Origin of the sequence: Bradyrhizobium sp., from assembly GCF_052389815.1 — a bacterium.
Taxonomy (GTDB): Bacteria; Pseudomonadota; Alphaproteobacteria; order Rhizobiales; family Xanthobacteraceae; genus Bradyrhizobium.
The window spans coordinates 115,344-172,567 of the sequence record NZ_JBQTHN010000005.1; the positions used below are offsets into that span (position 1 = coordinate 115,344).

A 57,224-nucleotide genomic window follows, 5' to 3' on the forward strand; every position below is an offset into this window, starting at 1 on the left:
AATTGAGCCGTAGTCCTTGGGTAGGCTTGCAAGCTTATCCGCCACATTGTGGTGATCGGTCGAGTAGAGTTCGTCCGAGACGGAACCCCGCTCGCGTGTTTGCAGCGCCAGAAAAACAGCAGCGGACATGAGGATCAGCGCCAAAGCAGTGCCCCCGATCAGCGCTTTGCGCGAGAGCCGTGCGACCTGCTGGCGCTCCGGCCGCAACCGAAAAGAACTCGCCATCTCTGCCTCGGGCCCCGGCCGAACGCCGTTCGTGGGCCCCTGTTCGGTGTTGCTCATCAATTTCTCCCGTCGGTTCTGACGATGCGGACCTTCTGCTGGTCTTCGCCCCCCAGCCGCAGTTCGGCTGCTGCGAACAATCGGTCGACAATCAGGACGTTGCCGAACGCCCGGTAATTGACGAGTCCCGTCTTCCCGTCGGAGTTGATGACAAACAGTGGGGGCATCTCGCCTTGCCCGATACCAGGCGAGAATTCGATGTAGACCTTGCGGCCGTCGTCAAAAGCGCTGACGGGGCGCCATGGAGGATTATCGCCCTCAAAGGCGTATCGATAGCGCCGATGGGCAGCGTCCGGAATGAAGGGTTTTGGCGGAAGCGCACGACCGCGAGCGGCCCGGTCTTCAGGATAGAACCAGGAGACCGATGGCATGTATGATTTTTCACGCGAGCGCAGTTCGATCAGGTACGTCCGCCGATCTGTGTTGAGAACGAGGTTGGTTTCGATGGCGGCTCGTGTCGGCTTGACCATGATATGGACCCGCCGTGTATCGCCACTGCCGCTCTCGGTATCGCCAACGACCCAGCGTACGGTGTCCCCTGCGGCCACGGGTCCTGAGCCGATCAACTGCTCACCCGGCTCCAACGCGATATCGGTGATCTGTCCTGGCGCCGCATAGACTTGATAAAGCGCGCCAGGACTATACGGAAACACCTGCACGGCGTTGAAATATCCGGCCTTCCGAGGTTGAATGCGGGCCGCATCGTTGGCGCTTTCGATCCGATCAACGGGTGCTTCAGCTTCCTTCTCCTTGCCACCGCGCGCCGGCGTCCAAACGGGTGGGACGTGAAGGGGGCGCGGTCGGTCGTCCGTGAGCTGCGGCTGATCTGGCAGCGTCGGGATTTCGTCGTCATAACTGATCTGCGGAGGTTTGAATGTTGTGCATCCCGCGAGGGCATATGCGCAGATCAGGAGAACCGGAAACCCCTTCCCCATTTTCATTCGCAGTGAAGGTTGGTCTGTCGACGTCACTGTCAAAACTCCTTGGACCAGTTGATAGCGTTGACGTAGATGCCAAGGGGGTTTTTGCGCAGCCGATCGATGTCGCGCGGCGGTTCTACGACAACGCTGACGATGGCACTCCACCGCTCGGTGGCGGCAAGCTGACCATTCTCGTAGCGGCGTTCGATCCAGGCGATGCGGAAGCTCTCAGGCGAAGCCCTGATAACGCTGGATAGTTCGACGGCGACCTGGATCTTCCCGACTTTTGTGAACGGGTCGCTGTTGCGGGCGTAGTCGTTCAGCGCGGCGGCGCCGCGATCGGTCGTGAAATCGTACGCTCGAAGCCAATCTTCACGTAGCACGATCGCGTCCATGGGGAGGGCGCGGACATGCTCGATGAAGCGGGCGAGATGGAAGGCGATTTGAGGGTCGGTCGCCTTATATGTCGAGGTTGCCGGCGCGACCATCTTTGCTTCGCCGAGGCGGTCGACTTCAACAACCCACGGCGTAATTGATCCCTGTGCCGACTGCCAGACGAGAGCAGCTGCAAAGCCAGCAGAGAGGAACAGACAACCAAACGCCATCAGGCGCCAATTCCCGGCCTGGACACGCGCCGAGCCGATCCGATCATCCCAAACCTGCGCGGCTTTTTGGTAAGGCGTAACCGGCTGAGGTGTGCGGCCATAGTGAACGGCGGATCGTTTGAACATGCTTGACCTCGACATACGAGAAATCGGACGTGGGCGGTGTTTGCTGCGTTTGAAGAGTTCTGAGAGGTGCGCCGATGGCGCTGATCTCAGCGCTCTGTATCCCTGAGATCGACGGAGGCCCCACCACCGCCGTGGTCCCCAGACCGCAGCGCCTGCGTCGTCGCGGAGACACCATGACTGACCGCCTGTCCACGCATGCGGCGAACCCAGGCGGGTGCGCCTCCAGATGACGCATCCGCGCCGCCGGCTTCATCGCCCGCGGCATTTGATCTGCCAAAGCGGGCGGCCAGCGATCGCAGGGGACTCGCTGCCGAAGTGGCGCCCGCCTCCCCGGTTTGCGCGCCCGTCCGAAAGGCGGATGCCGCGCCGCCTATGAGCGCGCTGCCTCCCCTCGCCGCGCCTCCAACCATGCTGCCGGTGAGAGCAGCCCCGCCTGCTGCGAGTGCTGCTCCGGCGGCAACCACACCACCTGCGGCCATCGTGGTTCCGACGGCCGCACCGGCCCCAAGTTGAGGACCGCCAGATACAATGCCGTTGGCAATTCCCGGCCCGAAGATACCGAGGCCAAGCAACGAGAGAGCCGCGAGCACCAGTGCCATCGCATTTTCGATAGTCGGCTGGTTGCCGCCAAACCCTGAGGTGAACTGGGAGAACAGCGTCGATCCGATGCCAACAATTACCGCCAGCACCAGGACCTTGACACCCGACGAGATCACATTTCCCAAGACCCGTTCGGCTGCGAAGGCCGTCTTCCCAAACAGGCCAAAGGGAATCAGCACGAAGCCGGCCAGGGTAGTCAACTTGAACTCGATCAAGGTAATAAAGAGCTGGATGGCGAGGATGAAGAACGTCAGCAGCACGACAATCCAGGCAAACAGCAGCACCACGATCTGTACAAAATTCTCGAAGAAGCTGACGTAGCCCATCAGTCTTGAAATCGATTCCAGGATCGGCCGTCCGGCCTCCAGGCCGACCTGAGCGATCCGTCCAGGCCTGAGGAACTCTGCCGATGACAAGCCGGTGCCAGAAGCCTTTAATCCTAAGCCGGCAAAGCTCTCGAAGACGATGCGTGCAAGGGTATTCCAGTTACCGATAAGGAAGGCGAAGACGCCGACGAACATCGTCTTCTTCACGAGGCGAGCGATGATGTCCTCATCGGAGCCCCAGACCCAGAACAGGCCCGCCAGCGTGATGTCGATGGCTGCAAGCGTGGACGCGAGATACCCGACCTCATTTCCCACCAGGCCAAAGCCGGAGTCGATATAGCGGGTGAACGTTTCCAGAAACTGGTCGATGATGCCTGTACCACCCATCTATCGCTCCGTCGGCTGAGGTGCCGGAAACAAACCGGGCGGCAAACGGCTCTGATCCTTGACGGACGCAGGCGGTGTGGCGTCTGGATCGGGCCGGGCGGGATTGCGCGGAGTGTCGATGTTCTGCCTTATGAAGTGGCGGCGCTGTTCCGCCCAAACCTTTCGGCATTCGGCAAGTCTGTCTTTTTGCTCGTATCCAACTGAACGACATCGCTCGAGCTCGGCTGTCTGGGGATCGCCTTCTCGGACGACCGAAGAGGCAGGCTGAGGCTGATTGTCGTCGTCACGCAGGTGGATGGTGCAAGCAGCAGCGAGCACGACGACAAAGATTGTCACGCCGAGAGACAGCGCCTTGAACGCCCTGAAATCGCTCATTGGTGAAACATCTGCACGCTTGTGGGTTGGTAACCTCGGCTCTGCGTCAGGAAACGCCGGAGTTGCTCCCTGCCTTGGTCCTGAGCAGCCGTTCGCTGAGCAGATTCCAGGTTTTGGGCGCGTCCTTGAGCGGCGACTGTTGCCGTGAGATCGGCCAGTTGTTGTGCCTGAAGCGCGAGAAGCTGATTGCCGGCCTGGCTCGCTTGCAGCGCTCCAGTTGCCCCTTGGCTCGCACCAACCAGCGCCGCCATCTGGGCGCGATTGGTGTCGAGGTTACCTACCACCGTCGCCTGGACCCGCATGGCGTCTTGAAAGCTCGCAACGGAGTTTTGCCAACGCACCTGCGCGTTCGCAATCAGCGCCTGGTCCGTAGCGTCGGGGGATGCCGGCGCATACGTGGCAGAAAACGCGCGATCGATTTGCTGGATGTCGAAAGAGATGCGCTGGGCTTGGGCGAGCAATTGCTGGGTACGCTGGATCGACAGCTCCAACTGCTGCAGCGACGAGTATGGCAAGCTCGCGAGATTCCTGGTCTGATTGACCAGCATCTGCGCCTGATTTTGCAGCGATGCGATCTGGTTGTTGATCTGCTGCAAAGCTCGAGCGGCGGTCAGAACGTTCTGGGCATAGTTGTTGGGATCAAACACAACCAACTGCGTGAAGGCCGGATTGGGACCGACGAGCACGGCAAGTGCGACCACGCCAGCGGCAGCGAAACGACGGAAGCGGTTCATTTAGAAGCCTCCAGTTCAGCGAGGTGTGGGATGAGATCGGTCGCCCAAGCGACGTCGCGGGCCTTCAGCCATCCACTCACGAAGCTCTCGCGGCTATGTTCAGCCAATACTCGATCGATCAGAGATTGGTCGGCCTTGGAGGAAGCGGCGGTGAAGGCAAGCGCGACCTCGCCAAGTCCGAGTTCGAACAGGCGATTGCCCCGGCGTGACTGGCAGTAATAGTCTCGCTTGGGAATCGCCCGCGCCAGGATTTCGATTTGCCGGTCATTGAGCCCAAATCGCCGGTAGATCGTCATGATCTGCGGCTCGATAGCGCGATCGTTGGGCAGCAGGATCCGGGTCGGGCAACTCTCGATGATAGCAGGCGCGATTGCTGACCCATCGATATCTACAAGCGATTGGGTCGCAAACACGACCGACGCATTCTTCTTGCGAAGCGTCTTCAGCCATTCACGGAGCTTGCCGGCAAAGTCCGCATCATCAAGCGCGAGCCAACCCTCGTCGATGATGAGCAGCGTTGGGCGCCCGTCGAAACGGCTCTCGATGCGGTGGAACAGATAAGCCAGGACGGCCGGCGCGACGGCAGTTCCGATCAATCCGTCGGTCTCAAAAACCTGGACCGATGAGCTACCGAGGTGCTCATTCTCGGCATCGAGCAAGCGGTCATAGGGACCGCCAAGGCAATAGGGCTGGAGCGCTCGCTTCAGGATATTCGATTGGAGGAGGACCGAGAGACCTGTGAGGGTCCGCTCCTGACGAGGAGCCGATGCCAACGAGGTCAGCGCAGTCCAGACATGATCCTTGGTCTCTGGGGTGACGTCGATCTTTTCTCGCGACAGGATCGAGGCGACCCATTCTGCCGCCCATCCACGCTCCGCGACCTCATCGATCCCCGCAAGTGGCTGCAGGGACACAAATTCATCCGTCTCTCCCGCGACCGCACCGCCGAGGTCATGCCAGTCCCCGTCCATGGCCAATGCCGCCGCGCGCATCGACCGGCCGAAATCGAAGGCAAAGACCTGTGCGTCTGGATAGCGGCGGAACTGCAGGGCCATCAACGCCAGGAGTACCGACTTGCCCGCCCCGGTCGGGCCAACAACGAGGGTATGCCCTACATCGCCAAGGTGGAGCGAGAACCGAAACGGCGTGGACCCTTCCGTCTTGGCAAAGAACAGCGGGGGTGCCTTGAGGTGATGGTCCCTCACCTCGCCCGCCCAAACCGCCGACAAGGGGATCATATGGGCGAGGTTGAATGTCGAGATCGGCGGCTGGCGGACGTTGGCGTAAACGTGGCCCGGCAGGCTGCCGAGCCAGGCCTCGACCGCATTCACAGTCTCGATCATGCAGGTGAAATCACGCCCCTGGATGACCTTTTCCACTAGGCGCAGCTTTTCGTCGGCAGCTCGGGGATCTCCGTCCCAGACCGTGACAGTCGCCGTAACAAAGGCTTCCCCGATTTGATCGGTGCCTAGTTCCTGCAGGGCCGCATCGGCATCGATCGCCTTGTTGTGGGCGTCGGTATCAAGAAGGGCCGATGCCTCGTTGGTCATCACCTCCTTCAGGATCGCAGCGATCGACTTGCGTTTGGCAAACCATTGGCGCCGGATTTTTGTCGCGAGCTTCACGGCGTCGTTCCGGTCGAGCATGAGCGCCCGCGTCGACCAGCGATAAGAAAATGCCAGACGGTTCAGGTCATCAAGAATCCCAGGCACGGTCGCGGTCGGAAATCCGACGACTGTCAGCACCCGCAGATGGGCCGCTCCCAGCATCGGCTCAAGACCGCCCGTCAGCGGTTGATCGGCAAGCAGCGCGTCGAGATACATGGGTATTTCGGGGACACGAACCCGATGGCGCCTGGTCGAGATCGTTGAGTGCAGATAGGTCAACGTTTCCTGATCATCGAGCCAGCCACATTCCGGCATGAAGCTTTCAATGAGTTGCAGGACACGGTTGGTCCGATCGACAAAACCGGCCAGCGCCTCCCGCGCGTCTGCACCGAAGGTCCGGTTGCTGCCCTCGTAAAGCAGCCGCTCGGCCAGGGCCGCTCCTTCGGCAGGCGGCAGATAAACCAAAGTCAGGTAGTAGCTGGACTCGTAATGGGCGCTGGCCTCCTCGAACTGCGCCCTGCGCTCGGCGTCGACCAGGGCGGACGCCACATCCGGGAACGTGTTCGGAGGGTAGGCTCCCGCGGCATGCCGTTGTCCCTCGACAAACAGAGCCCAGCCGGATCCGAGGCGACGCAGGGCATTGTTCAGGCGCCCGGCGACGGCGACGAGTTCGGCCGGCACAGCGCTGTCGAGATCCGGTCCTCGAAACTTCGCCGTCCGCTGAAAGGAGCCGTCCTTGTTCAGGACAATGCCCTCGTCGACAAGAGCAGCCCACGGCAGGAAGTCCGCCAGGCGCACATTCGAGGAACGGTATTCGGCAAGATTCATCATGGAAGGACTCACGTGGAGAGGTGACCAGGGATACGGATGTGCCGGCGCGTGACCTCGACGAACTCCGGATCGCGTTTCGCAGCCCAAACGGCGGCCATATGACCGATGAACCAGAGCAGAAGACCGGCAAGCCAAAGCCGCAGACCGAGACCGAGTGCGGCTGCCAAGGTGCCGTTTAGAATGGCAACGGCCCGCGGTGCGCCACCCATCAGGATCGGCTCGGTCAAGGCGCGATGCACGGGGGCAACAAACCCTGGGATCTGCTCATCCATCAGATCACCACGCCGCCGCCGAACGAGAAGAACGACAGAAAGAAGCTCGATGCGGCGAACGCAATCGACAGACCAAACACGATCTGGACCAGCCGACGAAAACCGCCCGACGTGTCACCGAAAGCCAGGGACAGCCCGGTCACGATGATGATGATAACGGCGACGATCTTGGCGACCGGGCCTTCGACCGACTGCAGGATCTGATTGAGCGGTTGCTCCCACGGCATATTCGAGCCTGCGGACCAGGCCGGCGAAGCGAACAGGCAGAAGGCCGCAATTGATGCGGTCGTAACGGCCCTTCGGCCGAGAGGCGATCGGCAGTTCATCACTGGTCTCCTGATGCTGAGAGGCTGTAGTCGCCCGACGTCCCGAGCCCGGCGACGTGAGCAAGTTCGGAAACGCGGCGATCAGCGCCACGGCCAGCAAGAACGGCTATGACGTTCACGGTCTCGGCGATCAGGGCGCGCGGTACCGTAACCACCGCCTCCTGGATGAGCTGTTCGAGCCGGCGTAAGGCTCCGAGCGCGCTGCCTGCGTGGATGGTACCGATTCCCCCGGGATGCCCGGTACCCCAGGCCTTGAGCAGGTCGAGAGCTTCGGCCCCGCGGACCTCGCCGATTGGAATACGATCGGGACGCAAGCGAAGGGATGAACGCACGAGATCCGAAAGCGACACCACGCCGTCCCTGGTGCGCAAAGCGACAAGGTTTGGCGCCTTGCACTGGAGCTCTCTTGTGTCTTCGATGAGAACGATGCGATCGGAAGTCTTGGCGACTTCCGCGAGCAGCGCGTTCGTGAGCGTCGTTTTGCCGGTTGATGTTCCGCCGGCAACCAGGATGTTCTTGCGTGAACTAACGGCTTGCCGCAGCGCTATAGCCTGTTCTGACGTCATGATCCCTGCCAAGACGTAGTCATCAAGCGTAAAGATAGCGACGGCCGGTTTGCGGATCGCGAACGCTGGAGCCGCAACAACTGGCGGCAACAAACCTTCAAAACGTTCGCCAGTTTCAGGTAGCTCGGCCGATACACGGGGTGCACCCGCATGCACTTCACCACCCACGTGGTGAGCGACCAGCCGAATGACGCGCTCCCCGTCTGGCGCTGACAGGATCTCACCGGTGTCCGTCAGACCGCTCGACAAACGGTCGATCCACAATCGGCCGTCAGGGTTTAGCATCACCTCGACGACTGAAGGATCTTCCAGAAAGCGCGAGATCGCGGGGCCAAGTGCAGTGCGCAGCATGCGCGCGCCGCGAGATATTGCCTCCGATTGAATGGAATGGATTGTCACCACCGTCCCCACAAATGAAGTCGCCTGAACGACCTCAGTGGGATCAATTAGAAAAGGCAGTAAACCTCTTCGCGCAACAAGCGGGATGTTTGGTTCGCGGCCTGGCGTAGAAAAAGAAAAAGTGGGGAATGTCGAAATCCCAACGTAGCACCGATCGCCGCAAAAGACGGCTTGGAAACCAGGCTCAGGCCGGCCAGTCTACCATTCCGCCGCCTCACGCGCCTCGAGGATAGATCCCTCGACGGGCACCATGACAAATTCCGCTTGGCTGTCTCGCTCTGCAAACGGCCGCGTAAGCGACGCGTAAAGGTGCCTGCTCAACGTTCGGAGCCAAGGCACAGCGAACCAGAGCAATGCGGCTGCCTGAAAGGCTGCACTGAGACCAAACGCAAACTGATACGCCATTACCGGATAATGACCGTCTTGAGGTGCCCATTGTCCGACAACAAGCCCGATCCCGTACTGAACCGCGAACGCCGAACCAAAATGTGCAAGGTTCAACGCCCCATTTGCTCGCGCGGCAAGGCCTTGCGGAAAATAATCGGCGATCATCGCATAGCTGAGAACTGTTGCCGCTCCCATAACTGACACGGCACACCAGGGCAGTAGCGATGGCATTGGCACCCGGAGAATAAGTGCAAGTTCGGCCGCAATGAACACCCCTGCCATGCCAGCTATCAGGATTTCGGTTGTTGTGCCGCGTCTGCGTAGACGATCCGCCATCACGCCCAGCAGCAACGCTCCGAAACTGATTGCGAGAGCCATGATGAACAGCTGCGTCATGAGACTATGCCGATCAAGCCCTTCCACATCCGTAAGCCAGGGCGCAGCCCACAGAGATTGCAGGGCCCATGACGAGCCGATGCAGGCTGCCGACAGTGGCGCAAGTCTCAGGAATCTCGCGTCGGAATACACAGACCACAAAGTAAGCCGGGAGGTCGTCGACGCTGCTTCATTGCTGGAGCTTTCCGGTACGCCAAAGTAAGTGAAGGCAGCTACGGCGATCGTTGCAAAAGTCAGGACTTCGAAAAGACCTCGCCAACCGATCCAATCCAATACCCAATCGGTCGGTGCCGTTGCGGTGACGGCTCCAAGCGACCCCAGCATGATCATGCAGCCGTTGACGAGGGCGATACGCTCCCTGGGAAACCAGATGACCACGGCCTTGAGCCCTGCCATCAATGAGGCTGCAACCCCAAGTCCTATCATGGCGCGCGCAACCAGAAGCTCCGAAAATCCCGTTGCGGTCCCGAACAGGGTCGCGCCGCCGGCCGCCATCACCAGCAACACGCCCTGGACACGACGCGGTCCATACCTATCGAGAAGGACGCCAATGGGAATTTGGACACCTGCGAAGACGAGGAAATAGACCGATGCGAGCAGCCCGGTCTTTGCGGCATCAAGTCCAAATTCGGATGCCAGCGCTGGAGAGATGGAGGCGTTGATGGTTCGGAAGAGGAAGGAAAGATAATAGCCAGCGGCAAATGGGAGGAAGGCGGCCAGGATCAGGCGCCACCACTTCCGGCTCAGGTGATCATCGACGTGTTGACATTCATCCGCGTCCGGTTCGGTGCTTGTCGCCGCTCGTATTGCGTCTTCGTATCCAGCTTGATCATGCCGGCCAGCAGAAGGCGTTCGGGAGGTGACGAAAGTTGGAATTGCTGCCGCCCTCCTGGGCGGCAGCGGATGATTCCTGCTTTATATTTGCATCGCCTCGCAAACCGGCGCCGTTTGGGGTGTCTGTCGGCTTGAGGTCGACTGTCTCATCCTGATCGAGTATCGATTTCAAGCCGTTAAATCGTGTCGCATTGAGGCGATCGATCGTCTCCTGGATAAGCGAACGGTCCTGCTGAACCCGCTGATCGACTTGCTCGGCCAGGACCTTGAAGCGCTCATCACCGAGCTGGCAGGCTTCTCGCTGTTGCTGTTGCGACAGCGGCGGCATCACGGCGAGGTGATATCGCGCATGCAGCGCGACCGTCTCAGCGATTGTCCGTAAATTGCGCTCCAGAGAATCGAATCGGGCGTGTATGTCGTCAAAACCGTCATGCACCGCATTTTCTGGAGGGCGCGGATTCAGAAATTGTGCAAGCGCAGCCTCCACGATCATGCTCTTGCCCACGCCCGGACGTTCAGTCGCAGCTTCGAGTTGCTCGTGAATCTTCTCGGTGATCCGGACGGTTACCTTGCGGGTTGCCGCGGAATTCCGTTTGTGAGGTGGCGATTTTGCCACCGCGGCCTGGCTGGCCTCCAACTCGGGTTCGCCGCGGAGCTGCATTTTCGCTCTTCTCCGTACTCTGAGCGCACCGATCAAGGCCGCAACGATTGCGGTGCGACGGATTTTGCCAAGGGGTGATTGAGTCTGATGGAGGCAACAGAAGAGCAGCATCGTTGGCGCTGCAACCGTCGACGATAGCGATCGTACCTTGGCGTAGCGAAAGAAGGGATCGGCGGGCTGATTAGCTCGCGCCGGCGCCGGCGTCGTCGTTGCCACGCACGGCGTTCTCCCCGTCGTGCGATTCGATACTCACCTCCTTCAGCATGGTCGACCCGCTGGATAGCCTCCGCCCGAGAGCTTCGACAAAACGATCATAGCGCTCCGCGCCCTTGGCGCGCGCTGCTGGGCTCGATTGCTCCGGCAGCGCTGGCGTTGACGTTAGCCAGAAGCGGATGAACAGCGCGATCGTCTCCAGCGTGACGGTATCGTTTCGTTCGAGCCGTTCGAGCACGCGCACGATCCGGTCTAGCCGCTTGGCGATCGCGGCCTCCCTTCGGTCGGATTCGTCGGGCGAAAGGAAGGAGGCGATGGCAGCCTCGGCGACCAGCGACTTGGGCTTGCTGTGACGCTTTGCGAAGGCCTCCAGGCCAGCGAGCGTCTCTGGATCGAGGTAGATGCTGAGCTGGACTTTTTTCATGCTCACTAGCCTAGAGATCCATCGGATCGTCGGGGTCGATGGTGACGGAACGTGCGATGCCCTGCATCGAACGGCTCAGAGCCCTCGCCTGCACGGCATCGGCGTCACCATCATCCGGCGCGGCATCGAACTCGTTCTCAGCCAGCGGTACCCCAATGACGACATCCTCGTGTTGCGGCAGTTCGGGCTCACGGCGAATGCCACCGTTAGGATCACGGGACCTCCGCGTCACCTTCGCGAGGAGTTCGGCAGAGGGCGGGATTTGCGGACGGCCTGACCAATCGTCTGCCTGCGCGACCAGGGCGACCGGATTGGCGCGGGATGGATTCAAGACCCGGCGCTTTAGCTGCGTATCCTCATAGTATCGGACCTTGCTGGCGCGCACGGGGTGCACCCCCGAGACCATTACAATCGCCTCGTTAGGTGAGAGCTGCATGACTTCCCCCGGTGTAAGCAGCGGCCGCGATGTTTCCTGGCGGCTGACCATGAGGTGCCCAAGCCAAGGGCTTAAGCGATGCCCGGCATAGTTCTTCATCGCGCGCATCTCGGTCGCGGTTCCAAGGGCGTCCGACACGCGTTTGGCGGTGCGCTCATCGTTGGTCGAAAAAGCGACCCGGATGTGGCAGTTGTCGAGGATAGCGTGGTTCGGCCCGTAGGCGCGTTCGAGCTGGTTCAGGCTCTGGGTGATCAGAAAGCTGCGAATGCCATAGCCTGCCATGAAGGCAAGCTGGCTCTCAAAAAAATCCAACCGTCCGAGCGCTGCAAACTCGTCGAGCATCAGAAGCAGCTTCTGTCGTCGCCGATCGGTGTCCAGGCTCTCGGTCAATCGCCGTCCGATCTGATTAAGCACAAGCCGCATCAGGGGTTTTGTGCGGGCGATGTCGGATGGCGGGACGACAAGAAAGAGCGAGATGGGCCGGGGTCCGTCAACGAGATCGCGGATGCGCCAGTCGCTCCGTCCCGTGACCTTGGCGACGACGGGATCGCGATAGAGCCCCAGGAAACTCATCGTGGTTGACAAAACACCTGAGCGTTCATTCTCGCTCTTGTTGAGGAGCTCGCGCGATGCCGAAGCCACCACGGGATGAACGCGCTCTCCGAGGTGCGGCGTCGCCAACATCGCATTCAGCGTCGTCTCGATCGGGCGTGACGGGTCAGACAGGAAGTTGGCGACGCCGGCGAGCGTCTTGTCGGCTTCAGCGTAAAGGACATGCAAAATCGCGCCAACCAGCAAAGAATGGCTGGTCTTCTCCCAATGATTGCGGCGCTCGAGCGCGCCTTCGGGATCGACGAGGATGTCTGCGATATTTTGGGCGTCCCGTACCTCACAGTCGCCTTTGCGGATCTCGAGGAGAGGGTTATAGGCCGCGCTTGCCTGGTTGGTGGGGTCGAACAGAAGCACGGGCCCAAAGCGCGCGCGCCAGCCCGAGGTGAGCTGGAAATTCTCGCCCTTGATGTCGTGAACGATGGTGGAGTTCGGCCAAGTAAGAAGAGTCGGAATGACCAAGCCGACGCCCTTACCCGAACGGGTAGGAGCAAAGCAAAGGACATGCTCAGGGCCGTCGTGCCGGAGATATCGGCCATCAAAGCGGCCGAGCACGACGCCGTCGGTCCCCAGAAGGCCCGCCCGCCTGACCTCACGTGCGTCGGCCCAGCGCGCCGAGCCGTATGTGGTCACCTGCTGAGCTTCCTTTGCCCGCCAGACCGACAGCATGATCGCGATGCCGATAGCGGCGAACCCGCCGCTTGCGGCGATGCAGGCCCCCTCGATGAATATTTTTGGCGCGTAGGCGTCGAACTGGAACCACCAGATGAAGAAAGCAAGCGGCTGATAGATCGGCCAGCGCCCGACCATGAACCAGGCAGGTCCGAGCTGCGGTTGGTAGGCGAGACGCCAGGCCGTCCACTCGGTCGCCGTCCAAACAAAGGCGAGCACGACGATCGAGACAAGGAACAGCTGCCCCCAGAGTATCTTGGTCGCGGACATAGGCCCAGAAGCGCTCGCCCTGTGCACCCACGCAACGACCATATCTCTGGTGTCGCGGTCGCGCGCGCCGCAGCGCAGAGATCGGCGGGTCAGAGGGAAAGATCGCGCTTGCGTCCAAAGCTCCAGTCGACGCCGCCGGGACCGGCGATGCCGCTTACTTGCCTGCCAAGTTCGCGCTCAAGGGACGGTATCCATGGTACAAGCTGGAAGCCCAGGCCATTGTCGATCATGGCAAAGCGGCCGGAGGCAAGCGACAGCCGTCGGCGATAAATCCCCGAAATGGGCTCGCCTGCCTCGGCGGGCATATGCGCCAGCCCCGTTTCTTCAGCCAAACGCTCACCCGCTGAATCGAGCTCGCGGGTACGCAGGGTACTGATAAGATTGCGGCCGATGATGACCTTGTCTCCGTCCCGGCGCACGAGGCCCCGTTCCGCCAGCGCATCAATCCGACGATCAAGCGCGCGGCGGACCTCGGCACCGAAACCGGCTCGCGAGAGATCGGCAGGTTCGCGGGCAACGAGGCGCCGATCGAGCCAGGTCGCCCCTTCGGCCACTACCTGTTGGTCGAGGTTGAGGTCGGAGCGGACGGCAAGCGCGATCCGCGGCCGGCCCCTCGCATCCTCAAAACGACGGAGCTCCACAATGCCCCCGATCGGACCGTCGCCGGCTGTATCGATGTCGGGGAGCTTCAGATGATGCACACGCCCGTCGATCCCGTCCACCACGGCAAACGCTGTTCCCCTTAACTCGTCATCCAGCCCGCGGGCGATGAGACGGCCGATCACGGGTCCGCCATGGCCTTCGCCCTCGATCGCCCAGGACGACGGCGCGCGAGATGTACCATCCCTGGCCAGGCTCCTGTGCAGCCGCTTGATGATATCGCCGCGTTCCCCAAGTGCGCGCAAGCGCTGTTCGGCATCCGGCGCCAGAACCCAGCGCGCGGGCCCGGCCGGCTCAGCGAGTCCGAGCCGCTCAAGGGTCCGCATCCGACCAATCCGGATCTCCCGCAGCGGATCGCGCCCCGCGTCACGTTCGGGGCGAAGATCGACCACCCCTTCTGCCCTGCCCGCTTCCCGGGCAAGCACCCGATCGAGCCGCGTCCAGCGTTCGCTCGTGACCTCTGCCTCGAGACCGCGCCGCATCTCAAGCTCTGATCGCGGGCCGAGCTCACGGGTCACGAGGTCACCTGCGCGCGCCCGAAAGCCGGACCCGATGTAGTCCCGGCTGATGACAAGGTCGGAACCGTCGTCCGCGCGGCCGCGCATAAGAATGTGGATGTGAGGATGCTCGGTGTTCCAGTGATCGACGGCGACCCAGTCGAGCCGCGTGCCGAGATCGCGCGAGGCCTGATCCATGAGCTCGCGAGTAAAGCTCCGCAGGCTCTCTAGTTCGGCGGCATCATCCGGCGAGACGATGAACCGGAAATGATGCCGGTCGCCATCGCAGCGTTCCGCGAAAGCCCGGCCGTCTGCATCATCCCCGGCAGCATCGAAGAGTTTGCCGGGCGATCCATCGCGCGCGACACCGTCCCGTTTGAGATAACCGATATGAGCCCGCAGTGCGCCAGGCGACCGCGTCCGGCGTACGACACGTGCCTTGACCATGGCGCCCCGGGCGCGGTTGTTGAGGAGCCGTGCCGCGGCAACGCTCGCCGCACGGCCGCGCCCGAAGGACCCACTCCTAGTAACTCCGCCGTGTGAGAGACCGCCTGCCTTCTGCGCGGCTCTGAGGGCCTGCGCGAGAAACGATTTTGCCTTGGGCGCGCGCGTCGAACGGATACGGCCTGGACGGATGCGGAAATCGTCGTTGCGGCTCATCTTGCCCGCCGCAAGGTGTCGAAAACCGAGCAAGAACAGCGCCATGGCGAAACTCGCAAGTTGCGCCGGTCCTTCGCAATGTTCGGAGCATGATTGAGATTGCTGACATTTCCCAACCGACCGACCGGCCGCACCTTGCGGCTTTTATCCTGCCCTCCTCGGTCGCTGGTTCCCAGGGCCCAACTTCCAAGCCAACAGACTGTCGGTACTCGCGGCGATTTGCGACAAAATGCAGTTCGGGTCATTGCGGTGGATCCTCCAATAGCGCCTGCCCGAAACGTCGGCTGGTGGCCGATTCATTGCGAAAGAGCCGCCGCGACTTGGCAGTTGACTTGCGAAGCGCCCCGCTTTTGCGAGCGAAGCGAGCGCTTGCGATAGCGATCGTTACCCGAAGGGCCGAGACACCCGTAGGGTGGCTCGGTGAGGAGCGAAGCGACGAGTAGAGCGCGGGCCGAAGGCATCGCCCGTATGCCATCAGCACGTTGATATCGCACTCCGCCGCGAACGCTTGCCGCGTGAGTGAGGGTCCTTCAGTGGCAAACCCGAAGGTCTTAGCGTCATGATCGTATTGCAGCGCCTCGAATGAAAACCGAATGTCCGTCACTGTGCGCCCGCGCGCTCAACAAACAGCGGAGCCTGCCGCGAAGGAACGACGCCGCTCGCGCCCGAAACATCACGCTCACGCTGCTCGGAGGCGAGCAACGGCGTGACAGCCGCGACGTAAGCCACAGTTTCTGATGGAAGTGCTCGGCCGGTTGCCAAGTGCTGCTCGTAGCGCAACTGACCCGCATGACACGCTGCCAGGAAACCAGCCGATCCGAAGCGATCATGCTTCTCTTTGAGGTACGCGGCTCCCGCCAAGATGTTGTCGCGCGGATCGAATGGGTCGAGACCTAGCCCATAGCGGAGGCTGAGTTGTACCCACGTGCCCGGCATGACTTGCATCAACCCCATTGCACCGAGGCGAGACGTCGCACGTGCGTTGCCTCCGCTCTCAATCTGCATGACGACGCGGATCCAACGCGCGGGAACACGGAAGCGATCAGACGCTTCTGCGATGAAGCCGGCGTATCGATCGAGCGGTTCAATACGCGACGCCAACTGTGCGCACGCCACTGTCCCGAGAAACGTCGAGGCCGCGACCACGCACATGCGCGGCGTAATCGCCGCAATGAGGCGTGCAATTGCGCGGATCATCTCCTCGCTGGCGATCGATCCCGGCAACTCACGGATATGACCTGCCCGGACGTTCAGATATGGCCGGGAAGGAGAGCAGAAGGGCCGGCCAAAAGCGGACGAGTGGGAGCAAGTGACGTGCACGATCACTCCTCGTCGGTCCAAACTGGCACCGCTTTGCCGATGACTGCGGATGTGGGTATGGGCCCGAAGTACCGGCTATCGAGCGAGTCGAGCGACTGCCAATTCATGACAAAGAGTTCGCCGTCTCCGATGACGCGGCATCCTTGCCAGTCTGGTAGCGGTCGGTTGCGGCCGTCGCGGCTGCGTGCCTGTCCCACTTCAAGACCATCAACGGCGATGGTGAAACCATTTCTGCAAACGGTCTGTCCTGGCAAAGCCAAGACCCGCTTGAGCATCGGAACTCGCGAGGGCAAATAGCCATTCAGATCCAGGAATGCCGCGAGTGGATCGGGTGGCTGCACGGCGACGAGTTCCGTTACGATCAACTGGCCCACGGGCTCGACACGATAAAGGCCGATTGGAACGCTATTCGAGACGTTCCATATGTAGCGTGGCGCCGTTCCTCCAATTGAGGAGAGGAGAAGAACCGTTGCTCCAAATGCCGTAAGAATGGTTCCACAACCGCCGCTCATGGTTCGATCCTCCGACGATGGAGCCACGCTTGATGGCGAGAGCGGGTGTATGGGCGAGGTGCTTCATTCACCGACAGGCGGTTGTGAACGTGATGCCAATAATCGGGGGCTGCATCGGAGGGATCGATGCCGAGCGCCTCGACCGCATCGATCAATTGCAGCACGCGTTCGACCTTCGGCCAGCCCGTTAGCCTCAGCAAGATCTCGCCGCCGGGATTGATCCAGGGGACTGTCGAATAACGCTGCCCAGGCGCTACGGCACGCAAGATATCGACGCGGGAGAGAACGGTCCCGAAGTCGTTCGATGTCCAACGTACGAACGCAAAGATGCTGCCAGGCGCGAAGGACAAAACGCGGCGGCTGCGATCCACAATCCGCTCGGAAACGGAACGGCCGAACCGTACGCGATTCTCAACGCGCTTTTCGAGCCACAGAATCTCAACTGTTGTTAGGTCGTTCACGATCCACCTCCGCGTCGAGCGACATCCTGACGGTTCGAAGGCTGACCAGGCGCTCGCCCCTGCCCTATGGGAGGCAGCAGGCCACGATCGTTGGGGAAATTGCTGATCGGATTAGTTTGCGATCCGAATGCCGAATTAATGCAAGCGACGCCGTCCGTCGCGCGTCGCCGATCGGCGCTCGACGCTTGAAGTCCGTTAGAAGGGAATCCGGAGGATTCCCTGTTAGTAAAGTTACGGAGTCGAAAAGATACAGTGTACCAGTACTTTGGGTCTGATTCCGGTCCCCGATAGCACGAGGATACGGTCCCTGATGGCACGACAGTTGTGGTCCCCGATAGCACGAGTGAATTCACAGCTTATCCCCCGCGTTAGGTAGGAGGCCGCGCTTTCGTAACCGCTCGGTAAGTGGATCGATCGCAACTGGTGCAAAGTTCAGTCGCTCCGCGCCATTTGGATCCTGCGTGATGATGAGTTCGTAGCCTGGCAGCTTCTGCAGGCGCACGATCTGACGCAGGTCGTAAGCAAAGTGCTTGACCGGCGATAAGCTGCCGGACTTGACGTGGAGGTGCGCGACATCAAAGCTCCAGCCGCCGCTTTGGCGCCCGCCGTGTTTGCGCACGAGACGATACAGCCAACGCTCGAGACCGCCCGTGAGATCGAAATATCCGCGGTCGATCGTCAGCACGAGCGCATCGTTCAGAACGCCTGTGTAGAACCAATCCGGCAGGATCAATTCCAGTCCACGGGGTTTGCCTTGCGCATCGGCAGTTTCTTTCCATTCGTTAATCCAGGAGAAGCGATGCCGCCGCCGCTCTGTCGGCTGGCGAATTGAGGTCACGACGGTCGTCGACTGGAGCCGGTCCAGTGCAGCTTTGAGGCGGTCGTAGTCGCGCACGCTGGTGCCGCGGCCGACGAAAGTCAGGATTTCATACGGGGTGGTGGCCATCAGACGCGATGTCTTCAAGCCGGCATCGCGAGCCTCTACGATCTGCGAAGCCGCCCATATCAGAACGTCTGCGTCCCAGATCGTCGCCATTCCGTGCTCTGACACGGCTTCGACACGGATGACGACCGGTCCGGCGCGAAAATCGATCGGGATGATCCGTTTGGATTTTGCCAGCGAGAAGAAAGGATAGGCCATCAGATCTTGCGCATCGCGTGCGGCCAAATCGCCGGGCAATGCACGGAACAGCTCGAGCTGATCGCGCTCCGAACGGTGCCGCCGGCGTATTGAGAATTTGCTTTCTGACATCGCTCAGCGCCGCTCCTTGCCTGCATAAGGAACGGGTGCATGCCGTTTTGCAGGCAGCACGGTGCCCGCGCCGGGATCGCTGGTTGACGTCTTGGTGCCGCGGTCGGCCCAAGCCTTGAGGTCATCCAGGGCGTAGACGACCCGACCGCCGATCTTTCGGTAAGCCGGACCGGTACCGTAGGTCCGGTGCTTTTCTAGGGTACGGCCGGAAAGGCTGAGGAATCGGGCCGCCTCGGCCGTGCGCAAGTATCGTGGCGGCAAGCCGGCGTTAGGATCGGGCATCTGAAGAGCTCCGGGATCGTCTGGAGCGCCAGCGAGGTCGGCGGCGCATCGACGGGCACAATGGCGGAGTAGAGCCTCGAAGGGGGATGCCGAAGATCAGGGGTCGTGTTTTCGATACCCCTGAAAGAGCGTCTATTTCTTGCGAGAAGGCGGGCGCAGCAATGCGCGATAGCCGTCGCGCATCAGCGCGAGGCCGCTCTGAACCAGGCGAATGGTCCGATTGCGCAAATCATGCGTGCGCCAGTCGCGTTCGGCGATGCGTTCAGTACCAAACAGGACTTCCGCTATTTCCCGGTAGGTGCTGCCGTCGATCCGGGCATCAAGCGCACGCAGGGCGAGCCCGAGCCGCCTGCGGCTATGTGTGGAAAGCGAATGCAGCGGCGGCCCTGGGGACCTGCCGTTCAGCGCTCGCCAGAGGCGCCTTCCGGCGTCCGCACGGAATTCAAAATCGCGGTCGAGCGGAAGTTCGACAGCGTAGGTGCCGGCAACGACCGGTGCTTCCTTGAACCAAACGCGATGCTCTACCTTGTGCAAAAGGAGCACGGCGTGCCAACCGTCAGGGCCTTGCCGCAGCTGCCCTTCGGTCAAGTCTCCGATATCTAGTGTGCCGCGCGATTGCCCGACCGCGAGCGAAACCGGCCGCACAGGAACGACCGTCGGCAGAACCTCCGGCGCCCAGAAGATGGTTTGCTCGAGGTAGGATCGGCTAGGGTCAGCGGCGAAAACACAAGCCCCAACGCTGGCGGAAGTCCGGGCTTACGTTTGGAATCGTTTTCGCGGTACTCCGATGATCAGCTTGAAAGTTGGGATTACGCCGCAGGCATTCCCAGGCTAATCCTGTGATGTCCGCCTCTTCAACTCGATCGTAGGCACTTGGTGATCTCCAATCGAACTTTGACATTCGTGTCCCCTTCGCACTGCAAGATTGAAGTGCGATAAACCGGACCAGCAATAGTTGAGGAAGTCCCTGATCCTGCATCGCGTGATGCATCAGATCGAACCCGAAATCACGAGAGCAAGTTTTTCTACAAAAGGGTTTCAAAGATTCGGATTTGACGCGCCGCCTCGCAGCAAATGACGATATCCATGCTCCGTCATCCATTTCGCGCGGGCCAAATGGGTATCGAACGCGCGCCTTGCGCGATCGTGCTCGAGCTCTGGATCGATCTTTAGCACCAGCTGAGCCACCTCGCGCCAGTCGGCCCCCTCCGCGTCCGCATCGAGCATTCGCAAATACGTAATGATGTGCTCCTCGTCGTACACCGTGAGAACGGTGTCCGTCGGAGCTACGTCCGCTACGAAGGGATCTGACGGTGGTTGTTTCATGCGAGCGCCACAGAGCGAATGATTCTAACTCCTTGCAGACCGTTGTTGTTCGAAGGACTTACTTTAGCCCTATTTTGATCAGCTCGGCCAGTCCGATCTGGCAATGCATCCCCATCGGGGTCGATGAAAGTCGGTCCACCTCCGCGCATTTGAATAGCACGTCTTGTGACGAATAGGAACGATCGTTCCTAGAACGATCGTTCCGGCTCAGGTTCCCATATCGCTATGGATCTCAAGGAGATCATGGCGGTGAACCTGCGTCGGAGACGCCACGATCTAAAAATGACGCAGGAGGAGTTGGCCGAGCGCGCGGGCCTAAGCGCTCGTTACGTCGGCGCGATCGAACGCGGCGATGTAGCGGCGAGCGTTACTGTGCTTGGACAGATTGCCGAAGCATTGGGATCGGAGCCGGGCGACTTGCTCAAACGGGTTGGACGCGGAAGCAAATCGTAGGCCGACGCCAGCCGACGGTTGGAGTGCTCCGCTGGTAACTGGGCAGTGGATGCTCGGCTTCACCGACAGAAATCGCGCTTCCCGCATTCGAGTTCTAGCATCATGCTTGGGCCAAGCGTGAACCAAACAGAAGCCCCGCCCGGAGAACCCGGGCGGGGCGGAGCGAGCTTTACTCGCCGTTCTTCCGCGGCCGCGACCACAGCAGTGTGTAGCCTTCACCACCCTCGTCATCGAACAGGTTCGCGTAGATCGGTGCGTTGAACGACGGGTCGTCGAGTTTGAGCGAGAGGTAGTCGCGACCTTCCTCGGAGCGTTTCGACCAAGCTGCGCCGATTTCGGCCCGGCCCACGAAGATGCGGTGGCTGGGCGCGTTCTCGTTGGAGGAGCGGTTCTGCTCGGCGACGATGCGGACGCCCTTGGCCTGCAGGCTCAGCGTGACGATCTCGCCCTGGAAATCGTTGCCGACCTTCTTGAAAGAACCGATGGTAGCCATGTCACTTCTCCTGTTTGTGTTTCGAGCCCGCGACCACCGCGGCCTCGATGGCGATCTACAGGCCGAGGACGATCGGCGACGCACCCGCTTGCGGGCCGGAGCGCAGCGGAGGACGCTGTCGTAGAGACTTTCTTGCCTCGCGAGGAATGGGCGTAGCCCAGGGGAAGAAAGTCTCAAGCGACGGCGTTGCGGCTCAGACGATCGAGGCGGAGCCGGTCTTCGGCCAGATCGAGCCATCAAAGAGGCCACGCGCGTCTGCGTGCTGAACCACAATCTCGGGAGAAGACTTGGCTAGTCTCGGTTTCAATGCGCAAGAGGTCGGAATGTTCAGGGGTAAAGAAAGAAACAACGTGCAGGAAACGGCGCTACTGTCAGCCGACAAATAGCTCCGTGCGAAGGACGTCACCATCGCATCTGTATTGACAGAGCCGAGATAACGCAGCCTGCTACAAGTCATGTCCGAAGGGACGCGACCACTTTTCGCTCAAGTTCGACCATCCCTCCTTCAACGCGCCGGCCTACCCGAATTTGGTCGAGGAGGCAGGTGGCGAGGGACTATCCGTCGCGTGTTGCGGCCGAAAGAACTGGCTGAGGCGCACTCTGCGCGCCCCTGCCCTGCTCCAACGGGCGGGGCTCCGCGAAGACGGTCAACTTCGTCCACGCCGTGCTGCCGATGAATGCCGCGCCGAGGCAAGCGGAGACCTCACACCAAGCGGGCGATGGCATCCCGAGTTGCGACATCGTGAAGAGCACATGATAGCCAGCAATCGCGGCTGGGATGGCAAAAGCCGCCGCTATGGCTGCACGCAGGATCGGAAACCGTGTCATTGCAAGCGCGGTTCGACCGGCCGCGAGTGCCAACACGCCGGCGGCAATGGCAACAAGCGGCGCACCGAGGATGCCGGCGCCACTATGGAACGCGATCATGCCGGTGCTCACTGCGACAAAAAACGGCAACGCGTATACGGCTAGCGTGAAGATCAGCCAGCAGAACAAGCCAATGCCAACGGCGTTGAGGGCAAGTCCAAGCGCGAGCATGGTGGTGGCTCCATATGCAAAGATGTAACGGTCGCGCCTTCCACCACCACCGCGGCGCAATTTTGGACATAAAGTCGAAACGAGGCGGAGTTGCGGCGATGCAACTCCACCCGGTGGTTCAGGTAGTAAAGACGGCGCTTACGCGCCGTCACCGAACTTCCAGACGGGAATGCCGAGACGTCTTGCCTTGTCGGCGAGGTTGTCCTGGATTCCCGTGCCCGGGAAATGCATGACGCCAATTGGTAGGAGTTCGAGCATGGCGTCATTGCGCTTGAACGGTGCCGCGTTGGCATGCTTCGTCCAGTCCGGTTTGAAAGCGATCTGTGGCACCTTGCGGTTAGTGGCCCATTTGGAGGCGATCAGTTCGGCGCCTTTCGGCGAGCCGCCGTGGATCAGGACCATGTCGGGATGCTTGGCGTGAACCTTGTCGAGACGATCCCAGATCAAGCGGTGGTCGTTGCAGTCGAAGCCGCCGGTCAGTGCGACCTTCGGTCCGGGAGGCAACATGACCTCGGTTTCGGCGCGGCGCTTGGCTGCGATGAAGTCGCGGGAGTCGATCATTGCCGCGGTGAGCGTGCGATGGTTGACCAGTGATCCCGATCGAGGGCGCCAGGAAGAGCCGGTGTGGACCTCAAAGAGTTCGACGGCCTGATCGCGGAAGAGCTCCAGGCAGTTGCGGCGTTCGATCAGCGTGATGCCTTCTGCCGTCAGGCGCTCGAGCTCGACCGATCGTACTTCCGAGCCGTTCTGCTCGCGCTGGCTCTTGCGTTGGGCCTGCTCGTTGTCATCGAGCTGCCGTCCGATGCGATCTGTGGCACGATGGAAGAGGTTGACCGTCGACCACAGCAGATCCGGAAGGTCGGGCTCGAGCCGCGTGTCGCCCAGGGTAGCGACCAGGGCGTCGAAAATATCGGCGACGGCACCGGCGATCATCTTGCCCTCTGGCAGGGGTCTCGGATCGGGCTGGTCGTCGAATGGACGGTAGCCAAAGAGCTGCAATTCGTTGAGGACGAGGTCGGACGGAGATGGCGTGTGCTGTTCGGTGTCGTCATGGTCGCTCATCGGGAGAGGTCCTTTGCCGGATTGGCCGCGCCCATCGCGGCCTTCGTGGCGATCACTCAGACGGCGAGCGGAACGGGCCAGAACCCGAAAGCGCAGCGGAGGGCCGAAGCGCCAGCGGAGGATGGCGGAGGCCGGCTATTTTGCTTCGCGATGCAAAGGCCCGCAGGGCCGGCGGAAAATAGCCGGTCGTAGCCATTGGCGGCCGGGGCCGCTTGCCGTCCGATCGCCCTCTAGAAGGCCGAGGTCGCGTCCTCTCCGGCATTGGGCCGCCGCGCGACCGAGCTGTCGACGTTGATGGGACGCCAAGCGCGCCTATACGACGGTGGCCGACAATAGAAGAAAGCGGGAGACGTCTTCCGGTACGAGTTGCAGCCGCAATGCCGCTCGTAGGGCGTCGAGACCGAAGATGTGCAGATCCTCGTTGAAATCGCCCAGCCGAGGTGACAAGGGGATTGCTTCGATGCCGGCCGCTTGTGCGCGGTTCAACAGAGTGGCTTGCACCATGTCTCCAGCGGCGTCAGCGTCCCGCGCGATATAGAGCCGACGCAAGCTTGACGACAGCAGCATGGCTGCGAGGTGATTGGCCGACAGCGCTGCGGCCATCGGCAATGTTGGCAGCGCACAACGCAGCGAGAGCATGGTTTCGATGCCTTCGCCGGCCACAAGCACGTCGTCGTCCGGCGCACCGAAGCAAACCGCATTGCCGAGCAGATCGCCCATGGCGCGTCGCGGCGTGTCGATCGGCGCCTTGCCGAGTCGAATGCGATCAAAGCCGTCTGGATCGAGCCACGTGCGATGCACACCAGTGATTCTGCCATCGAGATCTGTGACGCAAGCGATCATCGCCGGCCAGGTCTCGGTGGGTACGTGCTCATCGGAGCGATAGTAGCAGCGCGGATGGAAGCGGACGCTGCCACCATGGTGCACGCGAGCTATTCCGCGGCGTCGCAGATAGGTCTCCACCATGGTGCCTTCGATCGGGCCTGAGATTGCAAAGAGCCGCCTTGCGGCCTCTCGTGATCCCGCCGGGACGGAGCGCACTGGGGGCAGTCGTGGTACGGGTTCCGATTCAGTGCGGGGCAGCTTGAGAAACCGCCTCGCCTCTTCAGCAACTTCGCGGAAGTCACGGAGCCCAAGGCTATGCCGAATGATGTCCAGGAGATCGCCATGCTCACCGGTCGCGGCGTCGGTCCACTTACCCGCGCTCCCCTTGGTGGAGTCCTGGAGCCGCACGAACATCGAGCGGCCCGGCGTATTGTAGACATCACCAACCAGCCAATACCGCCCTTCGCGCTTTCCATTGGAAAGGTAACGACGGCACACCGCCTCGGCCTCGCGCGCGAGGCGATGCGCCAGTTCGGAGGCATCGCGGCGCATCACGCAGCCTCCCGTTCGACGATGCGCTCGATTGGATAGTGCTCGAGCACCTTTGCCAGGACCTCGATGCCGGCCTCATCCGTAGGCACGAACATGCGCAGCTTCCAGGAGATGATCTCGCTGAAGAGGCCATACGTCCTGAGGCGATCGCGCATCGTGTCGTTGCATCCGGACAGCTCGATCCGGTGTCTGCCCATGACGCGGACGCGGCGAAGCTGGAGGCCTTCGGCCAGGTCGAGAACAGTTCGCCCCTCCATCAGAGCGGCAAAGGCTGCGTCGGACGCCAGCTTGGGCGCGTCGGCCGCAAGGACGTTCGCCACCCAACTGGCCGAAACCTTGCGGCCGATGACTCTTTCTCCAGCATCGGTCTGAAGCCGGTAGACCCGCGTCGACTCGTCCGGCAGCCGCTTCCAGATCGGCAGCAGCAAGCCGGCGACGACATGGATTGTGCTTTCCGAGAATTCGGGCAGGTCATGGAGCTCGGCCTGCCAGGCCGCGCCGAAGCGGCCGCGATCGGCTTCGGCCCAATGGCTTTCCGCCATTGCGCTTAGGGGAACGCTGTGCTGCTCCATCGGCCGGATCAGCCGCACGCGCCGTTCGATCTCACCGTCATCGAGCATGAAGCTCGGCGCAGGCACCTGAACGGCGGCCCGGCCCGAGCGCTCGTTGACGAGCGGCACGGCGCACGAATCCGAGAGCCGATCGAACGCCTCCCGCAGCGTTACGGGACGATTACGCTGCCGTTCGGTGATGGACAGCAGCCGTGTCTCGGTGCCAGTCCCGGGATGGGTATAGATCACGCGTCGGTCGGCGATGATGAAGCTCTCCGCGAGCAGCGTCTCCAGGCCGGCATCGTAGGCGCCGGACGCAATCGCGCCTTCGATGCGAGCGGAGAGCAGTTGCTCGAACGTGGCGAACAACACGTTTTGCAGGTCGATGGTCAACGCCAGCAGCCTGTTCAAGAATGTCGTGACCGGCGGCAGTTCATCCTTGATGCCGTTGGCATCCATCAGCTTCAGACCGGTCGCGTCCTCGAACGCCTGGAGCGAGCAGCCTTCAACCTTGCCGCGGACGAGAAGCAGATATAGTTGGCGCAGTGCGTCACGGCCGTAATGGCTTTCGAGGTTGTCCTCGGGGCGGAACAGGCCCTGCCCTCCGGTCTGGCGCTGACCTCGGGTGATGGCGCCCAGCGTGTCGAGCCGGCGAGCAATGGTGCTGAGAAAGCGCTTCTCCGCCTTCACATCTGTCGCAATGGGGCGAAACAGCGGCGGCTGCGCCTGGTTGGTACGATTCGTGCGACCCAAGCCCTGGATGGCGGCGTCGGCTTTCCAGCCCGGCTCGAGCAGGTAATGAACACGCAGCCTGCGATTCCGAGCCGACAGTTCGGCATGGTAGCTTCTGCCCGTGCCGCCGGCGTCGCTGAAGATGAGGATGCGCTTGGCGTCGTCCATGAAGGCCGCGGTCTCGGCGAGATTGGCTGAGGCCGCGCGGTTCTCGACGATCAGCCGATCCCGTTTACGAACGACGCGGCGAGAACGTCCCGTGACCTCAGCGACCATGTCCGTGCCGAACCGCTGGACGATCTGGTCGAGCGCACCCGGTACGGGCGGAAGCGAGGCGAGCTTTTCGATCAGGCGGTCGCGGCGCTTGGCGGCTTCCCGGCTCTCGACCGGCTGACCGTCGCGATAGACGGGCCGGGAAGAGAGATTACCCTCTGAGTCGGTGAAGGGCTCATAGAGCTGGACCGGGAAGGAATGGGCGAGGTAATCGAGGACATACTCCCGCGGGGTGATGTCGACCTGAACGTCGCTCCACTCTTCGGTCGGAATCTCCGCCAGCCGGCGCTCCATCAGCGCTTCGCCGGTCGAGACGATCTGGATGACGGCCGCATGGCCGGCATCAAGATCGCGCTCGATCGAGCGGATCAACGAAGGCGTCTTCATCGAGGTGAGCAGATGGCCGAAGAAGCGCTGCTTGGCGCTTTCGAAGGCAGATCGCGCCGCGGACTTAGCCTGCGCGTTCAGAGTGCCGGTCTCGCCGGTGATGTTGGCGGCGCGCATCGCCGCGTCGAGATTGTTATGGATGATGCTGAATGCGCCGGCATAGGCATCGTAGATGCGAACCTGCTCGGGCGTAAGCTGGTGTTCGAGCAGTTCGTATTCGACACCCTCATAAGATAGCGAACGCGCGGCATAAAGGCCGAGCGCCTTGAGGTCGCGCGCCAAAACCTCCATGGCGGCGACACCGCCCTCCTCGATCGCCTCGACAAACTCGGCCCGCGTCGCGAATGGGAAGTCGTCACCGCCCCACACTCCGAGACGCTGAGCGTAGGCGAGATTATGAACCGTAGTCGCACCGGTGGCCGAGACGTAGACGACGCGGGCATTCGGCAAAGCATGCTGCAGCCTCAGGCCCGCGCGGCCCTGCTGAGAGGCCGCCCCCGGACGATTGCAAGCAATCGCCTTGAGGTCACCCCGCTCGCCCTTGCCACCAAGCGCGTTCTGCATGGCGTGGCTCTCGTCGAAGACGATCACTCCGTCGAAGTCGGAGCCCAACCATTCAACGATCTGACGCGCGCGCGAAAGCTTTTCTCCACGCTCGTCGGTGCGCAGCGTAGCGTAGGTGGTAAATAGGACGCCTTCCGCAAGCCGGATCGGCGTGCCCTGCCGGAAGCGGGAAAGCGGCGTCACGAGCAGCCGCTCCACCCCAAGTGCCGACCAATCGCGCTGCGCATCCTCGATCAGCTTATCGGATTTGCTAATCCAGACCGCACGACGCCGGCCCTTCAGCCAGTTGTCGATCAGGATACCGGCGACCTGCCGGCCCTTGCCCGCGCCGGTGCCATCGCCCAGGAACCAACCGCGGCGAAAACGAACCGCATTCTCAGCGTCATCACGCGCGGCCGCCACGACGTCAAAGGTGGCATCGACCGTCCAGGAACCTGCGAGAAACTCCGAATGGGCTTCGCCAGCGTAGATGACGCTCTCGAGCTGCGCGTCCGAGAGGATGCCATCCGTTATGACATTGGCCGGCAGATGCGGCCGATAGGATGGCTTTGGCGGCGCGACCGACGCCATTGCAGCCGACTGCACGAGCCTTGTGGGATGGGCCTGCGCGCCGGGAATGCGGATCGACTGAAGTGTGTAGGCTTCATAGAGCGCATCGGTGATGGTACTGGCATCAGTGGGCATCCAGTCGATGGGCTCATAGATGACTTCCGTCGCCACGAGATCGGATGCTGGCGCCGCGGTCGCCGGTTGGCGCTTTGCGACGTAGGCGCGGACGGTCCGCGGCGTGGACGGGCTGGCAATTGCTGGCACGACCGCAATCGGCTTGCCAGCAAGTGGACGACGTGCTGGCACGTCCCGGATGACCCAGCCGAGCAAAGTCGGCAGGTCTCGCGCGATGCCAGCGGATGCCGGCAACAACGCGATATCGCCCGCCGGCACCCGATCGATAACGGTCAGGCGGGTGTCGGTGGTGGTACCGTGCTTGGCATAGACGGCGCCGTCAATCGCCGCCGAGAACACGACCTGTCCCTGATCCTGAAGCCGCTTGAAGGAGTCGGTCCACACAGGGTTGTCGGGGGCGACGTTCGCGCCGGTGATGGCGACCAGGCGCCCGCCTGCTGGAAGACGGGCCAACGCCGAGCCGACGTGCTGTAATGCCGCATCTGCCATCGCGCGATCGACGTGGACTGCGGCCGAGAACGGCGGGTTCATCAGCACGACGCTCGGCACGGTACGCGCATCGAGGTGGTCGTTGATGTGTGCGGCGTCAAACCGCGTGGTGGAGATGGCAGGAAAGATCTGCCCGAGAATGCCGGCGCGGCTCTCGGCGAACTCATTGAGGACGAGGGAGGCGCCAGCCAGTTCCGCGAGAACGGCCAGATGGCCGGTACCGGCCGACGGCTCCAGCACGACATCGGCTGGCGTGATCGCGGCGGCCACGCTCGCGACATACGCCAATCCGATCGGCGTCGAGAACTGCTGGAGCGATTCGCTTTCCTCGGACCGGCGTGTCTGGGTCGGAAGGAGGCTTGCGATCCGCATCAGCATCGACAGCATGTCGGCTGGCGACGCCGCCTTGGCGCGCATGGCGGCGCCATGCCGCCGCAGGAACAGGACGGTCGCCGCCTCGCAGGCGTCGTAAGCGGTCTTCCAGTTCCAGGCGCCGGTCGCATCGGAGGTGCCGAACGCTGCCTGCATGGCGTGGCGCAGAACGGCGGCATCGATGCGACGTCCCTGTTCGAGATCGGTCAAAAGCTGTCGCGCAGCCCTGACGACTGCGGATGCGACAACGGCGGTGGCACGCATCGAGAGCGGCGCGGCGCTGGCGCCGCCGACGAGAGGTTCGGTCATGGCAGGATGTCTTTCGGAGAGCGGGAAAAGGCCGAACCGCCCGGCGCTCTCCTGACACCGCCGCGGTTCAAACCCTTCCCGGCCCACCTCTCCCTCTGGATCTCACCCAGAAGAAAGGGCCCGGCGACCAGCGCCAGACCCTTTGAGCGAACTATCCCAATCGGCGATCACTTGTTGGAACCGTGCTCGACGGACGAGGTGTCAAAGCCGCCAGGTCGCAACGATTTCTTGTTCCCGGCGGTGATAATCGAGCATCTCGCGGTAGAACCGCTTGCGCGCTATGCGACACCGGGGGTCGCGAAGCGCTTGCCGAGTGAGCTTGCGCGCTGCCGCGCGAACCACCGCACGCCAACTATCATGCACGGTGATATTCAGGCGCAAATACGTGCCGTACATAGTCAAGCTCCTTCTGCAGTCGAAGAAACCGGCGGCTCGGGCTCGCACGAGATGCGCCGCGTGCGGCTCATCCAGGGTTCGGGACGGATGCACCTCACCCAATCGGCGAAGGACGGGATGTGTCCGAGATCCTCGATAACGTGCTGCTCACCGACCCAGCGCGTCGGAATGACGCGGCCGGACGACAATGTGATGGTCGGACAAAAGATGGTCTCGGCCATGAAGATGCCCTCGGCGTGATGGCGGAGCGCGCGGTGCCGAAAATCCGCCGTGATCTGCTTGCTCGCATCGAACCAGTTATGGATCGGCAGATAGTCATCGACTGCCCCGCCCCACTTCTTCACCGAGGAGAGCGAATGATGATAGGGATGCGCCATTGCTTCCTCCCTCAGAACACATGCTGGGTGTATTCGGAGGTTTCGATCCGCTCATTGAAGTTGAGCGTGATCGTTCGCTCGGCGACGTCGAACAGAAAGTCACCGTAGGCGCCCTGGTTATTCTCCCATCCGGAGTAGGTCTGCTCGAGGAGGTCGTAGACAAGCTTCTCGATCGCGTCCTTCACGGAGAGGGTTTGCCGCGTGACAATCTGGTTGCCGCATTCGACCCGCGCAATCTCGACATGGATGCTCTGGAGATCCGTGTCACCGCCCTCTCCGTCCGCGACAGCGCCGTCGATTTGCCCCTCATCGGCATAGCCGTTGAATGTGACCTCCGCGGTGTCGATGCGCGCACTGGCGAGCGCGTCGAACAACGCTGTCTTGTTCTCGGAGAGAGTGGACTTGCATAGTCTGATAAATTCCTGGTCCCGCAGGGCCAGGAGGCAGAATCGAAACCCGAGCCGGGTGTTGAAGTATCGTCAGTCATGATGGTGCTCCCAAGACGATGAAGCCCGGCGCGAGGGCCGGGCCGAGAGATGAAGGGGAAGTGGTAAAGAACTGCGGGGCGGCGGATGCCGCCCCGCAGCGATGGCCTATTCGGCCGCGACGGCGTGCGGCTGCTCGCTCTCGTCGCCGTCGGTCGATGCCTCGTCACCGCCGGAGAGGAATTCGGGAAGCGGCTCGGACGGCGCGTCAGAGCTGTCCGAAGGCGAAGCCACGGCGGCGACGCGCAGCGGCTCGGGGAGCCAGCCGGCGCCCTCGAGCAGGCGTTCGGCTTCCTTCGCCATCTCCGATTTCTTGAGATGGTCGATGAGCTGAGCCGAGGATTCGCCCCTCGCCTCGCGGATCGCATCGAGGATACGGCCCTTGGTGACACGGCCGAGATAGTTGTCGACCGTCGGACGCCAGCCGGCCTCCACCATGTCGAGACCAACTGCACGGGCGAGCCGATCAGCCTGATCGAGACGGCGCTGCAGCCCATGGCTGGTAATGCCGGGCCCGCCATGGCGATCGACCTTCTCGAACAGGGCATTCACGCCGAAGGAAACACAATGGGCGAGCAAAGCCAGCCGGCTGGCATCGTCGAGCGCAACCAGCCAATCCCACAGGGCAGCCTCGTCGGTCGGCATGTCGGCTCTCCAGCCCTCATGCCGAGTGGCGATCGATCTGGCGGACGCGCTTTCCTTCAATTCGGGCGCCTGGATGGAAAGCTGCACGTGACGCACGCCGGCCTCGATACAGCATGGACCGCAAATCCGATGGAAGGCGTCGAGGCAGAGCTTGTGCAAGAGCGCCGTCATCGCGACCTGCGGTTGGGCCGCAACCGCGTCCTGCAGCGCCAGCGTCCGGTGCGCGGTGAGCTCGATGACGAGCCGGTCGGGCAAGGGCCGGATGGCATCATCCTCTTCCTCATCCGGCGGTACCTGCCCGGCCATGGTAATCACACTGCCCTGGACCGGAGCTGTGGGTTGAGCACCATCGTCGGAGCCAGGCGTTGCGGGGCCGGATTCAGGATCGGGCTCGACTACTGCCGCAGCGAACGCCGCTTCGTCCTCGCCGCGGACATAGCCGCGCGCGACCTGTACCGTCCCATCGGTATCGATGCTGACGAAGGCGCCGGCGTGCGGAATGGCGGCCGCGTCGAAAATATGCGGCCAGTCCTCGAAGGCCGCGAGGGCCTGCTCGAGTTCGCCGAGGCGCGTGTCCGCCTCATCCGGTATTTCGTCAGCATCCTCGTATTTCTCCTGGAGCGCCGTATACTCGGCTTGGAGCGCATCGAGGCTTGCTTGTTCCTCAACGGTGAGATCGGCCGGTTCGCTTTCGAGCCGGCGCAGCCCGTGATCGTAACCGTAGGGGAAGCTCGGGGCGACCTCGATCCACTTCCAACCTTCGGCAGCGATCTTCTCGGCTTCGGTGCGGAGCCTCTCGGCGACAAGACGCTCGAGCAGGGCGATGTCCTCGAGCCAGCCGCCGCCGTCTTCCTCGAAGAGATCGCGCAGCACATTGCCGCCGGCCGCCTCGTAGGCGGCGACGCCGACGAAACGGGCGCGCTTGTCGGAGGCCTTTACCGCGCGCTCGGTCAGAACGCGCCTGATCTGATACGGCTCGTCATAGCCCGACCGGTTGACGTTCTCCCAGACCTGCTCTTGCCGCGCGTGATCGTCCGTGACGGAGAACGCCATCAACTGCTCGAGCGACATGCCATCGTCGGCATAGACGTCGAGCAGTTTTGGAGAAACGGCCGCAAGCCGAAGGCGCTGCTTCACGACACCGACGGATACGAAGAAGATGGCCGCGATCTCCTCCTCGGATTTGCGTTGTTCGCGCAGGGTCTGGAACGCGCGGAACTGGTCGAGAGGATGAAGCGCGACGCGATGGACGTTTTCGGCAAGCGAGTCCTCTTCCGCCGAAATCTCACCGCCGGCATCAGCGACGATGCAGGGGATCGGCGCGGTCTTCGCGAGACGCTTCTGCTTGATCAGGAGCTCAAGCGCGCGATAGCGGCGACCGCCGGCTGGCACCTCGAACATGTCGGTCTCCTGGCCGTCGGCATCGAGGACTGGCCGGACATTCAGGCTTTGCAGGAGGGACCGACGTGCGATGTCTTCGGCAAGATCTTCGATCGAGATACCCGCCTTGATGCGGCGGACATTGGATTGGGACAGCACGAGTTTGTTGAAGGGAATGTCGCGCGACAGCGACAGCTTGATCTTCTGAACGGCTTTTGCCATGTCAGTTTCTCCAGAACGGCCGGCCGAAAGCCTCTCTCTCGGCCTCCAAGCCGTTCACGGAGCGAAGCGCCGCCCTCTTGCTCTCAGAGGACGGCGCCACGAAGGAGACGAAACGGAAAAACGCGGAAGAAGCAAAGCCGAGGACACGGGAAGTTCGCATGCCCGGCTTCGTGGTAATCAGGCGACGCGATCCAAGAGCTTCTTCGCCTTCGTCTCCATGTCCAGGCGTGCGTCTTGGTGAGACTTGTCGCGGGCGACGGCGGTGATGCCCTGCACGAAATCGAAGATGCTTTCAGGCGGGCGGCCTTCCTCCGCCAGCACTGCATCGATCACCTTGCCTGTCTCGGCCTTCGAGAAGCCGCGGCGACGCAGGAACTCGGTGCGATCGTCGTCGTTACGCGCCACGATTCGCTCGCGGGCGGCTTTGATGCCATTGACGAAGGGCATGGGTGAGGAGTTGGCGAAGTTCAGCAGCGCCGGGGCCGCTTCATGGGCGAAACGATTTGCGGCGTATTTGGAGTGGCGAATAGTGATCTCCTCGAAATCCTCCACGCCCCACAGATTGCGGTTTTGGCAGACTGCACGGAGATAGAAGCTCGCCATGCCGAGCGTCTTCGCCCCAACCTCCGAATTCCAGCAATAGAAGCCTCGGAAAAAGAGGTCGGGCGAGCCGTCACGGAGACGACCGGCTTCGATCGGGTTCAGGTCGTCAACCAGGAAAAGGAAAACGTCCCTGTCCGATGCATAGAGGGTCGTCGTGTCCTTGGAGATGTCGACACGAGGATTGTAGGTCCCGGTCGACCAGTTGAGCACACCCGGCACCTTCCACCGCGTATCGCCAGTTCCATTGCCGGCGATGCGCTGGACGGCCTCGACTAACTCGTGGTCGAAAATTCTGCCGTAGTCTGGGCTCGTGACGGCGCGAAGCTCGACTCGGCCATCGTCAGTTTCGAGCGTCTTGATCTGTTCGGCCCGATTGGCGGTCAGGCCATATTGCAGGTTGATCCCTGCGAGTGCCGCGGGAAGTTGCCGCAGGTAAGCGGCCGGCGCGCCAACCTGGCTTGCAAGCTGGCCGAAGCTCCAGTGGGTCGGCGCGACTGGCCTGTCCGAGCCGGGCAACATCAGCGCCAAGCGCTCCGGGTCCTCGCGGCTTGCCTCCACATGGATGAGCGCGCTTTCCACGACGCGCGTCCGGCTGCGGTCCGTGCGATCACGTACCGTGCGGGCCAGTTCGTTGAGCGACAGATAACGCTGATCCGCCGGACGGGAAAACCACTCCGAGGACACCCGACCGACGCGCTCTCCGCGACTCACATCCACTCTGTAACCGCCGTCGGCGTCGCGGCGGGCATCAAGAACCTGCGTATTCATGGGAGCAATCTCCATGACGGGCGCCGGAAGACTCTCCTCCGGTCCTCAACCCGTCACGGCAAGCGCCGCCCCACTCTTCCTCTCTCCTGCATCGTCTATCGCCGACGCCGACGAAATTCCGCTCCCGCCGCATCTTCCGTCAGGGATGGAAGCCCGAAGGGTGAAAACCCGGCTCAAGCCGGGTTTTAGCGTCAGCCGACAGCCCGGTCCCGCAGGGAGACGGCAAACCACTGGGCTGCCGATCAGCAAAGTCTGACGATGAACCTATTGCGCTTTTCTCAAGCCATACGATTCTGCGTGCCCACGAGCATCCGCATGTGGATTTCAGCAACAGGTATCGTCACAGCGGTTGCCCCTCCAAGCCGATGCCAGACTCAGGTCAGCTCGACGTCCTCGCGCGTCTGCGTCTGCGCGTCATAGATTCTGATTCTGAGCATGGGAAAACGCTTTTTCAGTTCTTCCGCGCCCATCTTGGCTCCGTCCCTGGTCGCAAATTCGGCCTTGAGTCGACCATCAACTTCCAGCGCATAACCTGACGCCGGTAATTCACGGGCAGCAGCAACCATCTCATTCCCTTTGCGCAGTGAGGAGGTGATGGCAACTGCTTAGCGCGAGTCGCACAAATCGCACCAGCTCACTCCGATGTTGATTTGGCCCTCTTAACTCTTGAAACTCCGATTCGCTGCATGAAGGCGCATTCAGGGATGTGCGTTCGCATCATCCGAGCAGTTGGAAGGGGTGCCGCCCGCCCTGATGCACACGCGGAACAACCATGGGGCCACGTAGCTGCCTGCCCACATGCCGCGGCCCGCACGATCGGCATCGCGCTCGGCAGCGGCATACCTCCCTTTCGAATATTGCGGCCAATCCAGCGCGAGATCATTGCGAACAAGCCATTCCCCGAGATCGGTGCCGCCAACCGAACAGGTCGCTACACTCCGTCCGTATTGATCCTCGGATACGCGTGTACAATTGACCGGCCGCCGTGCGATGAAGGTGTCGAGATCATTGGCTGCGTTCGCGCCGCAGCGATACAGGTTGCTGTCCGAATCTCGGCATAGCTGGCTGCTCTCAGGGGCATCGACTCCCCAGAGCCGGATGCGCGTCCCATGAATTTCCAGCGTGTCGCCGTCAATGACGCTGGCCTGCCCCACGAATTCGTCGGCCACCACCGCGCTCGACAGCAGCAGGAGCATCGATACAAGGACTCGGCGTTTGCTCATGATGTTCGCTACCATCGATTAGCGTAGATCGCGGAGATTGGATTTCGGCCAGTTCTTAGGCGGCTTCAATGCAGGCAGGTTCACTGGCCGCTCGGGATAGTGAAACTCCGTGCCGCGCAGCCAGCGCCCCTCGAACCGCTCCCAGAACAGGATGGCATCCATCTGCCAGGTAAACTCGTAGACTCTCCAAACGCCGTCATTCTCAATCACCTCGCCGGTCGCATTGAGCGGCAGGCTGTTCAACCTGCAGAGCGCGTAGATTTCATCCCAGTGCTCGCGGATGTAACGGTCTTCGAGCGCGACGTGGTATGGCCGGTCTTCGCGCCAGCGCGGTCCGCCGCCCCGCGGATAGAAGCCCTGGCGCGGCATCATGAATTCGGGAATGCGTGCGATCGCCTTACCGATGCGGCGGGCCTCATCGGCGGATAGCTTGCTGACGCCGAAGCTGTAGCGCTGCGCGTCATCACGGCAATAGAGCCATGCCAAGGTCACGCCGTTGGCGTCCTTGACCACGTAGCACTCCGAATTTTCCCGGATCAGCGTCCAGGGCGGCTTGAAACGGCGGCTTGACTCCATGAGAACAAAATAGGAACATACGCCATCGACGGTCAACCTGGAACAGAGCCATGTTCTCGGTCTCTCAGCCGAACGAACAGGACGATGGTCTTGAAGCCGCCGTTGACCAGGCAATCGCCGTCTGCGACGGCGATCCGCGTGCGGCTGTTCGCGCGCTAATCATTGCGAACAATCTCTTGGAATCGGAGATAGCGGAGTTGAGGAAGGCCGTATCGCATGCTTACACACGCGGACGCTTTCGGACCTACACAGGATAGAGTCAGAGTGTGGTGACGCAGCGATGAAACATCAGGACAGGCTTTCCTTCATCACGGACGATCAGGCCGAGCAGATGGGAGCCGACATGGCGATCCAGTTCATGCTCGCGACACTGTTTCAGCTCCTGTCGGAAATGGCGGATGACCCGCGTGGCTTCCGTATGGATGTACATAGGGAACTTACCGATCTCGTGGCGAGCTATAAGCTGCCACCGATGCCAGGGGATACTGAGCGAAAGGTTCGAGCTGCCGCCTGCAAGATTCTCGACGGCATCATGATGCGATCATTTGAACAGAACGGGGTGAGGAAGTCATCGTGACGGCTGGACATGCAGACCAAGCGATGTTCGGTCACGCAGAGCGCCGCGGCCTGGCAATGTCGTTGTCCGTCGTGAGCGACCGCTGAAATGTGCAATTTATATTCAATCACGACCAACCAGGCGGCGATTGCCGGCCTGTTCAGACGCATGAACCAGTACGTAGGCAACCTGCCGGCGATGCCCGGTGTTTTTCCGGACTATCCGGCACCGGTGGTCCGCAATTTCGGCGATGCTGAAGAGATGGTGTCGATGCGGTGGGGCATGCCGCCGCCACCAAGGACCGGCGGTCCGCCGGTAACTAATATTCGCAACACGTCCTCTCCCCACTGGCGCGGCTGGCTAAAGCCAGAGAACCGCTGCCTTGTGCCGGCGAACAGCTTCGCCGAGTACGCGCCCGAAATGAACCCGGAGACCAAGAAGAAAGACGTCGTCTGGTTTGCGCTCGACGACAGCCGACCGCTGTTCATGTTCGCCGGCATCTGGACCGAGTTCAAGGGCGATCGCGGCACGAAGTCGAAGCCGATCCCCGGCCCTCACCTCGTCTATGGTTTCTTAACGACATCACCGAACGCGATCGTCGCGCCGATCCATCCGAAGGCAATGCCGGTGATCCTGACGACCGAGGAGGAACGCGACGTCTGGATGCGCGCTCCGTGGGATGAGGCGAAGGCGCAGCAGCGTCCTTTACCTGACGAGGCGCTAAAGATCGTCCTGCGCGGCGAAGACAAGGAAGACAAGGCGGCGGCGTAGGCCCGTATGCATGGAGCGCCGGAACACAGGGAGCGACAAGGACGCTCTCTACTGGGGTCGCAGCGTGGATGATCTCATTGCGATTTGAGCGAGAATCATCGAGCGTGCAGTTCTAACAGGGGGACGATCGTGCTCGCGTCGACGGCCGCATCATATCTTGAGACGCTCAACCCGGAACAGCGTCGAGCCGTCGAGCACGGGGTCACCGCTGACAGTCATGTCGGAGCTCCCCTGCTGGTCATCGCTGGCGCCGGATCCGGCAAGACGAATACCCTTGCCCACCGTGTTGCCCACCTCATCGTCAGCGGCGCCGACCCGCGTCGGATCTTGCTGATGACGTTCTCGCGGCGCGCTGCATCCGAGATGTCAAGGCGCGTCGAGCGGATCGCTCGTAAGGTGCTTGGCGCTGATGCCGGGATCATGACGGACGCGCTCAGTTGGGCCGGCACGTTCCATGGTATCGGTGCCCGGCTGCTTCGCGAATATGCCGACCAGATCGGCCTCAACCCTGCATTTACCATTCACGATCGTGAGGACTCGGCCGATCTGATGAATCTGGTCAGGCACGAGCGCGGGCTCTCGAAGACCGAAAGCCGCTTTCCTACGAAAGGCACGTGCCTTTCGATCTATTCACGCTGCGTCAACGCCGAGGCCGAGCTGGACCAGGTGCTCGGAGCGTCTTACCTGTGGTGCGCCGGCTGGGCCAATGAACTCAAGGAACTTTTCGCGGCGTACGTCGAGGCCAAGCAGAAGCACAACGTTCTCGATTACGATGATCTCCTGCTCTACTGGGCACAGATGATGTCCGATGCCGGCATCGCCGACGATGTCGGCGGCCGCTTCGATCATGTCCTCGTCGACGAATATCAGGACACGAACCGTCTGCAGTCATCGGTTCTGCTCGCTTTGAAGCCGGGAGGCCGTGGCCTCACCGTGGTCGGCGACGATGCGCAATCGATCTATTCCTTCCGCGCCGCGACTGTCCGTAACATCCTGGACTTCCCCGACCAGTTCAGTCCAATGGCGGAGATCATCACCCTGGACCGCAACTATCGTTCGACGCAGCCGATCCTTTCCGCGGCAAATGGCGTCATCGATCTCGCGAGGGAGCGCTTCACCAAGAACCTGTGGACGGAGCGGACCTCGTCGGAAAAACCTCGCCTCATCGCGGTGCGGGACGAGGCGGACCAGGCGCGGTACATCGTCGAGCGCATTCTCGAAACCCGCGAGGAAGGGGCTCTCCTCAAACAACAGGCGGTGCTTTTCCGTACGTCCTCGCACAGCGGGGCGCTGGAGGTCGAACTCACCCGTCGCAACATCCCGTTCGTGAAGTTCGGCGGTCTGAAGTTTCTCGACGCGGCGCACGTCAAGGACCTGCTCGCACTGCTGCGGTTCGTCGAGAATCCCCGCGATAGGGTCGCTGGGTTCCGCGTGTTGCACCTGTTGCCGGGTATCGGTCCTGCTTCCGCGCAGCGCATCCTCGATCAGACGGCAGAGGCCACCGACCCGCTCGGCGCGCTCTGTACCCTTCCCTCCCCGCCTCGCGCTGGCGACGGTTGGGCCAATTTCGTCGAAACCATCGGAAACCTTCGATATTCGGAATGGCCATCGGGCATGGAGCGTGCCCGCCTCTGGTACGAACCACATCTCGACCGTATCCACGAAGACGCCGAAGTCCGTCGCGCCGACCTCGTTCAACTTGAACAGATAGCCGGCGGATACCTTTCGCGCGAACGCTTCCTCACCGAACTCACCCTGGATCCGCCGGATGCGACGAGCGACCAGGCCGGCGTGCCGTTTTTAGACGAGGACTATCTCATCCTGTCGACCATCCACTCGGCAAAAGGCCAGGAATGGAAGTCGGTGTACGTCCTCAACGTGGTCGACGGCTGCATGCCATCCGACCTGGGAGCCGGCACCTCCGCCGAACTCGAGGAGGAGCGCCGCCTGCTCTACGTCGCGATGACGCGTGCAAAGGACCATCTCCATCTAGTAGTGCCGCAGCGCTTCTTCGCTCACGGTCAACACTCACAGGGTGACCGGCACGTTTATGCATCGCGAACCCGCTTCATTCCCGAGAAACTGCTCGCCCTGTTCGAGCGCACGAATTGGCCGGTTGCATCCCCGGGCGCGGCCGCCCGTGGCCCAACCCAAGGCCCACGAATTGATATCGGCGCTCGCATGCGCGGGATGTGGCGCTAGCCTGTGGCTAAGACCGCGATTGGATGCGGGGTCTTTTCCTTGGACCGTTCGACTCAAAACTCCATGTTATACTGGCGCCATGAGCAAACGGCATGTTGGCAAGATCTGCGTCTACTGCGGCACCGCGCCTGCCGAGACGATGGATCACGTGTTCGCGCGGGAATTTTTCCTGGTGAGCCGCCGCGCGAACCTGCCCAAGGTGCCCACCTGCAGCGCGTGCAACGGCGTCAAGAGCGGCCACGAGCACTATTTGACCACGGTGCTGCCGTTCGCCAGCAACCATCAAGACGCGCCCCTGGTGCTGTCCCAGATGGTGGAGCGGCGCCTGGATAAGAACGCCAAGCTGAAGCGCCAACTGGCAGCCGGTCATCAGCAGGAGCTGACTCTCCAGAATGGCCTTTTCTTGCCGGCCATGACGTTGCCCTTTGACGGCGACCGTGTCGGGGAACTGTTCAAGTTCATCACCCAAGGGCTGCTCTATCACCACTTCAAGGTCATTCTCGATCGGCAAAAGACGGGATCTGGGCGGGCTTCCTCAACCGCCCCGGCGAGGAGATGCACCGGAAGCTCCTCGCGGCGCAGAATGCCCGCGCTCGGGTAAAGGGCGACATCGGCGGCGGCGCCTTCGTCTACGAGGGGGCGCAAGGCGTGGATTCCCCGGAGATGTCGATCTGGATCTTTCACCTGTTCGGCGGCATTCGCGTCAGCGGCGATGCCGCCGAGCCCGACGCCATGACGCGGGTAGTCGGCGGGGTGACCGCCTCGCAACGAGTTCTCCGGCTGCTTGATGATGGCCAAGGCTCCGACTCTCCAACAGCGGCTTAACTGCCATAAGAGAGACGAGCGAGAGCCGCAAAATGCCAATACGCAAGAAGTGGAAGCCAAAATGGAGCGAGCCATGCCCATGCGCCTCCGGGAAGAAGTACAAGGATTGCTGCTGGCGGCGCCTGCCAGACTTTGACATAGGTAAGGCATACACGGCGGCCCTACGGGAAAAGAATTTGGACCGGGCGCTTCTTGCAACACGCGCCGACGTCACGCAGTACACGATATGGCACAAGACAAACACCGCACCAGCGCTGGCGGCAGGCGGCGTCGGACTGCAGCTGCTTCGCATCGACGTGAACGCACTGGGGGCTTACGTTGGCCGCTTGTCCTCACTGTATTTTCACCTTGGGCTTTGGAAAGACTGGCCCGCCGTGCTGGATCGGCTTCGCACCAACATCCAGCATCCTGCCTGGTACAGGAAGATCGCGTATTACCTTTCGTTCTACTACCTCAGTCCCGGCGGTGATCGCGCAAAAGCCCGGCAAGAGCTGGCGAAGGCAGGCCCGATTACGAAAAAGGAAGAGGACCTTGAGCTTCTGCAGCTGTATGTCGATCTTGAATTCGATGATCTGCCATTCGCAGCTCGAATGGAAATATTAGACCGCATCCTCGAACTGGATAACGATCGCGAAAACCAGCTGCAGTATCGGGGAGCCAAAGCCGTTCAATACTTCATGATCGGTGACGCGCAAACCGCCGCGCAACAGTTGGCCGAAGTCATTGGCTTTGTGCGGCAGACCGAAGCGGATGAGCCGCTGGAGGGGTACGAGAAGCACCTATATGGCAGGCTCCTTCAACTGCTCGGCAGCTTGAAGCGTTACAAGTCGACGCTCAAGGAGTCGGCATTGCAATTTCATGCGCTGCTGCTTGAGGATCGCTGGACACAAAGCGGCAGGGCCGCCATCCAACGCGAGTTAGGCGACAGCTACCGATATGCCGATGAGTGGGATCAGGCAGAAATGGCTTATCGTCAGGCAATTGCGCTTGGCGGGTCTCACCTCGATAAGGTCCACGTCGCGGAATGCTTGCTCTATCGCAAGCAAATCGATGCTGCCGCTACCGAGATCGACACCGTAAAGCGAGAGACCCTGCCGCGACATGAGTTCGAGGATTTTGTTTTCGCTTATGCTGCAATCGCGATTTGGTCGGCAAAAACTGACCGCCTGACCGAGGCCAAAACGCTTCTTCGAGCTCTAGGTCCGGCCGAGCCAATCTTCAATGATCGCCGCCTGAACCTGCTGCTCCGGGTGACGGAAACTCTTGCCAGCGGCACCCCGTCTGCTGTGGCGAAAGCAGACAGCACGCCCAAAGGCGGGCTGGCGACAGTTGCCAGTTTCTTTGAGCTAAAGCCGAACATCGCCGGGATTGGGTTCAACTTCAACGCGATGATCGACTATTTCGCCCGAAAGAAAACCAAGGGCGAACCTAATAAGTCCGACTGATGCTGGCCCATCGCGAAAACCGCGATTCCACGACTATCGCCAGCCCATGTATGCTGCAAGACGGCTGAGACTGTCGATCGCCAGCTTGTAATAATCAGCGGACTTGTTCGCAAAACCGGCCTTGAGGATGGCGGCATTGATTTCCGGGACAGCCCAACCCTCGAGTATCTGCCGCCTGGTTTGTCCGTCCCAACCCGCGCGCCCCATGGGGCTCCAGGCGAAATCGCGACCGCCTGTTTTGCTGAGGGTCGCTTGTAAATCCTCCAGCGAGGTCGATAGCGTCAGGTGCGCCAGCGCCGCCAACATCTCAAACTCCTCAAATAACCTGGTGAACTCGCCATTCATGAAAATGAAATCGGTGCACCAGGCGGGCAGAACATCGTGGAGGTGATCGCTGAGCGGCGTCTTCCGCTTCTCTAGGCCTTCCAGGGTCTTCCAGGCGTCAGTGCCACCTCCTTCCCAAGAGCCGAGCAGTAAACGCTTTACAAGGGGTTGAGGCTCGCGTTCATGTGGCACAGTCGTCGCGAACAGCTTAAACAGGTCTCCATATCGGCGGGCCTTCAGCAACCCGATACCATAGGCATAGAAGAGCAACACGGCAGGATAGGTGCGCAGATTGATCAACACCGTCAGCCCGCCAACCACTTCGGCCTGCGAAAACCGCGCAATGTACTCGACGGCTTGCGCAAATTCGGTGCCGGTGCCCCAACGGCCGAGCACTCCAAAGATCCTGGCGAGCGGTTCGGTCAACGCCTCGTAACGGGCGACGGTTTGCGCGTAGCGCTCCGGCGACCATGCGCCGCTCGGTTCAAATTCCTTTTCCTTTATCGCCTTGGCGAGCCGCGCGGCCTCGTTACCGATCAGCTCGTCTAGCTGGATGCGAAATTCAGGCTTGCCGAGGTATTTCTTCGCGCTCGTGACCATCAGCTCAATGCTGAGCGGGTTTTCGCGCTGTAGCTCTGCCTGGGCGGAAAGCTTGCCTTCGAGGTCTTCAAAGAAGCTGTCAGCATTGTCGATCGTGATGATTCTGCCGGCCCGATGCTGCACCAGGTCGGCCGCAATCTGAGACGGCTTGCCGCGAGCAGCAAAGAATAGCGGATAGCGGCGGTTGGGCGCCCGGGTGATGCCGCCCCGGAGTGCCGCATCCCAATCGCCCGACCAGCCCGCAATGATGAGGCCGTGCTCGTCAATGATCCGGTCAAGCAAGGCGTTCGTTTCCGGCGAATAAGCGCTTAACTCCTGGTCGGTATTGCGAATCCGCGTGTCGAGATAGTCTCCATGAACCTTGACCAGGTAGCACCTGCTGTGGGTCAGCGGGACTGCGCCTTTGAGATCGTCATCTGACTTGATGACGGTGGGCTCAATGCCGGCCTCTCGCAAGGCGTTTTCCATCAGCCGGTCGAAATTGGTCGTGATGATGACGCGAATAAAGCCAGCGCGCACGAGCCTGGCGATGGCATGGTGGGCGCGCGTGGGTACCTTGCGGCCCTCCGCAATCTCTTCTTCTGTCGGCTCGATATACGAGTGCAGGATCGATCGCCGTTCATCTGGCGTGCTAGCGAGCTGATCGAGAAGCGCCGAATAGTTCGCCTCCGCGCCGTATTTGTCGCCGTACCACTTGGCCCAGTCGGGTTGGCCGGTGACGCCTTCGAGGGCCGCAACCCTCTTGATCAAGTCCAGCGTCACTTCCCAGCCGGTCGGGATATACGCTGCACGCGATACACCAGATCCCAAGAGGAGGGCATAGACCCCTTTGTTTTCGTAGACCGAGAAAGCCAGCGCTGTGATGGGATCAATCATTGAAAATCTTTCCCCAAATGATGCCAAGCGCCTTCATCGCTGCCTCAAGTCCCGGCGGTATCTGTATTCCTTGTGCTCTGCCATGCCTGTGCCCACCCCTGTTTGGTACAGCTCACTTACTTCTTGGTGAGATTCCGCAGTCTCGCGTGCAGTAGATTCGCCGGAAGCCGCACCAGCGGGTCGTCCTGCCAAGCGGTAAGGCATTGGATCAGCTTGTGAGCCGTAACGAGGCCCCGGCTGTGGATCTCATCGGTGACCCAGAGCACGCCACGAACTTCGCAGCCCTTGGCGACAGCAACAGTGCGCAATTTGCCGTCACCGGTCAGCAGGATCGATTCCTTGAGGTCCTCGGCAAGGACCAAAGAGAAGCAGTCCTCCGCACTGAGCTTGGCGTTGACGGACTGGATCGCAATGGCTCGGCCAACTTGTCCGGGATCGAGATCAATCTGTTCCAGACCAGCCCCCGTAAGACGCTGCCAGTCCTTCTCAGTGAAATCGAGAAGCTCATTGTGCGCGACAGGCAAGGCGACCACAAAACGGTAGGGCAGCTGAAGCATGACTTCAACCAGACCTACCTTATTCAGGTCGATCAGGCAGCTCGCATCATTGATGACGATGCGGCGCGGTTCACTGCTGGCCTTTGACCGCGCGCTCGACATCTGCAATGGGCCGTCTCAACAAGCCGGCAGCCTTGGTTGAGGGGATAATGCCTTCCGCCAACGCGCGATAAACATGAGTCTCGAACCGCTGAGGCTTTTCCAACCTCGCCGTTTCGCCGTCCGTACTTAGCTCTTCCGGCTCTGACTTAAGCCACGCCCGGGCCGGGGTTCGGAATAGGTTCTTCAAATTGGCCTCTGAAATGATTCCGACGTCCTTCAGTCGATATAGCAAGGCCCACATCGATACACCATAAAGGTGTTTGAGCCGAACAAGCTCTTTATAGGCGAATGCGGTTCGGCCGGTCCCGACTTCCTCCTTCAGGTGCTCTGCTGGCACCAAGAACGCGCCTGCGAACCGGTCCATCGCCTTTTCAGGTTTGGCTTTCTTGCATTCGCCGATCAGGGCGTGCGCAAGTTCGTGCGCCAGGGTAAACCTGTTGCGTTCAACGTTGACGTTGCGGCGTACCACGACGCGTATGGGTGGCTTCTTCGCTGGTCGCTTCACATGGCAGGTCAGCCCATAAAATCCGTCGTGACCGTCGATCTCAATAACCCGCACGTTCCGTTCCTCCAGCAGCGAGGTCATGCTGGGGATCGGGTCTCCGCCTAGATTCCACTTCTCGCGGAGCCAGGTGGCGCGTTTCTCCGCGTCGTCGAGATCATCGACGTCGACCGGCTTAATTTCATCCAAATCGCTGGGCTTTTCCGGCAGATCAAGGATGTCCTCGATTGCGAGGTAGCGCTCGATATGGTCGATCACTTCGGCCTCGACCAGCGCGCGCTCTTTTTCAGACGTGCCAGAGCGCTTGCGAAACTCGACGCCGTCGAGCGCAGTCACCTGATTGCTCATCAGGAAATCCAACGAGACCCCAAGCGCCTGGGCGAGCCCCACGAGGACGCTCGAACTCGGTAGCATTTCACCCAGCTCGTACTTGTTGATCGCCTGCGGCGTCACCTTCGGGGTCGCCTTCTCCGCCAAGGCCGCCAACGACAGTCCGGCCCGCAACCGCGCGAGCCGAAGCCTTTCTCCAAATGCCATGATTCCGTGTCTCCCTTCGCGTAGTTGACATTTGTCTTTTTATGTGCAATTTATCAACCAACGGTTAATATATAGGTCAAAACCTCTAGCATATCAACCGGAGTGTACCACATCTGGGCACCTTTGAGGCCGGTTAGCCACAAGAAGTGGTTCCGGCCCGGCCCGCAGATCATGAAGGAGAATCGGCATGTCCGAGACTGCAGAAAAGGTGAAGACGATCACCATCATCGTGGACGGCACCCCGCACGAGGTGCCGAAAAAGGAGAAGATCACCTACGCCGAGGTCGTGACGCTGGCGTATCCGGACTATCCGCAGCACCCCGAGATCACCTACTCGGTGACCTACACCAAGGGTCACCACGAGGGCATTCTGCCGCCGGGCGGCAGCGTCGAGGTCAAGGACGGGATGGAGTTCCGTGTTAATCGAACTGGCCAATCATAACGACGACATCCGCCGACTCCTCGAAAAGGGCTATGCCCTGAGGTTCGACAGCGGCTATCTGGTCGTGCGCTACATTCCCTACCTGGACGCCAACAAGGCGCTCCAGGTAGGGGCGATCGTCACCAAGCTCGTGTTCATCGACAAGATGCGCGTCCAGCAACAGGACCACCAAGTATTTTTCGCCGGGTCGGCGCCACACGGCCTCGATGGCCAACCCGTCCCCAATCTGGGCGGCGGTGCCGCGTCACTCGCACTGACCAAGACCGATGTCGTGGTCGAGCGAAGCTTCTCGAACAAGCCGCCGCCGGGCCACTTCCCCGACTTCTTCGCCAAGATCGAGCACTACCTGAACCTCGTCGGCGGGCCGGCGATGAGCCTCCACGGCTTCAATCCCTTCACGTTCCGGGTTGACCACGACGTGGTCGCCGATTCGGTGTTCAAGTTTCAGGACACCATGACCAGCCGCGCCGAGATCGGCGATCTCGCTGCCGTTTTCAAGAACGAGGTCATTGCGATCATCGGCCTCGGTGGCACCGGCTGCTTCGTCCTGGACTTCACGGTCAAGACGCCGGTCCAGGAGATTCGCGGCTTCGACGGCGACTTCTACTACGTCCATAACGCCTACCGCTCGCCGGGCCATCTCGACGAGCAGGATCTCGGCAAGGCCAAGGCTGAGGTTTAACAGCGGCGGTACGAAAACTTCCGCAAGAATCTCAAGCTGGAGAAGAAGTATATCGACCGCTCGTCGGCCGCCGACCTTCAAGGTGTGACCTTTGCGTTCGTCTGCGTCGACAAAGGCTCGGCGCGGGCAGAGATCTTCGAGCTGCTGATCAGCCTTGGGATTCCCTTCATCGATGTCGGTATGGGTCTGAACCGGAAGGAAGGGCCACTCGCCGGAACGTTGCGCGCGACCTACTACCCGCCGGACAAGGCGGCGCAAGTCCGCGACATGCAGCTCGCCGAGCTGGCGGACCATCCTGATGATGAATACCGCGCCCAGGTCCAGATTTCCGAGCTGAATGCCATGAACGCCTTCCTGGCGGTCATGCGCTACAAGCAGCTGCGGGGATTCTATCTCGACAAGCAGGCGCCCTTTCACATGCTTTTCGACACCGCCGAGATCAAGCTGTTCCGCCAGGAGGGGCCGTGAACACCATCAAGCTTGAGCGGGTCCAGTACATCCCTAAGCAGCTCTCCCCCGGCATTCTCTATGTGACGGAGCGATATTCCGTGGCCGCGCATCTGTGCGCCTGTGGCTGCGGCAACAAGGTGGTAACCCCTCTTGGTCCCGTGGAATGGTCGCTCTCGGAAAACGGCGACCTGCCGTCGCTCTGGCCGTCGATCGGGAATTGGCAGCTCCCCTGCCGATCCCACTACATCATCAGCCACGGCCAGATTAACTGGGCGGGCGCCTGGGCGGACGCGCAGATCCTAGCTGGCCGTCGCGCTGAGGAGCAGCAGCGGCAAGCTTATTATGCCGAGAAGTCTCAGTTGGGTACTTTTGCGAAGATCTGGGATTGGATATTGCGCGCGATACGGAAATTGTTCGGAGGTTGAACTCCTCAGGCTCAAGACATCAACCGCAGCTCCGGTCTTCGTTGGCGAAACTCCAACGACCATCTATCGCGGTCAGGCGCACAACGGAGCCGCTCTATCTCGAACGGAAACGCAGCAAAATCAATGGAACTAGTCGATATCCTGTAGCTCAAAACGGTCTGGTTGCAGATCCGGATCGGGCTCCGTCGGCCTGGTGGCATCGACGGTTCAACGTTCCGTTCTGAATGAGAGTGGACAAAACGGACCGCGCAAGCTTTTCCAGCAACAAAGGCGAGCGTCAGCATAGCGCCATCTTGGTGCCGTCCGCTATTTCACAATGCGCTACGCTTCAAAGAGCTCTTAACTCGATCGCGATCTCAAGGTATCTGCAGAACGCATTGGCGAGCTGCATCTGCCTTGGCGTGCGACACTCCGCTTCGAAAAGTCGAGGGGACGCGACGATGAAGCAAATGCACTTTGCTCGAGAAGTGGCGACGTTCAGGCGGTTCGCGCTGTAAAGGAATTCCATGCCACGCGGGGCGTCGGAATGGCTTGAGGTCGTCATTGAGTAGATGACGATAGGCGCCTCTTGCCCCTGGAATTTATCCACGGTCCCAATGCGTGCACCAGGAATGCGCTCCTGGAGCTCGAATACCTGAGCGTTGTAGGGGGCGACGATCAGAATATCCTCAAGTCCAATCGATTTCTCTACGCCCTGCCGATCGATCCAAGTGCTGCCGGCATCTAGAATGCTTGAAACGAGGTGTCGAATCGCCTCGGCTTCCTCCTTTGCGGAGTTCTGATTACCGGTGTGCTCGATTGGCAGATATCTGAGCCCGGCTCCGCCAAGCCTACCCGTCGACCTGATTTCTTGCTTTTCAAGTCCTGCGTGCGATCGGAGTCGTCCCTCGTAGAACAGCTCAGAGTTGAAGACGCAGATATCCGGATGCAGCCGCCAGGTCTCCGCCAGGAACAGCCCGCGCTCGGGGGGAACGGTCGCGCGTGCTCCGAGGATATGATCGAGCGCCGAGACTGCAACCCCATCAGGGTGGCATCCCTGAATCGGCTGCTCGAGCTGACGCGGGTCTCCAAGAAGCACGACGCTCTTGGCAGCCTGCGACACGGCAAGAACATCCGCCAACGACATCTGGGCCGCCTCGTCGATGAAAAGCACATCTACGCTGAGGTTCGCGTCTGCCCGCGACCAAAAGAACGAGGTCCCACCGCCGACCGCGCATGTCGCGCGAAGAAGATCCAGAGCTTCCTCGTTGCTTTTCGTCAATCGCAGGGAAGGAAGACTGCTGGTTTCCTTTTCGGAAATCTTGTGAACGCATTGGAGGCACAAATCTGCGGCCGCGGCAGCGGAAATGACCTCAGTCAAGAGGTTGCGGATGACCTTGTGACTATTTGCAGTTATTCCGACCCGCTTTCCCTCGCGAACCAGGCTAAGGATCATACGTGCGGCCGTATATGTTTTTCCGGCTCCCGGCGGGCCTTGAATCGGAACGACACTCTCATCCAGGGAGACGCCGATACGCTCGGCAGCGGCCAGAGTCGTCTCCCCCGGCCGCAGCAGCGCCTGTCCTCGCAAGCGAGGGGCCAACCCCAGCAGCAGATCGCGCGCAGCGCGATATTTGCCCGGCCCCTCCATGCCGTTCTCCGCGACGTATTCTCCGAGGCGAAGAAGAGAACCCGCCTGCTCTGGATGGTCGAACGATTTGTGGGCGAAAACGGCTTCGGGGTGCAAATCGGCGGTATCGCCCCGCTTCTTTATGTCGACCGTCCGGTCCTCTTGCGATAGCGTCCACTTCTCCGAAGTGGTCTCCGCCGACGCTCCGCAGCTTGCTTTCCGCACGCACGTCAGTGTCCTGCTGCACAAACTCGTAGCGATGGATGGGCGCTTTGGCGGTCCCTCCGACGTTTCGGACGAATTTCAAACCGCCGATGCCTGCTCGTTCATGAACAAGATCTTCGGCCGAAAGGTCGCGGAGTCTGAAGTATTCCCACCAGACGGCCTTACCCTCGCGGCCGTGCCAATCGAGCATGAACGCGAGCAACCACCTTGAGTGCTGCTCCTTGCTTCGTTGAGTTACGTCGTCGGGTATGCCGTCGAGCAACCGCGAGGCCACGGCTTGCACTCTTGCCAACCAAGCATCACGCTTGGGACTGATCTCGGCCTCTTTGGGTACCGGCCGTTCGATGGTCTCGCCTACCGCGAGGAGCTCGGTCCGCAAGGATTCCAGCCAGTTCCGGAGAGCCTCCGTAGAGGTGCAGTCATCGCGATTGTAGCCTTTGATCGCCTCTTTGTGCTCCGTTGGAACGTGGGCGTCATCGGCCGTTTCCAACCGCGCCTGCGTTCTGGCGAGCACGGCCGCGACCTCCTCCAACGGTACGCTTCGTGCGAACGAATAGAGCGGCTCCAGCTTCTTGATCGAATAACTCTCCACGCTCGCGCGGATGGCGTGGCGTACGACCGAATAGAGGTCAACGAAGACCTCCGAGCGAAGAAGATCGTCCAGTTCCCTTTCCCGCGTCGCGTATCGGCCCATCAATCGCTTCAACGCGGCCGGCTCATAAGGAGCGAAGTGATAGATATGAAGGTCGGGAAAGATTTTGCGTCGCTCTGTGACGAAGTCGATGAAGCGCTCGAACGCGACCCTTTCTTCGTGTCGCGCGGATGCCCAGTCACCGACGTATCGAGGTAAGTCGTCATCGCCATTGAAGAGGTATCCGAACAGAAACTCCAACCCTCCTTCTCCGACGAAAGGATCACCCTCGAAGTCAAAAAAGATATCGCCGGGACAGGGTTCGGGAAGTCTTGAGAGCCCGAAGCCCGGCTTCGGCGGGAGTGCTTCGTAGAGCACTGCGCCCTGGGTCCGGCCTTCGACCTGTATCCTCGCCTGTTCGCGAACGTTTTCGTAACTGCGAGCAGCACCGCGATCCGGCCGCCACTGCAATGGCAACGGCAACTCGGCAAGCGCCGCCATAGTCGTCACGCCGTGCCGCTCGAGCTCTCCGATCTGCAATTTACTTATTCCCGCGACGAGCGACATATGATCGTCAGCTCGTCTCCTTTCGTCGCAGTGCCGGCGCCACCTGCAGATGTCGCAGTGCTCGACGGGTTCGGGATATGCATAGGCCGTGCTCGGAGAAGCGACGGAACGCTCGAGACTATTCCTGACGTGCCGATAATAGGCTGAATAGTCTGCGATCCTGTACTCAACCGGAACGAAGTCGGCTGCCGGCGTGACGACGTAGGCCATGGCCGGTCGCGTGGCTTGCATTTCCGCGAGCAGGTCGGAGTAAAGGCAAATCTGAAGGACCGTATTTCCTTTGGTTTCCCGCGCGAGCTTCGTGTCGGTCACCTCATACGACCAACCGCCGAAGCGGCTCGGCGTATCGACCCGACGCAAGACGTCCGCACGTCCATTCCATCTTCCCGCCTCGAGAGCCCCCTGCACGATGACGGCATCACCGCGCTCCATGGCTGATATGGTCGCGGCCACAGCAACACCGTCTACTCCGACGCCGTCCACGACCGTTACGCTTAAGCCGCCGCCCTTGAGATGGTCAACGTAGCTTCGTTCATGCAGCGCGCCGCGCTCGGCGAGCGTCGCAAGCACCGGGTCCCACACCTTCGGTTTCTGCAGCTGGCCATTGGCCACCTTCAGATCAAGTTCCGTCAGATACCGGCAGTTCAGGTGGCCGACCAGATCGCAGGCGCTCAGCTTGATGCTTCCCCCGATGCTCTGCATGCGCCCACTTGTGTCGGCTAAGCCGCCCTTCTCGTCCTTTCCGAGTCGCCTTAATCCCAATTCCCTAGGAACTCCTAGGAAATGCACTCGAAAAAGGCGAGTAAGATAGCTTATAGTCGCGCGGAACGAGTACAAGGGGGCTTGGTCGGTGCGCGATAGTTCGGTGGAAAGAGCCAGATGGCTCCGCGATTTGCTGCGTTTTCTGCCCCTCCGTAGCCAATTCGTCCTCTCGGGCAATACCCGGGACCTTCAGATGCACGAGATTGCTCCAGGCGAGGTGACGGCAACGCCACTATCCAGGGTCCTGCCGGACCGCTTGAAGGAAGCTGGCTATGCGCGTATCGCAAGCTTCGACCTTCTGAACGGATTTAGAGGGATCGAACCGGCCGACGGAAGCTTCCTGACGCAGTTGGGTCTGACGCCGACCAACGGAGCGGCCGCCGGCGGCATTGACCTCTTATCGGCCACCCTCGAAAGGCATGTCGGCGCGGAAGGGTTGCCGGTGGCGCTCATCGTCGATTTCGCGTCGAGGCTGGTCGCGCGAAACGAGGCGCTGTCGCCGGCCGAACACCAGCTTTTCTCTCGGGCTCTAATCCTCTCGCATTCGGCACGCGCGCGGCCGGCCGGCGAAAGACGCCTCCCCTACTTCAACACGATCGTCTGGATCGTCGACAAGGAGGGGGATCTGCCCGACTGGTTCCTGGTCGGAAACCCGAGGATACGACACATACCCATCGGACGCCCGGATCACGTGGCGAGAAGAAGCATGATCCGCTCCCTGGTGCGCGGCTTACCAGGCGCGCAGAAGGCGGAGCAGTGCGAACTGGACAAGTGCACCCAAGCATTCGTGGACGAGACGGAAGGCCTTCTGCTGTTAGATCTAAGCGCGGTCGCGCAGCTCGCCCGCAGCGAAGGAGTCCAGTTTGATCGGATTGCAGATGCGGTTCGACGGTTCAAGGTCGGTGTGACCGAGGATCCTTGGCGTAAGATCAGTCGCGACAAGATCAGCTCGGGTGAAGAATTTGTGAGAGGGCGCGTCAAGGGACAGTCGCATGCCGTCACCCATATGCTGGACATCGTCAAGCGCGCGGTTACCGGGATCGGTCAATCCCCTAGAGGCGGTCGACCAAGAGGTGTCGTCTTTCTCGCGGGGCCGACTGGGGTCGGCAAGACGGAACTCGCGAAGACAATCACAAGTCTGCTGTTCGGTGACGAGAGCGCCTATATCCGATTCGACATGTCGGAGTTCAGCGCCGAGCATTCGGATCAGCGGCTCATCGGCGCTCCTCCCGGCTACATCGGTTACGACGTCGGCGGCGAGCTCACAAACGCGATCCGCGAGAAGCCGTTCAGCGTCGTCCTATTCGACGAAATCGAGAAGGCTCACCCGAGAATTCTGGACAAATTCCTGCAGGTTCTCGACGACGGCGTTCTCACCTCCGGAAGAGGCGATCGCGTCTATTTCTCGGAAGCCTTCATTGTCTTCACGTCGAACTTGGGCATCTACGTGCCGGGGCCGTCGGGCGAAAGGATCGCCAACGTGACGCCCGAAGAGACGTTCGAAGGGGTAAGGAGAAAAGTCCGAAGCGAGATCGAAAAGCACTTCAAGCAGGTCCTCAATCGGCCTGAGATACTGAACCGCATCGGAGAGAACGTCATCGTCTTCGACTTCATCCGGCCCGACGTCGCCAACGAGATCTTCGATCATATGGTCAACAACCTGCTCAGCGACGTCAAATCGCTAGGCTATGACGTGACACTGACAGAAGGCGCCCGCGAAGGACTTCGAGGATTGTGCTTGGCGGACCTTTCGAACGGCGGCCGAGGCATCCGCAATCAGGTCGAATCTCACCTCATCAACCCGCTATCGCGGGGCCTTTTCGACAGCGGAGCAGAAGCTGGACGCAGATACAGGATCGAAGGGGTCCGCCCCGGTGCATCGACGACGATCGACCTCGTGAGCGAGCACTCTCCATGACCACGACAGTCAATCTGTCCCGCATCCATTTCCCCGTCACGACTTTGGGACCCGGCCGAAGGATCGGGATATGGTTTCAAGGCTGTTCGATCCGCTGCCCGGGATGCATCTCCATGGATACGTGGACACACGGGCGAGGGACGACGACTATAGCTGAGGTCGTCGACGCTATTTCACCTTGGCTTTCGACGGCAGACGGAATCACGGTCTCAGGCGGGGAACCTTTCGACCAGCGCGAGGCTTTGTTCGAGCTTCTGGCGCGGCTCCGAGCTCTAACGGCGGCGGACATCCTCGTCTTTACCGGCTATCCTTGGATCACAATCTCCGAAGCGATCTCTTCCCGGCCGCCTCTGATCGACGCGATCGTCACCGAGCCATTCGATATCGATGAGAGGCAAACTCTGGCGCTTCGCGGCAGCGACAATCAGCAACTGCACATGATGACCCCTTTGGGTCGGGCTCGGTTCGAGAGCTTCGACCGCACTATCGACGAAAGCGATCGCAGCTTCGACGTGATGTTCGACGAAAACGGAGATGTCTGGCTTGCGGGCATTCCCGCTCGCGGCGATTTCCGGCGCCTGCGAAATATCCTCGAAGACGGCGGGTCGACACTTGGAATTTCGGAAGATAAGCGATTCCCATCTCACTAGAATTTTGCTGATGATCAGACTTTGCCCGAACTGCAATACCGAACGGCCTGTCACTGAAATCTTCTGTGAAGGCACGTTGAATGGCCAAAACTGTGGCTGGGACCTGTCGGCGGTCGATATAACGTCGCCTGGAGCACCCGGACCGAGGCCGAATCCTCCAGAGGTTGCTCCGAGCCAGCCGACATGCCGGAACGGTCATCAGGGATCTCCCGGGGATCTCATCTGCAGCGTGTGTGGCGAGCCGATCATCGAACCGGGCGAGACACCCTCACCGATCGACACCGAGCCTGGGCCCGAGCCCGAGCCGGAGGCCGAAACAATAGTAGACGGTTGGCGTCTACAGGACCGGATCGTCTCATCGAGCGTCGTCCGCGAGCGCTTCGTCGCCACGCGCGACTCCGACGGACGGCGTGGAATACTCACACTTTACGCACCCGGCTCGGAGCCGGATCAAGCGATCTACGATCTGCTCTCGAAGCTCCCCCGAGATCACGTTTCCGAGCTCTTCGCCACCGGTCGTTGGCAAGACCGTGCCTACGACGTCGCGGAGGAATTCAGCGGCGGCACGTTGGCGGATTTCGCCATCGATCCTGTCGATCAGGCGGCAATAAGGAAGCTGGTCGGCGAGCTCGCGCAGGCCGTTCATGCACTCGCCGAAGCCGGATTGCGGCACAGGGATCTGCGGCCTTCGGTCATCTTCATGCGCTCGAGGGACCCGCTGGACCTCGTCATCGGAGGGTTTGGATCCGCACGACTTTCCGAGTTCGATCTGGACATCGTGTCCCCTCTCGAGACCACCCGTTACATGGCTCCGGAAGCGATCGCCGGTGGCGTCGCTCCGGCTTCCGACTGGTGGAGCGTGGGAATGATCTTGCTGGAAAAGATCACCCAAGGCGCGTGTTTCGAAGGTGTCAACGAACAGGCCTTTCTGATCCACGTTCTCACCAACGGCGTACACCTTCCTGAAAACCTGGACGAACGGATCGACACCTTGCTGCGCGGCCTTCTGGCACGTGACAGACGCCAGCGGTGGCAGTGGACGGAAGTTCAGGCGTGGCTGCAGGGTGAGACGGTATCCGCTCCCGCAGCCGAAACGCCAGGCGTTACCGAGGGCCGCATTTCGATCTCGCTAGGTGATAAGCAATATCGCTCTGCAAACATGTTCGCTTTGGCGGCGGCGGAAGCGGCGAATTGGGAGCAGGCCAAAGCTCTTGTTCTCAGAGGCGCAGTCGCGAGTTGGGCTTCCGAGGCCGGCTTCGAACCGGCAATGTCGGCGGGCCTGCGGCAAATCCTGCGAGCCGAGGATCTTCAGGAGGACTTGAAGCTCTCCATCTCCCTGAAGACGCTTAATGCTTCGATGCCCCTGATCGTCAGAGGCAATATCGTCACGCCGGGTTGGCTGCTCGATCATCCGACCGACGGTTATAGCCTGATCACCGGTCCGGCACCCGACCTGCTTCGGAAGATCGATCCGGACGACTGGCTCTGGCGTCTCAAGGTCCGGTCGGACACAGTTCGAAAGCGACTCGACCAACTGGAAATCGCGGTCGACGAGGATGCCCTGCGCGTCCACCTTCTGTCGACGTCGATGGCCCGCCTAGTCGCTCTCTGGGAGGAAAAGCGAAGGCTTTTTCCTGACACGGACCATGCCGGCGTAGCTGCGCTGACCGAACGCCGCCTTTCGGCCGAAGAAGACCTGGTCATCCTGCTCAGCGCGATGTCGAACCAGTTCCGCTCCGTCGCCGAGGTTATCGAAGAAGCGACAAAGGAAGCGTCGACCGCGGGACTTGGCGATTTTTCGCCCGAGAAAGCTACAGCTCTTCTCGCCCGTCCGCGTCGCGAAATCTACGAGACGATCGACGAGCGTATTCGGAACTTTGCAAGATGCGGCATCAAGGAAGCCGACGAATGGGCGGATCAGTTTCGCCTCGACAGGCGGATGTCCATAGGGCGCGCTCTCGCCCTCCTCTCCGTGCCGGCTGAAAGGTGGAGACCGCTTCCAAAGCAAGGCTACGTATCCACGATCCTGGATTTCTTCGCCAAGCGCATATCGGGTGGGGTCCTACGGGGACCACTGACGCGGATGCTCATCGGCAAATCGGCCCGGATCGATCTCACCGAACTCGACACCTCCAGGGTACCGGCGGCGCAAATTCTCGATCAACTGCTCGGTCGGACGAACCGCATTGTGAATGTCGATCCCGCAGCCTTCGCCGACGACGACGGCTTGGAGCGAAGGTTGCGGTCGCTGCACTCTCACGCGTTGCTCTACAAACGCGACACCGGCATCGATGGCCTGTATATGGGATTTCCATTTCTCATCATGCGCGATAGCCGGCCGACCGCGAGACCGCGGATCGCGCCGGTGCTGCTGTGGCCGATGCGCGTCAATCCCGAAGTGGGAAACCGCGGTCACATCACTCTGGGATTTGGACGCGAAAGAAATCCCGATACAGAGATCGAACACGTCGTCATCAATCCCGCCCTCGAAGGTATTGTAGGTATCCCAGAAGCAAGACGATGGCAGGAAGCGGCGAACGAGCTTCTTACCCATGCAAGCGTGTCCGTCCAGGCGGTAATGGATGCCTTTAGCCGGTTGGCCCAGCCAGCCGGCAATGAACTGGTAGCTCTTCCTGGCAAGGACGTCACAGTGGGCTCGCAAGAGCGCCAGCTCGTGCCGGCGGCCGTGCTCTTCCATCTGGCGTTCATGGGGCAAGCGGTAATGAAAGACCTCGAGACGCTCCGAGGGTCACCGCCGACGGCGACGGCGCTCGAGGCCGCACTGCGTCTGAACGAACAGCAGGTGACGCCTTCATCGCCGCAAGTGAAGGAGGTCGACCGATACTTCACTGCCGACAGCGATCCTTCACAGGAGGCGGCCGTGATCGAAGCGCGTCAGGCTCCGGGGTTGGTGATCGAAGGACCGCCCGGCACGGGCAAGAGCCAGACGATTGTCAATATGGTGGCGGACGCCATCGGCACAGGAAAATCACTCCTCGTCGTTTGCCAGAAGCAAGCCGCGCTCGAAGTCGTGCGGAAGCGTTTAGAGAAGGAACGTCTGGCGGATCGCTTCGTCATGATCACCGACGTCAATCGCGATCGCGAGCCGACCGTCAGTGCGGTCCGTTCGCAGGTGCAAGCATTGCACAACCTGCCTCCCGGAAGGACCCCGGCCTGGAAGCGAGAACGCGAGCGACTGGCGGTGCGCATCGAGACGCTGGAGGCAGAGCTGGATCGCCGCCAAACTGCGCTTCACTCCGTGGACGATCGGACGGGATTGTCATATCGGGCGCTACTGGGCGAGCTATTGGAACTCGAAGAAGGCAGTCCGAAGCCCATCGATGTTCCTGAACTCCGACCTTTACTTTCGGATCTGCATCCCACAGACGTCGTGAGCATCGAAGAGAATTGCGGCCCATTGGCGAAATTCTGGCTGCCGGCCAAATTCGAGGACAATCCCCTTTCCGCTCTCAAGCCGTTCAACCCCGATCGCGGAACGGCAGCCGCCCTCGCCTTGCATCTGCAAGGGTTTTTGGAGGTGGACGCACGGCGCGAAGCGACCGATGTGGAGACATCGGATTGCCTGAAAATATCGGATTCGATGGCCTTGCAGACGTGGCTCATCGAAGCGGACGATCTGCGCTTTATTAGCGCTTCTGTATGCTCGAATCTCGCTCGATTGCGTCCGCTGTTCCGGAGCGCGGATGGCGGGGCTTCGCAAGCTATGCACGTGCTCGACGGGTTACTACAGATCAAAGAGATATTCTCGTCGCTCGACGGTCCATCCTACAAACCGAACTTTTCCTCAAAGCTCGTCGGTTTGAACGGGGAAGAGTTGCGGTCCATCGCGGAACTCGCGGACCGAGTTCGTTCGCCGGG

The 57,224-nt window shown here is 61.1% G+C and carries 56 protein-coding genes (2 of these 56 cut by a window edge); 15 read left to right on the forward strand and 41 right to left on the reverse strand.

Features of this window, described 5'->3' with window-relative positions; all coding sequences use genetic code 11:
• From ACT4OC_RS01355 to ACT4OC_RS01465, 23 genes are all read right to left on the reverse strand, one after another.
• On the reverse strand, positions 1–282 hold the 5' portion of the coding sequence (locus ACT4OC_RS01355; RefSeq protein WP_057198313.1) for a TrbI/VirB10 family protein. 906 nt of this gene lie to the left of the window's left edge; 282 of the gene's 1,188 nt are visible here — the first part of the coding sequence; its start codon is at positions 280–282; its stop codon lies beyond the left edge, outside the window.
• Positions 282–1,223 (reverse strand): P-type conjugative transfer protein TrbG, encoded by a 942-nt coding sequence (trbG, locus tag ACT4OC_RS01360; protein ID WP_057198311.1) that lies wholly within the window; start codon positions 1,221–1,223, stop codon positions 282–284. Before trbG ends, ACT4OC_RS01355 begins: the two co-directional genes overlap by 1 nt.
• Before the next feature lie 32 nt (positions 1,224–1,255).
• Entirely contained in the window at positions 1,256–1,933 is a 678-nt protein-coding gene (gene trbF, locus ACT4OC_RS01365) for a conjugal transfer protein TrbF (RefSeq protein WP_057198309.1), read from the reverse strand.
• An 86-nt stretch (positions 1,934–2,019) separates the two neighbouring features.
• Complete coding sequence (trbL, locus tag ACT4OC_RS01370; protein WP_057198307.1) at positions 2,020–3,246, reverse strand: P-type conjugative transfer protein TrbL; 1,227 nt, start codon at positions 3,244–3,246, stop codon at positions 2,020–2,022.
• Positions 3,247–3,621: a putative entry exclusion protein TrbK-alt gene (trbK-alt, locus tag ACT4OC_RS01375; protein ID WP_057198304.1), complete on the reverse strand. Its 375-nt coding sequence runs from the start codon at positions 3,619–3,621 to the stop codon at positions 3,247–3,249. It abuts the gene before it with no gap.
• On the reverse strand, positions 3,618–4,355 hold the full coding sequence (trbJ, locus tag ACT4OC_RS01380) for a P-type conjugative transfer protein TrbJ (RefSeq protein ID WP_057198302.1): 738 nt from the start codon (positions 4,353–4,355) through the stop codon (positions 3,618–3,620). Before trbJ ends, trbK-alt begins: the two co-directional genes overlap by 4 nt.
• Positions 4,352–6,793 (reverse strand): conjugal transfer protein TrbE, encoded by a 2,442-nt coding sequence (gene trbE, locus ACT4OC_RS01385; RefSeq protein WP_057198300.1) that lies wholly within the window; start codon positions 6,791–6,793, stop codon positions 4,352–4,354. Before trbE ends, trbJ begins: the two co-directional genes overlap by 4 nt.
• A gap of 8 nt (positions 6,794–6,801) precedes the next feature.
• A complete protein-coding gene (locus ACT4OC_RS01390) occupies positions 6,802–7,065 on the reverse strand; it encodes a VirB3 family type IV secretion system protein (RefSeq protein WP_021075729.1) in 264 nt (87 codons plus the stop codon).
• Positions 7,065–7,391 (reverse strand): TrbC/VirB2 family protein, encoded by a 327-nt coding sequence (locus ACT4OC_RS01395; protein WP_021075728.1) that lies wholly within the window; start codon positions 7,389–7,391, stop codon positions 7,065–7,067. Before ACT4OC_RS01395 ends, ACT4OC_RS01390 begins: the two co-directional genes overlap by 1 nt.
• Positions 7,391–8,308 (reverse strand): P-type conjugative transfer ATPase TrbB, encoded by a 918-nt coding sequence (trbB, locus tag ACT4OC_RS01400; protein ID WP_057198298.1) that lies wholly within the window; start codon positions 8,306–8,308, stop codon positions 7,391–7,393. Before trbB ends, ACT4OC_RS01395 begins: the two co-directional genes overlap by 1 nt.
• Before the next feature lie 246 nt (positions 8,309–8,554).
• Positions 8,555–9,886, reverse strand: a complete 1,332-nt coding sequence (locus ACT4OC_RS01405) for an MFS transporter (RefSeq protein ID WP_057198296.1) — start codon at positions 9,884–9,886, stop codon at positions 8,555–8,557.
• An 82-nt stretch (positions 9,887–9,968) separates the two neighbouring features.
• Positions 9,969–10,634: a hypothetical protein gene (locus ACT4OC_RS01410; RefSeq protein WP_057198294.1), complete on the reverse strand. Its 666-nt coding sequence runs from the start codon at positions 10,632–10,634 to the stop codon at positions 9,969–9,971.
• A 181-nt stretch (positions 10,635–10,815) separates the two neighbouring features.
• Entirely contained in the window at positions 10,816–11,271 is a 456-nt protein-coding gene (locus ACT4OC_RS01415; protein ID WP_057198292.1) for a hypothetical protein, read from the reverse strand.
• A 10-nt stretch (positions 11,272–11,281) separates the two neighbouring features.
• Positions 11,282–13,258: a conjugal transfer protein TraG gene (locus ACT4OC_RS01420; protein ID WP_082529050.1), complete on the reverse strand. Its 1,977-nt coding sequence runs from the start codon at positions 13,256–13,258 to the stop codon at positions 11,282–11,284.
• Between the two features lie 89 nt (positions 13,259–13,347).
• A complete protein-coding gene (locus tag ACT4OC_RS01425) occupies positions 13,348–15,075 on the reverse strand; it encodes a relaxase/mobilization nuclease domain-containing protein (protein WP_057198324.1) in 1,728 nt (575 codons plus the stop codon).
• 600 nt (positions 15,076–15,675) lie between these two features.
• A complete protein-coding gene (locus ACT4OC_RS01430) occupies positions 15,676–16,401 on the reverse strand; it encodes a lytic transglycosylase domain-containing protein (RefSeq protein WP_444837221.1) in 726 nt (241 codons plus the stop codon).
• Positions 16,398–16,907, reverse strand: a complete 510-nt coding sequence (locus tag ACT4OC_RS01435) for a S26 family signal peptidase (RefSeq protein ID WP_444837222.1) — start codon at positions 16,905–16,907, stop codon at positions 16,398–16,400. The genes ACT4OC_RS01430 and ACT4OC_RS01435 overlap by 4 nt, the downstream gene beginning before the upstream one ends.
• Positions 16,904–17,368, reverse strand: a complete 465-nt coding sequence (locus tag ACT4OC_RS01440) for a DUF2840 domain-containing protein (RefSeq protein WP_444837223.1) — start codon at positions 17,366–17,368, stop codon at positions 16,904–16,906. Before ACT4OC_RS01440 ends, ACT4OC_RS01435 begins: the two co-directional genes overlap by 4 nt.
• Before the next feature lie 349 nt (positions 17,369–17,717).
• Positions 17,718–18,599, reverse strand: a complete 882-nt coding sequence (locus ACT4OC_RS01445; RefSeq protein WP_444837355.1) for a replication initiator protein A — start codon at positions 18,597–18,599, stop codon at positions 17,718–17,720.
• 24 nt (positions 18,600–18,623) lie between these two features.
• The gene (locus ACT4OC_RS01450; RefSeq protein ID WP_444837224.1) at positions 18,624–18,902 is read right to left on the reverse strand and encodes a helix-turn-helix transcriptional regulator; all 279 of its coding nucleotides are present in this window, start codon (positions 18,900–18,902) and stop codon (positions 18,624–18,626) included.
• 132 nt (positions 18,903–19,034) lie between these two features.
• Positions 19,035–19,490 (reverse strand): DUF2285 domain-containing protein, encoded by a 456-nt coding sequence (locus tag ACT4OC_RS01455; RefSeq protein ID WP_444837225.1) that lies wholly within the window; start codon positions 19,488–19,490, stop codon positions 19,035–19,037.
• A 124-nt stretch (positions 19,491–19,614) separates the two neighbouring features.
• Positions 19,615–20,004 (reverse strand): transcriptional regulator domain-containing protein, encoded by a 390-nt coding sequence (locus tag ACT4OC_RS01460; RefSeq protein WP_444837226.1) that lies wholly within the window; start codon positions 20,002–20,004, stop codon positions 19,615–19,617.
• Positions 19,941–20,228 (reverse strand): DNA -binding domain-containing protein, encoded by a 288-nt coding sequence (locus ACT4OC_RS01465; RefSeq protein WP_444837227.1) that lies wholly within the window; start codon positions 20,226–20,228, stop codon positions 19,941–19,943. The genes ACT4OC_RS01460 and ACT4OC_RS01465 overlap by 64 nt, the downstream gene beginning before the upstream one ends.
• 225 nt (positions 20,229–20,453) lie before the next feature.
• On the opposite strand from ACT4OC_RS01465, the gene ACT4OC_RS01470 reads away from it, so the two are divergent.
• The gene (locus ACT4OC_RS01470) at positions 20,454–20,681 is read left to right on the forward strand and encodes a helix-turn-helix domain-containing protein (RefSeq protein WP_444837228.1); all 228 of its coding nucleotides are present in this window, start codon (positions 20,454–20,456) and stop codon (positions 20,679–20,681) included.
• 169 nt (positions 20,682–20,850) lie between these two features.
• On the opposite strand, the gene ACT4OC_RS01475 is transcribed toward ACT4OC_RS01470, so the two are convergent.
• From ACT4OC_RS01475 to ACT4OC_RS01535, 13 genes are all read right to left on the reverse strand, one after another.
• Complete coding sequence (locus tag ACT4OC_RS01475; RefSeq protein ID WP_444837229.1) at positions 20,851–21,174, reverse strand: DUF736 domain-containing protein; 324 nt, start codon at positions 21,172–21,174, stop codon at positions 20,851–20,853.
• Between the two features lie 555 nt (positions 21,175–21,729).
• Positions 21,730–22,212, reverse strand: a complete 483-nt coding sequence (locus ACT4OC_RS01480; protein ID WP_444837230.1) for a hypothetical protein — start codon at positions 22,210–22,212, stop codon at positions 21,730–21,732.
• Between the two features lie 138 nt (positions 22,213–22,350).
• Complete coding sequence (locus tag ACT4OC_RS01485; protein WP_444837231.1) at positions 22,351–23,274, reverse strand: DUF2493 domain-containing protein; 924 nt, start codon at positions 23,272–23,274, stop codon at positions 22,351–22,353.
• A gap of 312 nt (positions 23,275–23,586) precedes the next feature.
• A complete protein-coding gene (locus ACT4OC_RS01490) occupies positions 23,587–24,651 on the reverse strand; it encodes a DUF7146 domain-containing protein (protein WP_444837232.1) in 1,065 nt (354 codons plus the stop codon).
• Entirely contained in the window at positions 24,651–29,012 is a 4,362-nt protein-coding gene (locus tag ACT4OC_RS01495; RefSeq protein ID WP_444837233.1) for a strawberry notch-like NTP hydrolase domain-containing protein, read from the reverse strand. Before ACT4OC_RS01495 ends, ACT4OC_RS01490 begins: the two co-directional genes overlap by 1 nt.
• A 201-nt stretch (positions 29,013–29,213) precedes the next feature.
• On the reverse strand, positions 29,214–29,408 hold the full coding sequence (locus tag ACT4OC_RS01500; protein ID WP_280712519.1) for a hypothetical protein: 195 nt from the start codon (positions 29,406–29,408) through the stop codon (positions 29,214–29,216).
• Positions 29,409–29,410: 2 nt separating this feature from the next.
• Positions 29,411–29,785, reverse strand: coding sequence for a DUF6915 family protein (locus tag ACT4OC_RS01505; protein ID WP_444837234.1), 375 nt, complete (start codon positions 29,783–29,785; stop codon positions 29,411–29,413).
• An 11-nt stretch (positions 29,786–29,796) separates the two neighbouring features.
• On the reverse strand, positions 29,797–30,225 hold the full coding sequence (locus tag ACT4OC_RS01510; RefSeq protein WP_444837356.1) for a DUF6878 family protein: 429 nt from the start codon (positions 30,223–30,225) through the stop codon (positions 29,797–29,799).
• Positions 30,226–30,378: 153 nt separating this feature from the next.
• On the reverse strand, positions 30,379–32,517 hold the full coding sequence (locus ACT4OC_RS01515; protein WP_444837235.1) for a DNA-binding protein: 2,139 nt from the start codon (positions 32,515–32,517) through the stop codon (positions 30,379–30,381).
• Positions 32,518–32,694: 177 nt separating this feature from the next.
• Positions 32,695–33,888, reverse strand: coding sequence for a DUF932 domain-containing protein (locus ACT4OC_RS01520; protein WP_444837236.1), 1,194 nt, complete (start codon positions 33,886–33,888; stop codon positions 32,695–32,697).
• A gap of 374 nt (positions 33,889–34,262) precedes the next feature.
• Positions 34,263–34,454 (reverse strand): hypothetical protein, encoded by a 192-nt coding sequence (locus ACT4OC_RS01525; protein WP_444837237.1) that lies wholly within the window; start codon positions 34,452–34,454, stop codon positions 34,263–34,265.
• Positions 34,455–34,586: 132 nt separating this feature from the next.
• The gene (locus tag ACT4OC_RS01530; protein ID WP_444837238.1) at positions 34,587–35,084 is read right to left on the reverse strand and encodes a thermonuclease family protein; all 498 of its coding nucleotides are present in this window, start codon (positions 35,082–35,084) and stop codon (positions 34,587–34,589) included.
• Between the two features lie 45 nt (positions 35,085–35,129).
• Complete coding sequence (locus tag ACT4OC_RS01535) at positions 35,130–35,624, reverse strand: hypothetical protein (protein ID WP_444837239.1); 495 nt, start codon at positions 35,622–35,624, stop codon at positions 35,130–35,132.
• Positions 35,625–35,737: 113 nt separating this feature from the next.
• Here ACT4OC_RS01535 and ACT4OC_RS01540 point away from each other — a divergent pair, with 113 nt between their 5' ends.
• From ACT4OC_RS01540 to ACT4OC_RS01570, 7 genes are all read left to right on the forward strand, one after another.
• A complete protein-coding gene (locus ACT4OC_RS01540) occupies positions 35,738–35,944 on the forward strand; it encodes a hypothetical protein (RefSeq protein ID WP_444837240.1) in 207 nt (68 codons plus the stop codon).
• Positions 35,945–35,967: 23 nt separating this feature from the next.
• A complete protein-coding gene (locus ACT4OC_RS01545; RefSeq protein ID WP_444837241.1) occupies positions 35,968–36,264 on the forward strand; it encodes a hypothetical protein in 297 nt (98 codons plus the stop codon).
• Positions 36,265–36,351: 87 nt separating this feature from the next.
• A complete protein-coding gene (locus ACT4OC_RS01550; RefSeq protein ID WP_444837242.1) occupies positions 36,352–37,014 on the forward strand; it encodes an SOS response-associated peptidase in 663 nt (220 codons plus the stop codon).
• 129 nt (positions 37,015–37,143) lie between these two features.
• Positions 37,144–39,216, forward strand: a complete 2,073-nt coding sequence (locus ACT4OC_RS01555) for an ATP-dependent helicase (RefSeq protein ID WP_444837243.1) — start codon at positions 37,144–37,146, stop codon at positions 39,214–39,216.
• A 79-nt stretch (positions 39,217–39,295) separates the two neighbouring features.
• Complete coding sequence (locus tag ACT4OC_RS01560) at positions 39,296–39,817, forward strand: hypothetical protein (protein ID WP_444837244.1); 522 nt, start codon at positions 39,296–39,298, stop codon at positions 39,815–39,817.
• The gene (locus tag ACT4OC_RS01565; RefSeq protein WP_444837245.1) at positions 39,772–40,041 is read left to right on the forward strand and encodes a hypothetical protein; all 270 of its coding nucleotides are present in this window, start codon (positions 39,772–39,774) and stop codon (positions 40,039–40,041) included. Before ACT4OC_RS01560 ends, ACT4OC_RS01565 begins: the two co-directional genes overlap by 46 nt.
• 32 nt (positions 40,042–40,073) lie before the next feature.
• Positions 40,074–41,486 carry an SEC-C metal-binding domain-containing protein gene (locus ACT4OC_RS01570; protein WP_444837246.1) on the forward strand — a complete coding sequence of 471 codons (1,413 nt, stop codon included), beginning with the start codon at positions 40,074–40,076 and terminating at the stop codon, positions 41,484–41,486.
• Positions 41,487–41,519: 33 nt separating this feature from the next.
• On the opposite strand, the gene ACT4OC_RS01575 is transcribed toward ACT4OC_RS01570, so the two are convergent.
• The 3 genes from ACT4OC_RS01575 to ACT4OC_RS01585 form a co-directional block, all read right to left on the reverse strand.
• The gene (locus ACT4OC_RS01575; protein ID WP_444837247.1) at positions 41,520–43,286 is read right to left on the reverse strand and encodes an SIR2 family protein; all 1,767 of its coding nucleotides are present in this window, start codon (positions 43,284–43,286) and stop codon (positions 41,520–41,522) included.
• Between the two features lie 116 nt (positions 43,287–43,402).
• Positions 43,403–43,951 carry a type II toxin-antitoxin system VapC family toxin gene (locus ACT4OC_RS01580; protein WP_444837248.1) on the reverse strand — a complete coding sequence of 183 codons (549 nt, stop codon included), beginning with the start codon at positions 43,949–43,951 and terminating at the stop codon, positions 43,403–43,405.
• Positions 43,914–44,984: a helix-turn-helix domain-containing protein gene (locus tag ACT4OC_RS01585; RefSeq protein ID WP_444837249.1), complete on the reverse strand. Its 1,071-nt coding sequence runs from the start codon at positions 44,982–44,984 to the stop codon at positions 43,914–43,916. Before ACT4OC_RS01585 ends, ACT4OC_RS01580 begins: the two co-directional genes overlap by 38 nt.
• Before the next feature lie 187 nt (positions 44,985–45,171).
• On the opposite strand from ACT4OC_RS01585, the gene ACT4OC_RS01590 reads away from it, so the two are divergent.
• The 4 genes from ACT4OC_RS01590 to ACT4OC_RS01605 all read left to right on the forward strand — a co-directional run bounded on the left by ACT4OC_RS01590 (position 45,172) and on the right by ACT4OC_RS01605 (position 46,983).
• A complete protein-coding gene (locus ACT4OC_RS01590; RefSeq protein ID WP_212101781.1) occupies positions 45,172–45,426 on the forward strand; it encodes a multiubiquitin domain-containing protein in 255 nt (84 codons plus the stop codon).
• Complete coding sequence (locus tag ACT4OC_RS01595) at positions 45,401–46,108, forward strand: DUF6791 domain-containing protein (RefSeq protein ID WP_444837250.1); 708 nt, start codon at positions 45,401–45,403, stop codon at positions 46,106–46,108. The genes ACT4OC_RS01590 and ACT4OC_RS01595 overlap by 26 nt, the downstream gene beginning before the upstream one ends.
• 84 nt (positions 46,109–46,192) lie before the next feature.
• Complete coding sequence (locus tag ACT4OC_RS01600; protein WP_444837251.1) at positions 46,193–46,576, forward strand: hypothetical protein; 384 nt, start codon at positions 46,193–46,195, stop codon at positions 46,574–46,576.
• Positions 46,573–46,983 carry a DUF6527 family protein gene (locus ACT4OC_RS01605; RefSeq protein ID WP_444837252.1) on the forward strand — a complete coding sequence of 137 codons (411 nt, stop codon included), beginning with the start codon at positions 46,573–46,575 and terminating at the stop codon, positions 46,981–46,983. Before ACT4OC_RS01600 ends, ACT4OC_RS01605 begins: the two co-directional genes overlap by 4 nt.
• Positions 46,984–47,311: 328 nt before the next feature.
• On the opposite strand, the gene ACT4OC_RS01610 is transcribed toward ACT4OC_RS01605, so the two are convergent.
• Both ACT4OC_RS01610 and ACT4OC_RS01615 read right to left on the reverse strand, forming a co-directional pair.
• Positions 47,312–48,565, reverse strand: a complete 1,254-nt coding sequence (locus tag ACT4OC_RS01610) for an AAA domain-containing protein (RefSeq protein WP_444837357.1) — start codon at positions 48,563–48,565, stop codon at positions 47,312–47,314.
• Positions 48,477–50,717: a TM0106 family RecB-like putative nuclease gene (locus tag ACT4OC_RS01615; protein ID WP_444837253.1), complete on the reverse strand. Its 2,241-nt coding sequence runs from the start codon at positions 50,715–50,717 to the stop codon at positions 48,477–48,479. The genes ACT4OC_RS01610 and ACT4OC_RS01615 overlap by 89 nt, the downstream gene beginning before the upstream one ends.
• 253 nt (positions 50,718–50,970) lie before the next feature.
• Between ACT4OC_RS01615 and ACT4OC_RS01620 the strand changes: the two genes are divergently transcribed.
• From ACT4OC_RS01620 to ACT4OC_RS01630, 3 genes are all read left to right on the forward strand, one after another.
• A complete protein-coding gene (locus ACT4OC_RS01620; RefSeq protein ID WP_444837254.1) occupies positions 50,971–52,695 on the forward strand; it encodes an AAA family ATPase in 1,725 nt (574 codons plus the stop codon).
• Complete coding sequence (locus ACT4OC_RS01625; RefSeq protein WP_444837255.1) at positions 52,692–53,345, forward strand: 4Fe-4S single cluster domain-containing protein; 654 nt, start codon at positions 52,692–52,694, stop codon at positions 53,343–53,345. Before ACT4OC_RS01620 ends, ACT4OC_RS01625 begins: the two co-directional genes overlap by 4 nt.
• Before the next feature lie 229 nt (positions 53,346–53,574).
• On the forward strand, positions 53,575–57,224 hold the 5' portion of the coding sequence (locus ACT4OC_RS01630) for an AAA domain-containing protein (protein ID WP_444837256.1). The gene runs 2,392 nt beyond the window's last position; only the first 3,650 of its 6,042 coding nucleotides appear in the window; its start codon is at positions 53,575–53,577; its stop codon lies beyond the right edge, outside the window.

Excerpts from the sequence above, each read along its gene's own strand:
- ACT4OC_RS01475 (WP_444837229.1), bottom strand. The coding sequence starts at position 21,174 with ATGGCTACCATCGGTTCTTTCAAGAAGGTCGGCAACGATTTCCAGGGC.
- ACT4OC_RS01565 (WP_444837245.1), top strand. The coding sequence starts at position 39,772 with ATGCACCGGAAGCTCCTCGCGGCGCAGAATGCCCGCGCTCGGGTAAAG.
- ACT4OC_RS01540 (WP_444837240.1), top strand. The coding sequence starts at position 35,738 with ATGTTCTCGGTCTCTCAGCCGAACGAACAGGACGATGGTCTTGAAGCC.
- ACT4OC_RS01530 (WP_444837238.1), bottom strand. The coding sequence starts at position 35,084 with ATGCTCCTGCTGCTGTCGAGCGCGGTGGTGGCCGACGAATTCGTGGGG.
- ACT4OC_RS01480 (WP_444837230.1), bottom strand. The coding sequence starts at position 22,212 with ATGCTCGCGCTTGGACTTGCCCTCAACGCCGTTGGCATTGGCTTGTTC.
- ACT4OC_RS01460 (WP_444837226.1), bottom strand. The coding sequence starts at position 20,004 with ATGGATGACGGAGCATGGATATCGTCATTTGCTGCGAGGCGGCGCGTC.
- trbL (WP_057198307.1), bottom strand. The coding sequence starts at position 3,246 with ATGGGTGGTACAGGCATCATCGACCAGTTTCTGGAAACGTTCACCCGC.
- ACT4OC_RS01515 (WP_444837235.1), bottom strand. The coding sequence starts at position 32,517 with ATGGCAAAAGCCGTTCAGAAGATCAAGCTGTCGCTGTCGCGCGACATT.
- ACT4OC_RS01545 (WP_444837241.1), top strand. The coding sequence starts at position 35,968 with ATGAAACATCAGGACAGGCTTTCCTTCATCACGGACGATCAGGCCGAG.
- ACT4OC_RS01570 (WP_444837246.1), top strand. The coding sequence starts at position 40,074 with ATGCCAATACGCAAGAAGTGGAAGCCAAAATGGAGCGAGCCATGCCCA.
- trbK-alt (WP_057198304.1), bottom strand. The coding sequence starts at position 3,621 with ATGAGCGATTTCAGGGCGTTCAAGGCGCTGTCTCTCGGCGTGACAATC.
- ACT4OC_RS01495 (WP_444837233.1), bottom strand. The coding sequence starts at position 29,012 with ATGACCGAACCTCTCGTCGGCGGCGCCAGCGCCGCGCCGCTCTCGATG.
- ACT4OC_RS01560 (WP_444837244.1), top strand. The coding sequence starts at position 39,296 with ATGAGCAAACGGCATGTTGGCAAGATCTGCGTCTACTGCGGCACCGCG.
- ACT4OC_RS01435 (WP_444837222.1), bottom strand. The coding sequence starts at position 16,907 with ATGAGCGGCGGTTGTGGAACCATTCTTACGGCATTTGGAGCAACGGTT.
- trbJ (WP_057198302.1), bottom strand. The coding sequence starts at position 4,355 with ATGAACCGCTTCCGTCGTTTCGCTGCCGCTGGCGTGGTCGCACTTGCC.
- ACT4OC_RS01550 (WP_444837242.1), top strand. The coding sequence starts at position 36,352 with ATGTGCAATTTATATTCAATCACGACCAACCAGGCGGCGATTGCCGGC.
- ACT4OC_RS01590 (WP_212101781.1), top strand. The coding sequence starts at position 45,172 with ATGTCCGAGACTGCAGAAAAGGTGAAGACGATCACCATCATCGTGGAC.
- ACT4OC_RS01410 (WP_057198294.1), bottom strand. The coding sequence starts at position 10,634 with ATGCAGCTCCGCGGCGAACCCGAGTTGGAGGCCAGCCAGGCCGCGGTG.
- ACT4OC_RS01470 (WP_444837228.1), top strand. The coding sequence starts at position 20,454 with ATGGATCTCAAGGAGATCATGGCGGTGAACCTGCGTCGGAGACGCCAC.
- ACT4OC_RS01585 (WP_444837249.1), bottom strand. The coding sequence starts at position 44,984 with ATGGCATTTGGAGAAAGGCTTCGGCTCGCGCGGTTGCGGGCCGGACTG.
- ACT4OC_RS01575 (WP_444837247.1), bottom strand. The coding sequence starts at position 43,286 with ATGATTGATCCCATCACAGCGCTGGCTTTCTCGGTCTACGAAAACAAA.
- ACT4OC_RS01615 (WP_444837253.1), bottom strand. The coding sequence starts at position 50,717 with ATGCAGAGCATCGGGGGAAGCATCAAGCTGAGCGCCTGCGATCTGGTC.
- ACT4OC_RS01450 (WP_444837224.1), bottom strand. The coding sequence starts at position 18,902 with ATGCCCGATCCTAACGCCGGCTTGCCGCCACGATACTTGCGCACGGCC.
- trbB (WP_057198298.1), bottom strand. The coding sequence starts at position 8,308 with ATGCTGCGCACTGCACTTGGCCCCGCGATCTCGCGCTTTCTGGAAGAT.
- trbF (WP_057198309.1), bottom strand. The coding sequence starts at position 1,933 with ATGTTCAAACGATCCGCCGTTCACTATGGCCGCACACCTCAGCCGGTT.
- ACT4OC_RS01490 (WP_444837232.1), bottom strand. The coding sequence starts at position 24,651 with ATGCGCCGCGATGCCTCCGAACTGGCGCATCGCCTCGCGCGCGAGGCC.
- ACT4OC_RS01390 (WP_021075729.1), bottom strand. The coding sequence starts at position 7,065 with ATGGATGAGCAGATCCCAGGGTTTGTTGCCCCCGTGCATCGCGCCTTG.
- ACT4OC_RS01425 (WP_057198324.1), bottom strand. The coding sequence starts at position 15,075 with ATGAGCCGCAACGACGATTTCCGCATCCGTCCAGGCCGTATCCGTTCG.
- ACT4OC_RS01520 (WP_444837236.1), bottom strand. The coding sequence starts at position 33,888 with ATGAATACGCAGGTTCTTGATGCCCGCCGCGACGCCGACGGCGGTTAC.
- ACT4OC_RS01415 (WP_057198292.1), bottom strand. The coding sequence starts at position 11,271 with ATGAAAAAAGTCCAGCTCAGCATCTACCTCGATCCAGAGACGCTCGCT.
- ACT4OC_RS01505 (WP_444837234.1), bottom strand. The coding sequence starts at position 29,785 with ATGGCGCATCCCTATCATCATTCGCTCTCCTCGGTGAAGAAGTGGGGC.
- ACT4OC_RS01395 (WP_021075728.1), bottom strand. The coding sequence starts at position 7,391 with ATGAACTGCCGATCGCCTCTCGGCCGAAGGGCCGTTACGACCGCATCA.
- ACT4OC_RS01620 (WP_444837254.1), top strand. The coding sequence starts at position 50,971 with ATGCACGAGATTGCTCCAGGCGAGGTGACGGCAACGCCACTATCCAGG.
- ACT4OC_RS01500 (WP_280712519.1), bottom strand. The coding sequence starts at position 29,408 with ATGTACGGCACGTATTTGCGCCTGAATATCACCGTGCATGATAGTTGG.
- ACT4OC_RS01485 (WP_444837231.1), bottom strand. The coding sequence starts at position 23,274 with ATGAGCGACCATGACGACACCGAACAGCACACGCCATCTCCGTCCGAC.
- ACT4OC_RS01525 (WP_444837237.1), bottom strand. The coding sequence starts at position 34,454 with ATGGTTGCTGCTGCCCGTGAATTACCGGCGTCAGGTTATGCGCTGGAA.
- ACT4OC_RS01625 (WP_444837255.1), top strand. The coding sequence starts at position 52,692 with ATGACCACGACAGTCAATCTGTCCCGCATCCATTTCCCCGTCACGACT.
- ACT4OC_RS01465 (WP_444837227.1), bottom strand. The coding sequence starts at position 20,228 with ATGAAACAACCACCGTCAGATCCCTTCGTAGCGGACGTAGCTCCGACG.
- trbG (WP_057198311.1), bottom strand. The coding sequence starts at position 1,223 with ATGAAAATGGGGAAGGGGTTTCCGGTTCTCCTGATCTGCGCATATGCC.
- trbE (WP_057198300.1), bottom strand. The coding sequence starts at position 6,793 with ATGATGAATCTTGCCGAATACCGTTCCTCGAATGTGCGCCTGGCGGAC.
- ACT4OC_RS01420 (WP_082529050.1), bottom strand. The coding sequence starts at position 13,258 with ATGTCCGCGACCAAGATACTCTGGGGGCAGCTGTTCCTTGTCTCGATC.